The following is a 57,671-nucleotide window of genomic DNA, read 5'->3' on the forward strand; positions in this document are numbered from 1 at the left end:
GCTGATGCGTTCCGGCGAGCAGAAAGTCGCGCGCGCCTACGTACTTTACCGCGAGGAGCACGCGCGTGCCCGTCAGGCGGCGGGGGGCGATATCGCCAAGCCCCACCCGACCCTCAACGTCACCCTGGCCGATGGCACCACGCGCCCGCTGGATCTGGGCCGTGTCGAGACACTGGTGCATGATGCCTGCGAGGGCCTGACCAACGTCGACGCGCAGAAGATCGTCGACGCCTCGCTGAAGAATCTCTACGACGGCGTTTCCATGGACGGCGTGGCCACCGCCATGATGATGACCGCGCGCACGCTGGTCGAGAAGGACCCCAACTACACTTACGTCACCGCCCGCCTGCTGCAGGACAACCTGCGCCGCGAGGCGCTCTCCTTCCTCGAGATCGCCGACGAGGCCACCTACCAGGAGATGGCCGAGCTTTACAAGCCGGCCTTCAAGGCCTATCTCGCCAAGGGCATCGAGTTCGAACAGCTCGACCCGCGCCTCGCCGAGTTCGATCTCGAACGCATGGGCGACGCGCTGGATCATACCCGCGACAACCAGTTCACCTATCTCGGTCTGCAGACCCTCTACGACCGCTACTTCATTCACCGCGACGACGTACGCTACGAGCTGCCGCAGGTGATGTTCATGCGTGTCGCCATGGGCCTGGCGCTCAACGAAGACGACCGCGAAGCGCGCGCCATCGAATTCTACGAACTACTTTCCAGCTTCGACTACATGGCCTCGACGCCGACGCTGTTCAACGCCGGCACCGTGCGCAGCCAGCTTTCGAGCTGCTACCTGACCACCGTGCCCGACAACCTCGACGGCATCTACAGCGCGATCCGCGACAACGCCATGCTCTCCAAGTGGGCCGGCGGGCTAGGTAACGACTGGACGCCGGTGCGCGCGCTGGGTTCCTACATCAAGGGCACCAATGGCAAGTCCCAGGGCGTGGTGCCGTTTCTCAAGGTGGTCAACGATACCGCCGTCGCCGTCAATCAGGGCGGCAAGCGCAAGGGCGCGGTGTGCGCCTATCTCGAGACCTGGCACCTCGATGTCGAGGAATTCATCGAGCTCAGGAAGAACACCGGTGACGACCGCCGCCGCACCCACGATATGAACACCGCCAACTGGGTGCCGGACCTGTTCATGAAGCGCGTGTTCGACGACCAGGAGTGGACGCTGTTCTCGCCCTCCACCTGCCCGGACCTGCACGACCTTTACGGCGCCGCCTTCGAGAAGCGCTACGCCGAGTACGAGGCGATGACCCGTACCGGCCAGCTCAAGCTCTACAAGCGCGTCAAGGCCAAGGACCTGTGGCGCAAGATGCTCTCGATGCTGTTCGAGACCGGCCACCCGTGGATCACCTTCAAGGACCCGTGCAACCTGCGCAGCCCGCAGCAGCACGCCGGCGTGGTGCATTCCTCGAACCTGTGCACCGAGATCACCCTGAATACCTCCGTCGACGAGATCGCGGTGTGTAACCTGGGTTCGGTCAATCTGGCCCAGCACGTGGTCGACGGCCAACTCGACGACGCCAAGCTGAAAAGAACCGTACGCACCGCCGTGCGGATGCTCGATAACGTCATCGACATCAACTACTACGCGGTCGGCCAGGCCAAGAACTCCAACTTCAAGCACCGCCCGGTGGGGCTCGGCATCATGGGCTTCCAGGATGCCCTGTATAAGCAGGGCATCGCCTATGCCTCCGAAGCCGCGGTGAGCTTCGCCGACACCTCCATGGAGTCGGTCAGCTATCACGCCATCGAGGCCTCTTCCGATCTGGCCGCCGAGCGCGGCAAGTACCAGAGCTTCGACGGCTCGCTGTGGAGCCAGGGCATTATGCCCATCGACTCCATCGCCAAGCTCGTCGAGGAGCGCGGCGCCGACTACATCGAGGTCGACACCTCATCGACCCAGGACTGGCAGCGCATCCGCGACAAGGTAGCAAGCCAAGGCATGCGCAACTCCAACGTGATGGCGATCGCCCCGACCGCAACGATCTCCAACATCTGCGGCGTCTCGCAATCGATCGAGCCGACCTATCAGAACCTCTACGTGAAATCGAACCTGTCCGGCGAGTTCACCGTGGTCAACGCCTATATGGTCAACGACCTGAAGGAGCGCGGCCTGTGGGACGAGGTGATGATCAACGATCTCAAGTACTACGACGGCTCGGTGCAGCCCATCGATCGCGTGCCGGACGATCTCAAGGCACGCTACGCCAGCGCCTTCGAAGTCGAGCCCAAGTGGCTGGTCGAAGCCGGTTCGCGGCGCCAGAAGTGGATCGACCAGGCCCAGTCGCTGAACCTGTACATCGCCGGCGTATCGGGCAAGAAGCTCGACGTGACCTATCGCATGGCCTGGTTCCGTGGCCTCAAGACCACCTATTACCTGCGCGCGCTGGGCGCCACCGCAGTGGAGAAATCCACCGTCGATCGCAGCAAGCACAATGCAGTGGGTCAACTCGACAGCACCGGCGGCACCCCGGGCGCCCAACCGCCCGAGCCGGCGCCGAGTCCTGGCGCGATGACGGCCGGGGCTTCAGCTCAAAAAGAGCCCTCAGCGGCACTTCAACAAGAGCCCAGAGGCATCGAGGACTTCCTGAACGGCAAGAGCGGTCAGCGCGCGCCGACGGCGGGCAATATCGACGAACTGGGCTGCGAGGCCTGCCAGTAAACCGAAAATGAAGACGGAAGACGGCGCTTGCGCGCCGATGAAGAGGGAAGCCCCCATGGCCCCTCTTCCGCCCGAAGGGCGCTTCTCTCTTATCTTCCACCTCCGAGGAACGAGGAAGAGAACATGCTTAACTGGGACGAATTCAACGACGACGATACCGCGATTGCGCCAGCTCCCGCGCACAAGTCGAGCCTGGCCGCACCCACCGCGCCGCAGGCCGAACCGCGAGCCGAAGTAGAAGCGGCCGAGGTCAAGGATAGCGCCGGCAATTACCAGGTCGCCGAGGCCGAGCGTATCGCCCGCGCCCAGCAGGCGCTCGACGATCTCGACATCGCCAAGGGGCTGGAAGAGCTGGAAATGGGCGCCGGTCGCGTCGAAGTCGACGACAAGCGCATGATCAACGCCCGTGCCGACGTCAACCAACTGGTGCCCTTCAAGTACGACTGGGCCTGGCAGAAGTACCTCGACGGCTCCGCCAACCACTGGATGCCGCAGGAAGTCAACATGAACGCCGACATCGCCCTGTGGAAGAGCCGCGAAGGCTTGACCGAGGACGAGCGGCTGATCGTGATGCGCTCGCTGGGCTACTTCTCCACCGCCGACTCGCTGGTCGCCAACAACCTGGTGCTGGCGGTGTACAAGAACATCACCAACCCCGAATGCCGCCAGTACCTGCTGCGCCAGGCCTTCGAGGAAGCCATTCACACCCACGCCTACCAGTACTGCATCGAATCGCTGGGCATGGACGAAGGCGAAGTCTTCAACATGTACCGCGAGGTCGACTCGGTGGCGCGCAAGTCCGCCTGGAGCCTCAAGCACACTCAGGCGCTGGGTCGCCCGGATTTCCACACCGGCACCCCGGAAACCGACCAGGAATTCCTGCGTAACCTGATCGGCTTCTACGTGGTCACCGAAGGCATCTTCTTCTACTGCGGCTTCAGCCAGATCCTGTCCATGGGCCGGCGCAACAAGATGACCGGCGTCGCCGAGCAGTTCCAGTACATCCTGCGCGACGAATCCATGCACCTGAACTTCGGCATCGACATGATCAACCAGATCAAGATCGAGAACCCGCATTTGTGGACGCCCGAGTTCCAGGACGAGATCACCCAGATGATCCTCGAAGGCACCCAGCTCGAGATCGAATACGCGCGAGACACCATGCCGCGCGGCGTGCTCGGCATGAACGCCGCGATCATGGAGGAGTATCTGCACTTCATCTGCAACCGCCGCCTGGCGCAGATCGGCTTGAAGGAGCAGTTCCCGGGGGCTTCCAACCCGTTCCCCTGGATGTCCGAGATCATCGACCTGCGCAAGGAGAAGAACTTCTTCGAGACCCGCGTCACCGAGTATCAGGTCGGGGGTGCGCTGAGCTGGGACTGAGCAAGCAGGAAACCGGCCTCTGCATGATGCAGAGGCCATCACGCAGCCTTGTGGCAATGACATGACACAAGGCCATGGCATTCACGGAGGGCAATCCGATGCATGCATTCCATGACAGCGGTACACATCACGACCCCCAAGCCTGGCAGTCGGCCCTGGATGGCGCGCTGGCCGCGCATGGTGACGAAGATACCTTCGCTCACTACCTCCACGTGGCCTACGCCTTTCCCTCGTCGTCGCCGAACCCCTATACCCGGGACTACCCTCTGCTCGACTACCGGAAACTCAAGGAGTGGGCGAGCCACCGGGGCTGGCAGGTAAGGCCGGCACCGGAGCGCTCGCCCAAGGGCGAGGAGTACAGCCCACCGGTACGTTTCACCCGGCTGCCCCGAGGTGCCTCGCGAGTCGGCGCCCGACGCTACCACTGAGCACCGCCGCAAACGCCGCTGTCCGAGGCCACCGCTCCGGGTAGCGGCGTGACACCGACATCTCGCGGACGCCGGGATTGATCATCGGATCGGCAAGGACCAGTATTAGGCTTACGTGACGACACGGAGGTACGCCATGAGCGACACCAAAAGCATCATCAAGCGCGTATATGTACCGACGACGGTTCATATCTTGCCCAACGGCGAAAAGGTGACGGTTCCCGGCCATTACAAGGCGCCCTCTGGTTGACTAGCCTTCCAACCGGCCGGCTCACGGCGAGTTCGGCGGCCCCTTGAGTTCGATGGTGTTGCCCTCGGGATCGCTCAGGTAGAGCGACGGACCCGTTCCCTCGGCGCCATAGCGCTGCTCGACGTCACCTACGCCGACGCCCAACGACAGCAGATGGCCGCGAATGGCCTCGGCATCGAAGGGCTCGACCCGCAGGCAGACATGATCGACGTTATGGCCTTCCCGACCGGGGGCGGCGCCGCCCATCTTCCCCAGCTTGCCATCGACCGGCACCAGGTCGATGAGCGAGCGACCCGCGCGCAATTGCACCAGGCCGGCCGCGTCGTTACGTTTTTCGACGCGACACCCCAACACGCTCTCGTAGAACGACAGTATGGTTTCCAGATTCGTCACGCGCAGGACGACGTGATCGATTTCACGGATATGAATCATGGCGCCGGCTCCCGAATCCGCTCCCATTGGTCAGGGTTCAATATAGCAGCGGGATTCGCTGCTAGCGCTCCCCGACCGGGCTCAGCACCAGTTCGCTATCGCGCATCTGGATATCGAAGCGGCTCAGAAAACTCATGCCCAGCAGTGCCGTGCTGCCGCGCATGGTGGGATTGATCGAGCCGCGCACATCGTGGGCGGTCAGGCCACCCAGGCTGACCCGTTCGATGGTCGTCAGGTAACCCTGGGCGGGGCCATTGGCGGTACTGAAATAGGCACTCGCGCCGCGCTCGAGGCCCAATCGCTCGGCGAGTTCGCCGGGTATGGCAATGTAGGTCGCGCCGGTATCCAGCAGGAACTCCACGGGTTCGCCATTGATCGCACCGGGAGCGACGAAATGCCCGGAGGCGTTGCGTTGCAGGGTCACCGGGCCGTTACCCTCGCCCAGCGTTTGGGCCAGATTCGCATTGGGATTGTGGCGCTCCTCGAAGACACCATTGAACCACCAGGCGCCCATGCCCAGCACGATCAGCCAGAAAAGCAGCATCATGCCGAGCCCGGTGCGTCGCAGCGCCTTGTCGTCGTCGCTCATGCGCGCACCGGCTAGAGCGAATCGCCCGATTGGGTGTCGTTGCCCCTATCGAGCCGCCCGATAGCATCCTCGCCCTGGCGCGCCAGCGCTTGCAGGCGGTCGATCTGCTCGTCCAGGCGCGGCAAGGCTTCGCGCCGATAGCGCGACACGTCGTCGATGGCGGCCAGCACGTCGTTGAAGGCCTGCTCGAGCTTTTGCATGTCGAGCATCGCCGAGGCGGAGCGGTTCTGGATATCCACGCCCTGGCTGCGCAATGCCTGGGCGGTGCCGGCGAGCATGTCCGAGGTGGTGGTATTGAGCGCCTCGACGCGATCCAGCACCAGGCGCTGATTGGCCAATGCCAGGGCCACGGTCACGGCCACGGTCAGCGCCGAGACGGTCACGTTGATGGCCCGGTCGACGCCGCGAATCAGTTCGCGGTTATTGCGAATCACCACTTCCAGCGCCAGCACGCCCTGCTGGCTGACCGTGAGTTGCTGTTGCAAATCGACGATGCGCTGGCGCAGCGGAAACAGCACTTCTTCCTCGATGAAGGCGCGCTGAGGGTCACCTTCGCCAAGCGCGGCCACACGTTGTTCCAGGCGCTGATCGATCAGCCGGCCCAAGGCGATCTGGCGCTGCAATTGCGCGAGGATATCGCGCAGGGATTCCTGATCGTCGGCCAGGGTCAGGTTGTCGCGCCGCAGCATGTCGCGCCCGGATTCCAGGTCGCGAATGATCGCATCCAGCGCTTCCTGGGCGCTTTCGTATTTGCGGAAGTAGCGCTGCATGCTGTTGCTGATGCCGGGAATGAGCGATATCACCCGATCCAGCCCGCCGCGCGTCAGGCTATGCCGATGGGGATCGAGGTCGTGCATCCGCTCACGCAGGCTGGTCAGCGCATTGGCCACCGGCCCGCCGTCATCACCGTGATGGGCCAGCTTGCGCATGGGGGTTTGCAGCATCTCGCTCTGGTGCGCGGCGCGGCGTTGTATATCGCTGCCCATTTCGTCCACGGCGCGACGCTGCCGCTCGGCGGCGCCCTCGCTAGCGTGCGGTGCCAGCACCTCATCGACGAAGGCATCGGCCTCGGCCGCTAGATCGTTGGCCTCGTCCTTCGCCTCGCCCTTCGCCTCAAACTCTCTACGCAGGCGCGAGGCGATCTCATCGGCCGATGGTAGATAGAGTTGCTGCTGGTGGCTGTCGATCCCAGGGCCGGTTTCACGCTCATCGCTCATAAGCCATCATTTCCCCGTGGAGTACATGACTACCATAACGCATCAACGATCACGCCCGTAGCGTTCGGCCCGACCGACGAAATGACGCAGGTCCTTCAACGCCTGCTCCGCGCTTACCGAGGCCTGTGGCCGCCCGGTCTCGATGCGCGCCATCGCCACGGCGGCGTCATCGAGCGCGGTCAACGCCGCCTCATTGCGCGCGCTCAGGTCGCGCAGGTGGTGCTCGGTCTCCTCGACCAGCGCCAGGCGACGTTTCAAGGCCACGCGCTCGGCAACCGTCAGCCGCTCGTGCTCCTCGGCCAGCCGGCGACGCACGAACTCAGCGTCCACGCCCGCGATGCCGCTGGCCTGCGATGCCATCACGGTCAGGTTGTCCACCGCCGTGAAACACACCTCGGCGACCAGTGTCCGCGAGCGCTCGAAGGCCAGTTCACTGGCATCGAAGCGCGCCAGCAATACCTGCATGGCGTGCCGGTAACGGCTGTACAAACGATCGGCTTGCACCGCGATCTCGGGCTGGCGCGCGTCGACCAGGCGCTGTTTGGCCACACATAATGCCAATACCACCTCGTCGGCGCCCGCCGGCGGGCGCTCGGGGTCGAGCGTGAACATGCCGGTTTCGCTCGCCTCGCGGGCCTGCCTGGCCTGCTTCTGTGCAGCTTCGGCATGGCGCTGGGCCTCGCGCCGGCGCTGCTTGCGCGCCCCCCACCAACGCCGTAAGCGGCGCTCCAATGGCAGCTCGATGGCAATCGCCGCCAACCCGGCCAGCCAGCCCAAGAGGCTGGGTCCGAAGCCGCCCCACAACGAGGTCAGCCATAACACGAAGGCAATGAACGGCACCAACAGCCAGTAACGCACGATGACCTGCAGGCGATCGGGCAATGGCGTGGCCAGCGCGTGGCGCGGGCTCGCCATGCCAATCAGAAACCACGGCAGGCAGGTGACGAACAACCCGTAGGCAAAGCCCTGTAGGAATTCCAGCATACGACGCGAGGCCCGCTGCCCGAAAAGAGAGGAATCATGATTGTAGAGGAACGCGACGATAACGATAAGACGCTTGCCGCTGCTATCAACGCCGGGTATCGAACGCCACGCTACGCAGCAGAGCGACGACGGGCATGCCCTCCTTCAGCCCCATTTCATCGTGAGACTTGCGCGTCAAGCGTGCGCGAAGTACCTGCGAGCCGATGCGCAAGCTGACTTCGACCGCGCTACGCCGCCGATCGAGGGTGCCGACCCGCTCGATGACGGCATCGAGCTTGTTGCGATAGCTGATGTGCTCGGGAGGCGACAGCGCCAATGCAACGTCGCGTGCGGGAATGCGCAGCCGCAACGGGGTGCCCACCGGCTCGTTGACGATGGGCAGGATCAAGCGCTGGCCATCGGCGAGGCTCAATTGCGTCAGCGCGTAGTCGTCATCGTGGGCGACGATCGTCGCCGTGACCACCGACACGGCATCGAAGCCACCGAGATACTCGGTGAGTTCGAAGCGCATCAGCAACTGATCCAGGCGGCCATGGTCGATCACTCGGCCATGCTCCATGAGCACCAGATAATCGGCGATGGCGGCCAGCTCATCGGGGTCGTGGCTGACATACACGATGGGTATGTCGATGTCCCTGGCCAGGCGCACGATATAGTCCATCAGTTCCTGCTTGCGCGCGCCATCGAGACCGGTCAGCGGCTCGTCCATCAACAACAGGCGTGGCTCGGTCAACAACGCCCGGCCGATGGCGACTCGCCGCGCTTCGCCACCGGACAGCGTGCCCGGAAAACGGTCCAGCAGCGCCTCGATTCCCAACAGCTCAACAATGCTATCGAAGCGCGCCCGCGCCGCGGGTCGCATGCCATAGGAGAGATTGCCACGCACGCGATAATGCGGGAAGAGCCGGGCCTCCTGAAAGACCACGCCCAGATGTCGGCGATGCGCCGGCACGCAGATGCCACGCCGGCTATCGACGAGCGTCTGCGTACCGATGCGAATGACGCCGGCGTCGGGATCATCGAGCCCGGCGATCAGGCGCAACAGGCTGGTCTTGCCGCTACCCGAAACGCCGAACAGGGCGCTGACGCCATTGGCCGGCAGGGTCATCGACGCCTTCAGGGTGAAATCCCCCAAGCGCTTGTCGACATCGAGCACCAGACCGCCTTCCGGGTTCCGGTTACTCGCGCTGCGCGAGGCGCCGCTCGGCCACGACGCATCACCCACTGCATTGGTCTGTCTGGTCATCCGCTATCACCCGTCACGTTCGCGCAGTCGCCGCCGGGCATGGCGCGAAAGCCATTGGGATATCACCAGCGACAGCATCGCGATGACGATCGAAATCACGCACAACCGGGCGGCGGCGGCTTCCTTTCCCGGCGATTGAATCAATGTATACAACGCCAGGGGTAGCGTGCGTGTCTGGCCGGGTATGTTGGAAGCGAAGGTAATCGTCGCGCCGAACTCGGACAATGCCCGCGCGAACGCCAGCACCGTGCCGGTCAGCAGGCCGGGCACTGTCAACGGCAACGTCACGGTGAAGAAGACTCGCCAACGACCGGCACCCAGGGTGCTGGCTGCCGCTTCGAGCTTGGGATCGACCGCTTCCAGCGACAAGCGCACGGCCTGCACCAATAACGGAAAGGCCATGACGCCACCGGCTATCGCCGCACCCTGCCAGGTGAAGGGCAACGTGATACCGAACAGGCTATCCAGCCACTGCCCCAGCCAACCCTGGCGACCCAGCGAAATCAACAACAGATAACCGACGACGACGGGCGGCAACACCAACGGCAAGTGCAGCAAGCTATCGAGCAGCGTCTTACCGCGAAACTCATGACGCGCCAACAACCAGGCGATCGCCACACCCGGCAGCATGATCCAGCCCACCGCGCTACCGGCGACTTTCAGGCTAATCGCGATGGCTTGCCACTCGACCTCGGAAAGCATGATCAGCTCCGCCTACTCGTTCTCGGCGCCGGCGACCGGGGCGAAGCCGAAGGACGTAAAGATAGCCATGGCCGCGTCGCTATCCAGCCAGTCGCGAAAGGCCGTTGCGGCGCCGCTTGCCGGCGGATTGACCAACGCCACCGGGTAGCTGATCGGAGCGTGGCTAGCGACGGGGAAAAGCCCGAGCTGGCGAACCCGATCGCTGGCACTGGCGTCGGTCCGATAGACGATACCCAGCGGCGTTTCACCGCGCGCGACCAGTGCCAGCGCCGCGCGCACGTCGTTGGCGCGCGCCAGGCGTGGTTCGAGCGCTTGCCATTCACCCAGCGACTGCAGGGCCTGCTTGGCATAGATACCCGCCGGCACATGCTCGGGATTGCCGACCGAGAGACGCAGCCCATCGGCCAACAGCGAACTCAGGTCCACGCCCTCCTCGCCGGGGGTAACGCTTTGCAAGTCGCTGCTCATGGGCGCCACCAACGCCAGGCGATTCTGCAGCAGATCGGCCCGTGCCTGTAGCTCGATGCCCTGCTCGGCAAGCCAATCCATCCACTGCCGGTTGGCCGAAAAGTAGAGATCGGCCGGCGCGCCGTTGGCGATCTGTCGCGCCGCCGTCGAGGATGACAGATAGACCGGCACGACATCGACGTCGTGCTGCGCTTCATATTGGTCGATGGCCGCACTCATGGCGTCGGTCAGCGACGCGGCGGCGAATACGTTGACGCTCGGCGCCGCCTGCGCGAGAGACGCGCAACCCAGCAACGCCAGAGCCAGTGGATAGCGGGCACGCCTGCAGGCGGCATGGTCCAGTGAAGGCTTGTCGTTGTTGCATGAATCAGTCATTGGCGTCCCGTTATGCATGATTGGACATAGCGGAAAGACTATAACCAGTCAGTGCATCGATTTCCAAGCGCTATCCCGCAAGAAAGAACCCAGTTCAGCCGGCGTCACGTGGGCCCATCAGCGCCAATAGCTCGCGAGCCTCGCTGGAAAACGCCGGATCCAACTGGCGCACCAGCGCCCGGTAATGCACGAGAACCTGCTGGCCGAATGGCGTGAGACTGGCGCCGCCCCGTTGCTCTCCGCCCGTCGCGGTGGCCACGACCGGCGCGGCGAAATGGCGATTCATGGTGTCGATGAGTTGCCAGGCCTTCTTGTAACTCATGCCTAGCGTGCGCGCCGCCGCCGATATCGATCCGGTACGCTCGATCGACTCGAGGATCTGCGCCTTGCCGGGGCCCAACACGACATCCTTGTCGGCGACGAGCCGCAATTGGAAGCAGGGGGTAGCGTGGTGGGTTCGGGTCATGCGGTCGTCCATTGTCGTTGGGAAATACCAGCCTCGTAGCATGCCACGCCCATCGTCGTGGCGCAGCGTGCCTGACAGTGAAAACGCGATCATCGCCACCAGCCGGGCAGTAACCCCGCCACACGCGGCTCTGTAAAGCGGTCGTCGATCAGGTGGACCACGCCGCGATCCTGCGGCGTGCGAATCACTCGCCCGGCGGCCTGTACCACCTTCTGCAAGCCGGGGTAAAGATAGGCGTAGTCGTAGCCGGCGCCGAAAATCGCTCCCATGCGCCGCTTGAGCTGCTCGTTGACCGGGTTCATCTGCGGCAGACCGAGGGTGGCGATGAAGGCGCCGATCAGCCGCTCGCCGGGCAGGTCGATGCCCTCGCCGAAGGCGCCACCCAGCACGGCGAAGCCGATGCCCCGGCCAGTCGCCGTGAAACGCTCTAGAAAAGCCTGGCGCGCCGGCTCATCCATACGCCGCGACTGTACCCACATGGGAATCTCGGGATAGCGCTCGCGCAACACGCCGGCCACCTGCTCGAGATAATCAAAGCTGCTGAAGAAGGCCAGATAATTGCCCGGTTGCCGCGCGAACTGCCCGGCCATCAACTCGACGATCGGCGACAGCGAGGCGCTGCGCTCGCGAAAGCGCGTCGATATCCGCTCGGCGACATGCACCGATAACTGATCCGCCGTGAACGGCGACTGAACCTCGATCCATGGCGTATTGGCCGCCAATCCGAGCAGATCGGCGTAATAGCGACTCGGGCTCAGCGTCGCCGAGAACAGCACCGTGGCGCGGCTCGCCTCAAACCGAGGCGCGAGAAAGCTGGCGGGCACGACGTTTCTGAAGCACAGCGTCGAGACGCTCGCCCCACGCCTGCCCGGCCGGAACGTCATATCGAATAGCGAATGCTCGTCATAAAGCTCGGCGACCCGGCAAAAGTGCAGGGCATCGAAGAAGAATTTCTGCAACGCACTATCGAGCCCGGCCGGATGCTCGGTCAGGTAATCGGTGATCGCGGCGATGGCGTTGTGCAGCGCCGAGAGCAGCTTGGCCGGTGGCGCATCGAGGACGCGATAATGCGCCTGGTTGTGATTCAGCCCGCCTTGCGGCGAAGCGGTATCTTCAGTGGCGTTCAGCGCATTCCATTGCCGGTTGATGCGCGTAAGCGGTGTCCTGAGCGCGGCAGGCGCGACCCGGCGCATCGCCTTGAAGGCGGCCTGATCGAGTTCGGCGCTGTACATGCCGCGTGCGCGTTCGACCAGGTTGTGGGCTTCGTCGACCAGCACGCCGACTCGCCACTGATTGGCGACGCTCAAGGCGAACAGCATGGCGTTGAGATCGAAATAGTAGTTGTAATCGCCGATCACCACATCGCTCCAGCGCGCCATCTCCTGACCCAGATAGTAGGGGCACACGCCATGTTCCAGTGCGATATCTCGCAGCGAGGCTTGATCGAGGGTTGCCGCCTCCACCGCCGCCTGGCGTGCGCCGGGCAGGCGATCATAAAAACCGCTGGCCAGTGGGCAGGATTCGCCGTGACAGGCCTTGTCAGGGTGCTCGCAGGCCTTGTCCCGGGCGACAAGTTCGAGCACTCGCAGTGGGCGTGTCGTCGCGTCAGTCTGCAACGTCTCCAGCGCCTGTAGCGCCAGCCGGCGGCCCGGTGTCTTGGCGGTCAGATAGAATACCCGGTCCAGCGATTGCGTCGGCATCGCCTTGAGCATCGGAAACAGCGTACCCAGCGTCTTGCCGATGCCGGTGGGCGCCTGAATCATCAGGCAGCGACCGGTACCGACCGCCTTGTAGACCGCCTCGGCCAGTGGGCGTTGCCCAGCACGAAAGTTCGCATGCGGGAAGCGCAGCTCGCCAAGCGCCTGATCCCGCGCGCTGCGATGCGCGAGGTCCTGCTCGGCCCAATCGATGAACCGCTCGCACTGGCGCTCGAAGAATTCGCGCAGCAACTCGGCCGTGAACGTCTCGCCGATGATGGTTTCACGCTGACTGACGATATCGAAGTAGACCAGCGCCAGGCGCACCTGATCGAGCTCGCGCGCTTGGCAAAGCAGCCAGCCGTAGACCTTCACCTGCGCCCAATGCAGTTGGCGGTGATTGGCAGGTATTAAATCCAGATCACCGCGAAAGGTCTTCACTTCTTCGAGCTGGTTGCGCTCGGCGTCATACCCATCGGCGCGACCGCGCACGTGCAGGTTACGGTACTCGCCGCTTAGCGAAACCTCGCGTTCATACGCTGCGCCGCGCCGCGAGGCGACCAGCGCGTGCCCGGCGATGCCCTGTTGGGCCGAAGGCGACGGCGTGAAGCGCAGGTCGAGATCGCCAGCCTTGGCGGTGAACTCGCAGAGCGCGCGCACGGCAACGCTATAACTCACGTTGACGAGTCCTCGGTGGCTCGCGCCCATTGCACATAGCACACCGTCACCGGCATGCCGTGCTCGGCGCAGAAATCCAGCCAGCGCAGTTGATTGTCCTGCAGGCGATCGCCCGGCCCCTTGACCTCGATCATGCGATACGTTTTTTTCTCGGGACAGAACTGGATCAGGTCCGGCAGGCCGGCGCGATTGGCTTTGATGTCCCACAACAGCCGCGCGAACCACAGCTTGAGGTGCTCGCGCGGGAAACACGCCAGCGCCTGTTCGAGCAGGTCTTCATCGACGATGCCCCAGTGCACGAAGGGCGACTGGATGCCCTGCTTGGCCATGAAGATGTCGCGGATGACGGTTTGGTAGTCGTGTGTGTCGAGGCGTGCCAGGCAGGCGTCGAATAGCGCAGCGCGCCGACGGTAGAAATCCGGCCGAGACAGGTCCGCCGGGCCGCTGTGGAATGGATGGAAGAACGCCCCCGGTAATGGCGCAAAGATCGCCTCCCAGCAAAGCAGGCCGAACAGCGAGTTGATCAACGCGTTCTCGACGTAGTGCACCGGCGCGTGAGGCTCGTCGAGATGCTTACGCACCGCGCCTTCCACCGAGATCGGGCCGGTGGGCCGGGATAGCCGCAAATCGATCCGCTCGACCGCGGCAGGTTGCTGGCGTGGCAATCCGGGCAAACCCAGCTTGCGATGTAGGCGTGGCAAAATGCGCTGCAGATGTTGCGTCTCGGCATCGCTCTCGGGCGAGCGTTCTACCTCACGGGCCAGGGCGAGCGCGGCATCGAACCGGCCACTGCGCTCCAGCACGCGCAGGCGGCGGATGCGCGCGCCGGGATGCGTGCAATCGGCATACAGCGTCAACGCCGATGCCAACTCACCGCTGCGCTCGCAGTGCTGGCCAAGTTGGAACAACAGCTTGGCACGGCGTGCTTCGAGCCAGGGATTGTCGTCGAACGCCGCTGGTACGGCGTCGAGCAGCTCGATAAGCGGCTCGCCCGCCTCGAAGCGCTCCCGGCAGCGGTGCAGATGCAGGTAGGCGTCGATATCGGCGCGCTGCTGGAAGGCGCGCGATGCGGCGCTGAATTCGACGCGCTCGTAGCGATAGATGCCCAGGTCGGCAAGCACGAATTCCGTCCAATCCTGGCGCAGATTGCCGAAGAACATCAGCCGGAAGCGATCGCACATCGCCATGAGCGTGAGTTCATAAACGCCATCGCCGCTGTCCGCGAACCAGGCGTCGAAGCGCCGCGCCTCGTCATACATCGGCTTCAGCGTTTCCAGCAGGTCGGCTTTTTTCAAGGCTCTGTCGCTGGGTGCGGGAGCGGGCATCAGAGCCGTCATGATCTCGGCCTTGGTCGACAGTGCGAACAGCTGTTCCAGGCTCAACTCGGGTTCGGCATCGACCCAACCCGCATCGATCAGTGGCAGTACCGCCTCCGGCATCGGGCCGATCTCGGCGTAGTTAAGCTTGCTGGCCCGAAACAGCGTGCCCTTGCGCATGATCATGCGCACCAGCAAGGCGCGCGAGGCCTGGGGCAGCGCCGAAAAATCGTCGATGAACGCCCGTTCGTCGGCGCTCAGCAGGTCACGATAACGCGCGCCGATCCAGTCCAGCACGGTGTGGAAGTTGTTAAGGTAATAAAACGGGTCGTCGAGCGTTGGAAGCGTCATGGCCGGGCCGTTAACAATGGGCAGCAAATACTGGCTATTTGTACAGAACATGGACAGAGTACCAATGCCTCGCCCGGCCTGCCAATCGCTTTCGATACGGGTTCCGATAAGCCGGGCTCCCGGCAAATCATCGTGCATCCTGTTAGGCTTGATAGCGTTATGCGGCGCGTTTCCGTCAACCGACAACGACAACGGAAGTGCTGGATAAATCGACGAGCGGAGTGAAGCGCAAGGCGTACGGAGCACAGAAGGCGAGACATAACATGGGTTAGGTGAGCCTTCGAGCACCGCACAACACAGCGATTTGCTCGCGCAGACATTTAGTCAGTGCTTCCAAGGAGTGATGCCATGTCCCAGGCCTTTCAGGATCATCTACGTCACCAGCTAACCGAGCTGCGCGAGGAAGGACTCTACAAGCAGGAGCGCGAGTTGATGTCGCCACAGCGCGCCAAGGTTCGCGTCGAGCGTGGCGAGGTGATCAATTTCTGCGCCAACAACTACCTGGGCCTGGCCGACGATCCGGAGCTGATCGCTGCCGCCAGGCGTGGGCTCGACGAGCAGGGCTTCGGCATGGCCTCGGTGCGCTTCATCTGTGGCACCCACGCCGAGCATCGCCACCTGGAGCAGCGCCTCGCCGAGTTTCTGGGCATGGATGACGCCATCCTCTATTCGTCGTGCTTCGATGCCAATGGCGGGCTATTCGAGACGCTGTTCGGACCCGAGGACGCCATCATCTCGGACGCACTGAATCACGCCTCGATCATCGACGGCGTGCGCCTATGCAAGGCGCGCCGCTATCGCTACGCCAACAACGACCTGGCCGAGCTGGAAACACGCCTGCAGGAAGCCGACGCCGCTGGCGCGCGCTTCAAGCTGATCGCCACCGACGGCGTGTTCTCGATGGATGGCGTGATCGCCAATCTAAAGGGCATCTGCGATCTCGCCGAGCGTTACGGCGCCCTGGTCATGGTCGACGACTCCCACGCCAGCGGTTTTCTTGGCGCCAGCGGTCGCGGCACGCACGAGTATCACGGCGTGATCGAACGCGTCGATATCATCACCACCACCTTCGGCAAGGCGCTGGGCGGCGCTTCCGGCGGAGTCACCGCGGCACGCGGCCCGATCGTCGAGTGGCTGCGCCAGCGCTCGCGGCCTTATCTGTTCTCCAACTCGCTGGCGCCGCCCATCGTCGCCGCCACTCTCACGGCGTTGGACAAGGTCGAAGCCGGCGACGCCCTGCGCGCGCAATTGTGGGATAACGTCGCGCGCTTTCGCGAGGGCATGAACGCCGCCGGTTTCACGCTGGCCGGCGCCGATCATCCGATTATTCCGGTGATGCTGGGCGATGCCCGCCTCGCCGGGGAGTTCGCCAATCGGCTGCTGGCCGAGGGCATCTACGTCATCGGCTTTTCCTTCCCGGTGGTACCCAAGGGCCAGGCGCGCATTCGCACCCAGATCAGCGCGGCGCATACGTTTGAGCAGATCGATAGCGCCATCGAGGCATTTACCCGTATCGGCCGGGAACTGGGGGTAATCGCATGAAGGCGCTGGCAAAACTCAAGGCGGAGCCGGGCATCTGGATGACCGATGCGCCGATCCCCGAGATCGGCCACAACGATGTATTGATCAAGATTCACCGCACCGCGATCTGCGGCACCGACATGCACATCTATCAATGGGACGAGTGGTCGCAGAAGACCGTGCCGGTGCCGATGGTCACCGGCCATGAGTACGCCGGCGAAGTGGTCGCCATCGGTCAGGAAGTCAGCGGCTACCAGATCGGCGACCGGGTTTCCGGCGAGGGCCATGTGACCTGCGGGCATTGCCGCAACTGCCGCGCCGGGCGCACGCACCTGTGCCGCAACAGCGTCGGCGTGGGCGTCAACCGCCCCGGCGCCTTCGCCGAATACATGACCCTGCCGGCCTTCAACCTGTTCAAGCTGCCCGACGAGATTCCCTTCGAGCTGGCGGCGATCTTCGATCCCTTCGGCAACGCCGTGCATACCGCGCTGTCGTTCGACGTGGTCGGCGAGGACGTGCTGATCACCGGCGCCGGGCCCATCGGCATCATGGCCGCCGCCGTGGTGCGCCATATCGGCGCGCGCCACGTGGTGATCACCGACGTCAACGACTACCGGCTGGCCTTGGCGGAGAAGATGGGCGCCACCCGCACCGTGAATGTCTCGCGCGAGCATCTGCAGGACGTGATGGCCGACCTGAACATGAGCGAGGGCTTCGACGTGGTGCTGGAAATGTCCGGCGTGCCATCGGCGGTGAGCGAGATGCTCGACGTGATCAATCATGGCGGCAAGATCGCCATGCTGGGCATTCCACCCGAGGAGATGGCCATCGACTGGACCAAGGTGATCTTCAAGGGCCTGACCATCAAGGGTATCTACGGCCGCGAGATGTTCGAAACCTGGTACAAGATGGCCAGCCTGATCCAGTCGGGGCTCGATTTAAACCCGATCATCACCCACCGCTTCAAGATCGACGACTTCGAGCAGGGCTTCGAGGTGATGGGCTCGGGTCAGTCCGGCAAGGTAATACTGGACTGGACCTGAGCCCAAAAGACGGGTGAGCAAGGTAAGGCTTAATCGGCCTTGCTCAGCGCACTCTCCTTATGCGCCGCGATATGCTCGGTCTTGTCGCTCTTTATCTCGTATTGCGGCTCTTCCTCCGAGGCGCGGCGGTTGTGCCCCTTGTACTCGAAATCCTCGGTATGCACCTGGGTGATCGTACCGCTCACGTGCCCCGCTTCGGAGTTCCATTTCACGTGGTCGCCGACCTTGAATCGGGTAGCCATGCTAGCGTCCTCCCTGGATGGTTTCTTGCCCTCACTGGCCGCGACGCAGGTCGGGGTTGAGCGTGTAGGTGCCGGTCAGCGTCGCCTGATCGAGAATGTGCCCCTGCATGGCCTCGAGTACCTCGGCGCCGGTGAATTCACCAGACAATTCCAGTGAGTCCACGTCCAGCGCGTAGACGGTGAAGCGATAACGGTGGATCAGTTCGTCGTTCCATGGCGGGCAAGGGCCATCGTAACCGCCATAGATACCGCCCATGTCCGGGTCGTCGGCCAGGAAATCGGTGAAGGTATTGATCCCGCGCACACCAAAGGCGGCCTTTCCCGGCGACTTGCCCTTGGCGGTCACGCCGTCCGAATCCTCGCCTTCGCCGATATCGCGGGATTCACCGGGAACGTCGACCAGCACCCAATGGTAGAAATCGACACGCGGCATGCTCGCCGGCAGCGACTTGCCCTGCTGGTTGACGTCGCTGGGGTCGCCGGGCACGTCCGGGTCGACCACGATCACCGCGAAGCTGCGCGTATTCTCGGGGGCATCCGACCAGCTAAGCGCCGGGTTGCGATTGGGCCCCAGGGTCATCGGCTCGCCATCGCCGGGCACGCCAAAGGCGAAGGTACCGGGGATCGGCTGCTGGTCGTCGATGCCATGAACGGTTAGTTGCATGCTCAGCTCCTTCGAGTCAATGGATAGCGTCGCTTTCAGCCTAGCTCAGGGGCGCAGTCAACGGCCAGACACGCGGCGACAAGAAGATGCTAACCTCGACCGATCAGTCATTTTCGCACCGGGTATATCACGACGCGCCATGACCCCCACCGAACTGCTCGCCCAACCCGCCAGCCTCAATTGGCACCAGTGCCTGGCCCGGCTGATCCAGAATGCCGGCGCAACGTCCTTCCCCGGCTTGCTGGAACAGGCGCTGCGCGAACGCATCGCCTTCGACTCGATCCTGATCAATACCTACAAGGGCCGCCACCGACCGCTACTGATTCATGACGACTGCCCGGCGCACCTGCGCGAGCTGTGGGTCGAGCGCTACCTGAGCGAAGCCTACCTGCTCGACCCGATCTTCACCGCCGTGCAACGCGGGCTCGACGCTGGCATGCATCGCCTGCGCGAACTGGCGCCGGACCGCTTCGAGGCCAGCGACTACTACCACCACTACTATCGCGCGCTGGGCCTCGGCGACGAGGTCGGGCTGTTCACCCGTGTGGCGCCGGATGTAGTGCTGGTGGTGTCGTTGGGTTTCCGCCGCGATGGCGCGCCCCTGACCCGGCGCGGCCTGCAGGCATTGCGTCACGTCGCCCCGGTGTTCGAGGTGCTGCTCGGCGAGTACTGGCACTGGCAGGGCGGCCAGTTCCAGGCGTGCCTGGAGGCCCAAGCGCCGGTGGAAGCGGCCTTCGCCAGCTTCGGCCGCGAGCGGCTCACCGCCCGCGAGCAGGAGATCGTGCGCCTGCTGCTGGCCGGCCACTCGACCAAGTCGGCGGCGCGCGAACTCGGCATCAGCGACGGCACCGTCAAGGTCCATCGCAAGCACCTCTACCAGCGCCTCGATGTCTCCAGCCAGTCGCAGCTGTTCCGCCTGTTCCTCGATCACGTGGCGCTGGTGTCGCGGCGTCAGCAGAGTCAGTGAGGTTGGTGGACGAGTCGACAAAGGCTTTCAATAACACGTGCCTCCACATCTTCATCTAGACGGTAGCGCGGCACGCTGACACTGATGGCCCCGGCAGGTCTTCCATCGGCGGCATAGATTGCGTGACCAAAACAAATGATGCTTTTTTCGTTTTCTTCATTGTCGATGGCATAGCCGCGCTCCCGGGTGTTCTGTAACTCCGCCCGTAAGGCTTCCAAGGAAATGAGCGTCTTCCCGGTGATGGGCTCTAAATTCAGCTTCGTCAGATATTGCTCACATTCGCTAGCGTCCAGTGCCGCCAAGTAGGCCTTGCCCACCGAAGTGGAGTGCATGGGAATGGGCATGCCGACATAGGAGGCCATGCGTACCGTCTCGGTGGATTCGACCTTGTCGATGAACGTCATATGGCACCCGTAGGGCACCGCAAGATGCACGGTCTCGCCGGTGGCCCTACCGACAGCCTGCAGCGTGCTGCGCATGCGGTCTTGCAGACTGCTTTGAGAGAGCGACTGCTGGGCCAGGCGGACGATCTGCCGACCCAGCACATACTCCCCACCCAGCGGGTTGCGCTCGATGAAGCCTTCTCGTTCCAGCGTGTTCAGTAGCCGATAGACGGTCGGTCGGGGCAATGCCAGGCGCTGCTGAATGGCCCGTGCACTGGCCTCAGACCCCAGTTCGGGAATCACCTGAAGGAGCCTCAATCCCTTGGTGACGGCCGCCGCCCCCTGCACCTGCGCCGGCCTTGAAAGTTCGCCCTTGGCCTCGCTCATGTGAGCTCCTTTATACGAATGTCTAAGTCACCAAGCCCCGTCGTCGATTGACGGGGCAATGGTGCCCTCTTACCTTGACTCCAAGTTGTCCATATTATGAATCATATGTCCACATTATGGACGAAAGACGGAGGAAACATGCCCGCCAACGACGATCAGCACAAGCGCATGCCTTATCAATACTCACAACCGACAGAGGCCTCCGCCGATATCGTAGTACCGAACGCAATACCCGAGGACGAACGGGTCTGGGTACCCCAGGCGGAGAACGTCGACTTTCGCCCGCTGTGTCTCAACGCCTCTCAAGGCTATTGGGTCAACCTGCTGCGGGTTCGCAAGTCGGGCGTACTGAGTCGTCACCGCCACCCCAACCCGGTGCACGGCATGGTACTGAAGGGGCAATGGCGCTACCTGGAACACGATTGGGTGGCTACCGAGGGAAGCTATGTCTACGAGCCCCCCGGAGAAACCCATACCTTGGTCGTAGACGACGACGTGGAAGAGATGATCACCCTCTTTCAGGTGAACGGCGTGATGTATTACGTCGACCCCTGGGGCGAGCACCTGGGGTTCGAGGACGTCTTCACCAAGATCGACATGTGCCGCAAGCACTACGAATCATGCGGACTGGGGCGGGAATATGTCGACCAGTTCATTCGTTGAGTGCTGCGAACCGCGCTCCCTGGCAGGTAATACAACAAGACAAGTAAGGAGACTCTCCGATGACTTTTAAAACAACCTCACGCGCCCTCTCTGCCGGCCTGATCGCCCTGGGTCTATCGTTCGGCGTCGCCCATGCCGCTTACCCCGAAAAGCCCATCCAACTGATCGTTCCCTGGTCCGCCGGCGGGGGCACCGACGCCATCGCACGGCAATTGGCCAGCGGCCTGCAGGAGCAATTGGGTCAACCCGTCAATGTCGTCAACCGCACCGGCGGAGGCGGTATCGTCGGGCATACCACCATGGCCATGGCCGAACCCGACGGCTATACCCTGGGGCTGGTGACGGCTGAAATCAGCACCTATCGCAATATAGGCACCTCCGACATCTCGTATGAGGACCTGACGCCCATCGCCATGATCAATTTCGATTCGGCGGCGTTCAACGTCGGCGCCGAATCCGAGTGGGATACGCTGGATCAGGCCTTGGCCGACATCAAGGCGAATCCCGGTGAGTACACGGTTTCCGGCTCCGGCCCGGGAGCGGCCTATCATCTTGCCTTCTCCGGCTTTCTGGACCAACAAGGCATCGACCCCACCAGCGTCGCCCTGGTACCCAGCGAGGGCGCTGCACCGGGCTTCCAGGAACTGGCTGCTGGCGGCGTGGATATCGTCTTCTCCTCCCTGCCGGAAGCCGAGTCGATGCGCAAGGCCGGTCGCGTCGATACCTTGGCGGTGTTCTCCGAAGAACGCCTCGAGGCTTTCCCCGACGTGCCTACCGCCGAGGAATTGACCGGTCAACCCTGGGCTGCCGGCACCTGGCGCGGCCTGGCAGGGCCGAAGGGCCTCCCCGAAGACATCGTCGAAACGCTGGCCGAAGCGACCCACAAGGTATGGGAATCCGAGCAGTTCCAGTCGTTCATGGAGCAACGTGGCTTCGGCACCCAGTGGCGCGGGCCCCAGGCGTTCGGCGAGTTCATGGCCCAGGAAGATGAGCAGAACGGCAAGATCATCGACAAACTGGGACTTGCGCAATAAGCCCGGTAGCCGAGTGCGACAGGAGTCGTCATGCGCATCAATGATCTCCTGCTCGGTGTGGTGATGGCCCTGCTGGGTGCCATCACCATCTGGGCCTCGCGAGACTTTCCTTCGCTCCCGCGCCAGCCATACGGCGCGGGGACCTTTCCCACCCTGATTGGCGCTCTACTGGTCGTGTTCGGCGGAATCATGGCGCTACGCGGCTGGCGGCGACGTGGCGCGCTCTTCGCCTGGCAAGGAGAGGTTGGGCCGAAACGCGTGCTGTTCTGCATTGCCATGGTCATCGCCGCCGTCGTCGCTTATATCGAACTGACGCCCATCCTGGGCTTTCCCGTCGTGTCACTGGTTTTACTGACACTGATGATCGACTGGCTGACTTCACATCGCTGGGTTCTTGCCACAAGCGTCGCCGTGATCGCGACCGCCCTGGTGTGGTTGGCGTTCGCCAAGTTGCTTCATGTGCCATTAGCGTTGGGCGTACTGGAAAAGGTGGTCTACTGATGGCGGAACTACAACAAGCCCTATCGATGGTTTTCGCCTGGGACATTCTGGCCATCGTCGTGGGAGCATCCCTGTTCGGACTTTTCATGGGTGCGATTCCCGGCCTGACGGCGACGATGGCCACCGCATTGCTGGTGCCGGTGACATTTTTCATGGAACCGCTTCCAGCGATCGGCGCCATCGTTTCGGCCACGGCCATGGCCATCGTGGCCGGCGACATCCCCGGCGCATTGCTACGCATCCCGGGCACCCCGGCCTCGGCCGCCTATACCGATGAAGCGTATCTGATGGGCCGCCAGGGCAAGGTCGGCCAAGCACTCGGCATCAATCTCGCTTGCTCCATGGTAGGGGGCTTGATCGGGGTGGCCATGCTGGCATTCTTCTCGCCACTGATCGCCGAATTCGCGCTCCGCTTCACCAGCGACGAATACTTCTGGCTGGCTCTGCTGGGCCTTTCCTGCGCTGTGCTGGTATCCGGCAGCGACCCCTTGAAGGGGGTGATCTCAATGCTGCTGGGCTTGCTGATCTCGATGGTCGGCATGAGTTCGGTGTCGGGACAGATGCGATTTACCTTCGACATCCCCGGTCTACTGGGTGGCATCTCGATCCTGCCGGTACTGATCGGGCTGTTCGCGGTCGCCGAGCTGCTGCGCCGAATCCCCGAGGTGGGCAGAATCTCGATTCCCAGGCCACCAACGGTCAAGAAGCCCTTCGAAGGCGTGGGCCGGGAAATGTGGCGCTACAAGGGAGGCGGCATACGCAGCGGCTTTCTAGGCACGCTGATCGGGGCACTGCCCGGTGCCGGGGCGGACATCGCCTCATGGGTCTGTTATGCCATCTCGCGCAAGCTGTCCCGCACCCCAGAAAAATTCGGCACTGGCCACCCCGAAGGCCTGGTCTCGGCAAGTGCGGCCAACAATGCGGCACTTTCCGGCGCCTACATCCCAGCGTTGGTATTCGGCATCCCGGGCGATACGATCACCGCCATCATCATCGGCGTGCTGATGATGAAAGGAATAACGCCGGGGCCCGATGTATTCACCAACGATGCCGTGTTGATCAATGCGATCTTCATCGTCTTTCTACTGGCCAATTTGCTACTGCTGCCGCTGGGCCTGCTGGCGGTGCGTAGCGCTCGGCATATTCTGTCCATTCCCTCCGGCGTGCTCTACCCCCTGATTCTGTTGTTCTGCATCGTCGGGGCCTTCGCCACCAACAACAGCATGCTGGATGTCTGGATCATGCTGGGGTTAGGGCTTTTGGCCTATCTCATGGCGGAAAACGACTTTCCCATCGGCCCCATGATCCTGGCGGTCATCCTGGGACCGATCATCGAGAGCAATTTCCTACGCTCCATGATCAAGGCCCAAGGCGATATGCTCGAGCTGTTCGACCGCCCCATCGCCACCACTCTGGGTTGTCTGGCCCTGCTGGTATGGGCCAGCATCATCTTCTCGACTTTCTGGAACATGCGGATATCGGCTCATGAGGCCGGCTCCACCTGAAGTACACATCCTGAAAGGAGTCTTATGAAAACCGTTATCGTTGTCGGGGGTAGTACGGGCATTGGTAGAGCCATCGCCCAGGCGTTTTCCGGCCAAGGCGCCGAGGTTCACATCACCGGGGTCGAAGCGGCCGAAACCATGATCGTCGACGCCGTCGTCGGCAAGCACCAGCTCGACGTCCGTGACGAAAAGGCTGTCGAAGCGTTCTTCTCTGCGTTTAGCCGGATCGATGTGCTGGTCAATTGCGCGGGCATTCTCCGTCGGAATGGGGCGGAGTTTTCCCCGCAAGGCTTCGCCGACGTCGTCGATATCAACCTCAACGGCACGCAGCGCTGCTGCCAAGCGGCTTACCCGGCGCTCAAGGCGGCCGGCGGCTGCATCATCAACACCGCCTCGATGCTGTCCTTCTTCGGCAGCGGTTTCGTCCCCGCCTACTCGGCTTCCAAGGGTGGCGTCGCCCAGTTGACACGCTCGCTGGCCATCGCCTGGGCCGATGACGGTATTCGCGTCAATGCGCTGGCGCCCGGCTGGATCGCCACCGATCTGACGTCGGCGTTGTCGGCCAACGAGGAACGTTCGGCCGAGCTCGTCTCGCGTACCCCGATGGGACGCTGGGGCACGCCGGAAGATCTGGTCGGCCCGGCACTTTTTCTCGCCTCCAACGATGCCCACTTCGTGACCGGCAGCATTCTGCCGGTGGATGGCGGCTATTCGGCGCGCTGAGAGCAATGAATGAGGACACATCGCCGATTAGGCAAAACGTTCTCGACATCCGTAAGCGGATCGTGAGCGCCGTTTTTCGAACTTTCTCGAACACAATGCCAGGAGCGAATCATGGATCTCGGAATTGCCGGCCACTGGGCCATCGTCGGTGCCGCCAGCCGGGGACTGGGAAGGGGCTGCGCGCGGGCGTTGGCGAAGGAAGGCGTCAATCTGGTCATCAATGCGCGTGACGCGGACGTCCTCGCCGCGACGGCGCAGGAATTGCAGTCGCTGAATGGCGATATCGAGGTCCGCTCCGTTGCCGGTGACATCGGTAACGAAGCGGTACGCTCGGCCATTCTCACTGCCTGTCCCCAAGTCGATATTCTCGTCAACAACAACGGCGGTCCCCCGCCGGGCGATTTTCGCGATTGGACTCGCGGTGATTGGCATGAGGCCGTGGATGCCAACATGATCACGCCGATCGAGCTGATCAAGGCGACGGTGGATGCCATGGCCTCGCGGGGCTTCGGGCGGGTCGTCAACATCACCTCGGGGGCGGTGAAGGCACCGATCGATACGCTCGGCCTGTCCAATGGCGCACGCAGTGGATTGACCGGGTTCGTCGCCGGCCTGGCCCGGCAGCCCCAATTGGCCAGCAACAACGTGACGATCAACAATTTGCTGCCCGGCGCCTTCGATACCGAACGCCTGAGAAGCGGTCTCGATGCGGCGTCGAAAGCCTCGGGTCAAGCCGTCTCACTCATCAGGGAGCAACGCCTGCAAGGCATTCCCGCCCGACGTTTCGGCAATGCCGATGAGTTCGGCGCATTTTGTGCGTTTCTGTGTAGCAAGCACGCCAGTTACCTGACCGGACAGAACATCCTTCTCGATGGCGGCGGTTATCCTGGCACGTTCTGAGGCGAAGCGTCGGCCGAAAATGCGGCTTCAACAGTATCGATAGCTAACAAGCGAGTGGAGCGGAAAATGACCTACGATGACGATAAACAAATGTTTTTGCAGATACGTGAACAGTTATCCTCTTCTCTCATAGGAGACATTCTCGACACCCTGGGATTCCAGCAACAATTTCTCCCACCCCAGGTCCGCGCGTTGGTTCCAGAACGCGTCCTGGCGGGGAGAGCGATGCCCGTTCTGGAAGCCGACTACCCTGCCGTCGATACGGAGCCCGGCATCGGCCCTTTGAGCCAGAAGCCGTTTGGTTTGATGCTGGAAGCCCTGGACAGCCTACGCCCCAACGAGGTGTACATCGCCTCGGGAAGCTCGCCCCGATACGCATTGTGGGGAGGGCTGATGACGCAGCGCGCCATGCACCTGGGCGCAGCAGGCGCAATTCTCAATGGCTACTCCCGTGATACTCACGAAATCCTGTCGACTCCATTCCCGGTCTTTTCGTGGGGGAGTTACGGCCAGGACCAGGGCCCCCGCGGGAAAGTCATCGACTACCGGGTGCCGATCGAGGTCGGTGGCGTCAGGGTCAGTCCAGGCGATATCGTCTTCGGCGATATTGACGGCGTCGTCGTCATACCCAAGACGATAGAAAAAGAGGTCATTAGCCAGGCACTGGAAAAAAGCGCCTCGGAAAACAAGGTCCGAGACGCCATCGTCAACGGCATGAGCACGCAAGAGGCCTTCAGGACGTTCGGTGTCATGTAGAGGCCTTCACACGCACCCTCGACGCGGCACGTTCCCCGTCGACATGACGCCGCACCGGGCTACACGGCGTCGGCCAGGGCCGGCGCGAGCCGCCGCAGGCGAGAGTAGACAAAGGCATAGATGACCAGCGCCACCAGCGACCCCGCCGCGCCCAACAGCATCACCGCGGAATAGCCCAGTTGCTGGCTGAGCAGGAAGCCGGCGGTCGCCGGCGCGGCGGTCTGGGCCAGGCCCTGGGCGGCCGGTACCAGCGCGGCGTAGCGCCCCGAGCCGTCGATGTGGCTCAGGGTGCCGAGCTGGAAGATGTCGGTGAACAGCCAGGCGATGCAGAAGCCGAAGGTACCGATGACGAAGGTCGTCGCGCCGATATCCACCGCCAGCAGGCCGAGCACGCCGGCCATGCCGGCGAGCGCCGCCATCAGCACCCGTGACTGGCCGGCGCGATTGCTCAGCCACACCGCCGCGACGCAGCCCGCCAGGGTGAAGACGTTGCCCAGCGTCAGCACGTTGGCGATGAAGGCGTCGCCCAGCCCGGCATCGACCCCGGCGCGCTCGATGAAGGCCCAGAACGAGCCGATGGTGATGTAAAAGCACGACACCGCCAGCAGACAGGCCAACGGCAGGTAGGTGGGCAGTCGCGGCTTGGGCATGTCGCGATCTTCGTTCTGCGCAACCGTGGGTTTCGCCGGTGTGTGGGGATAGAGAAACGGAATCACACCGAGGCACAGCGCGAAGGCCACGCAGAACGCCAGGAAGATGCCGTCGATGCCCCAGGTGGCGGTCAGGCTGGGAATGGTATAAAGCTCGATGGCGTTGATCGCCACCAGGCCGAACATCATGATGCTGAAGTTGCGCCCGGTCTTGCTGGTGATGGCCAGGCAGGCGATGCCGGTGGAGTAGCAGATGCCGCCGCCGAAGCCGGCGATCAACCGTACCACCAGCAGCGATTCGAAGGCGTGGAACTGCGTCGACAGGTAGTTGGCACCGATGGCGATCAGGATACCCGCCGTCGCAAGGACGCGCCGATTGACCCGCGATACCACCGCCGCCGTGAACAGCGACGCCAGGAACATGCCGCCGAGATCTGCCGAGGCCATCCAGCCGACCTGCTGCGGGTTGAAGTGCAGGTAATCGGCGAGCGCGCCGACCATCAACGGCATGCCCATGACCACGGCGTTGCCGACGAAACTGATCGCGACCGCGGCGGCGATCGCCACCAGGCTGTCGACGCCGAACCGTGCAGGCTGCGGAGAATCCTCCAGAACCGTCGTTTGACTCTTCATCGCTGAGACCTCTCTGATTGTCGCTTTTGTTTTCGGTGTCAGCCCCCGCCCGTGCGGACAGGCGGGGCCAGGACGCCTCGCACGAGGGCGTCTTTCCCGTTGACGGGGAGTGTTGCTCAGGACATGGCGCGTTCAGTTCGCCGGCGGCGTCGGCGCATACTGCGGCATGGTGATGCAGGCGACGTTGCCGCCGCCGAGCAGGATCTCCCGCGAGTTCTCGATGCCGACGATGCGGTGGCGCGGAAACAACTCGGCCAGGGTGGCCAGGGCGATGCGATCGCTGGGATCGTCGAACAGCGGCACCACGATCGCCGAGTTGCCGGCGTAATAGTTGATGTACGAGGCGCAGATGCGCGTGCCGGCCTCGCGCCGGTGCGTGCCCTCGATGCCGTCCAGCCCTGCGGCCTCCTCCGCCGTCCATTCCAGCGCGCGCGGCTGGGGCAGCTTATGCACGGTCAGCTCGCGACCGCGCGCATCGCGGGTGCGACGCAGGATGTCGTAGGTCTCCTGATAGATCTCCCACTGCGGGTCGTCGCGGTCGTCGGTCCACTGCATGACGACCTCGCCGGGGCGCACGAAGCAGGCCAGGTCGTCGATATGCCCGTCGGTCTCGTCGAACTTGCAGCCGCGCGGCAGCCAGATGACCCGCTCGGCGCCGAGGTAGTCCTCCAGGTGCCGGGTGACCGTCTCCTTGCCCAGGTGGACGTTGCGGTTGCGATTGAGCAGGCACTGCTCGGTGGTCAACAGCGTGCCCTGACCGTCGCTCTGGATGGCGCCCATCTCGGCGATGAACGGCGCCCGGTAGCGGTCCAGGTTCTCGATCTCGAGGATCTTCTGGGCGATCTGGTCGTCCCGGTCCCAGGGGAAGTAGAGCCCGCCGTCGAGGCCGCCGTAGGCGTTGAACTGAAAGTCCACGCCGCGCACCTCGCCGGTCGCGTCGTTGACCACGAAGCTCGGCCCGCTGTCGCGGAACCAGGCGTCGTTGGTGGTCATCTCCACCACCCGCACCGAGGGCGGCAGCAGGCGTCGGGCATTGGCGTATTGCGCGGCGGAGGCGCACACCGTGACCGGCTCGCTTGCAGCGATGGCGGAGGCGATCTCCACCCACACCCGCTGCGCCGGCTTGGCACCGTTGCGCCATACGTCGGGGCGCTCCGGCCAGCCCAGCCAGCAGCCGGCCTTGGGCTCGAACTCGCCGGGTAGGCGGAAACCGTCGGCCTTGGGAAGTGAAGAGAGTGACCTGGGCATGAGCATCCTCGTCGATTGTCGTGGTGGGATAACTCGATGCTAGGCCCGGCTCGCGGCGGCGAGCCAACGACGATTATTACTTGTTACTTGAATTAAATTCAGGGATTCGGCTCTGGTATTTGGTTCAGGGCGCCGTCAGTTGCTCGGTGCACCAGGCGATAAACTGCGCCACCGCCGGTTTCTCGAGCCGCTGGCGATCGCACACCAGGGCGTACTGGCCCAGCGAGGTGACGCTTTCGGCGAAGGGCCGCACCAGCCGGCCCTGGGCGAGGTCCTCGGCGGCGGTGAGGTCGTCGCCCAGCGCGATGCCCTGCCCGCGCGCCGCCGCCTCCAGGGCTAGGCCGGCGTGGCTGAAGTGCAGATGGCGGTCGGGCTGGATGTCGCCGGCATGGGTGGTCAGCCAGGCCGTCCAGGTCTTGCCGTCCTGGTCGTCGTGCAGCAGGCAGTGGCGCGCCAGATCGACGGGATGCGCCAGGCGCCCGCTGTTGAACAACCCGGGGCTGCACACCGGGAAGAAACGCAGCAGCGGCAGCGGCCGCACGAAGTAGTCGCTGGCATCCTCCGGACCCGCGCCATAGAGGATGGCGATGTCGATATCCGGATCGATGACGGACGACTCATAGGCCTGGTCGTGGATGTGCAGGGTGACGTTGGCGTGATAGGCGAAGAAATCCGCGAGCCGGCCGATCAGCCACTTCTGCGCCAGTTCGGCGGTGATCGCGACGCGCAGCACCGCCTGGGTGGAGGGATTGGCGATGGCCTCGCAGGCCTCGCCGACCAGCTCGAAGGCCTGCTGCAGGCTGTGCAGCAGGCGCCTGGCCTGGGGCGTCGGGCGCATATGGCGGCCCTGGCGTACGAACAGCGTCGTGCCGAGCTGTTCCTCGAGCAGACGGACCTGGTGACTGATGGCGCTGTCGGTGACGTTCAACTCGTCCGCCGCGTGCCCGAAGTGGCCATGGCGAGCGGCGCACTCGAAGGCGCGCAGGGCGGTCAGGGAAGGCAGGCGACGCATGGCGGTACCTCCAAGCGGAATCCATCCGACACTTATATAAAAAAGCCGGCCCCCGGAGAATGGGGCCGGCAAATCCGTGGAGTTCAGTGTCCACGGCAGCGCTCGTGGCCGCTACTGCCAGGGTGCGAAATCAGCGGCCATGTACACCACATCGCCGCCGACCATGGTCATCAGCACCTGGGTTTCGGATATGTCGTCGCGCGGGATCTCGAACAGGTTGCGATCGAGAATCAGCAGATCGGCCAGCTTGCCGGTCTCCAGCGAGCCGGTGATGGTGTCCTGGTGCATGGCGTAGGCGGCGTTGAGGGTGATGCCGCGAATCGCCTGCTCGAGCGTCAACGCCTGGTCGGGATTGAGGGCGCCGGCGTACTGCGGGAACTGCGGCCCCCAGTCGGCCTCGCGCAGCACCGCGGCCTCGATGGCGAACCAGTGATCGAGCGGATCCACCGGGTAATCGCTGCCATAGGCGATCTTGGCGCCGGCGGCGGCGAGATCGCCTTCCGGCTCGTAGCCCTGCCAGCGCTGTGGCCCCAGGTAGGGCTTGACCGCGTCCGTCGAATCCGGCGCCGGCTTGGCCCACTGATACGACATCACCGGCACCACGCCGAGCTGCGCAAAACGAGCGTGATCGGCGGGATCGACCAGTTCGGCATGGGACATCAGCGGGCGCGAGTCGCCGGACTGGCCATAGCCCGTCTGGTCGGCCTCGATGCCATCGTTCTCGCGCAGGGTCTCGAAGGCATCCAGGGTGTTGCGCACGGCGCGATCGCCGATGGCGTGGATCTGCGTCTGATAGCCATGCTCGGCGAAGCGCGTCGCCATGGTGCCGAGCGTCTCGGCGTCGATATAGGCTTCGCCGCGCTTGTCGCCGGGCACCCAGCGCGGATCGTCCGCGCTGCCCACGTTGACCCGATAGGGCTCGAGCAGCGCCGCCGTCTGGGTGGGCGCCTGCAGGATGCCGTCCGCCATCACCTCGCCCACGCCGTCGATCGACACGCCGGGCTCGGGCACCAGACGCGGGCCCTGCTGTTCACCCGGCCGCCAGGCGCGGACCTGCAGCGGGATCTGCTCGGGATGCTCGAAGGCGTCGCGTAGGGCGTCGAGTTCGGCGATGAAGGCTGTCAGTTCCGCGCCGGTCCTGGCCCCGGAATCGATGAGGAAGTGCGCGCGGGCCGGCAGCTCATGCCGCTCGCGCAGTTCGGCGAAGGCCGCGACGGTTTCGCGGGTCTCGCTCTGGGCCTGGAAGCTGGTGATGCCCTCCTCGATCAGCGCCTGCATGCCACGCCTTGCGGCCTCGATGGGGTCGACCGCCGGCGGTGCCGGCATCGCCTGACGCACGAGTGCTTGGGCGCCGTCATACACCCAGCCGGTGGGCTCACCCGCCGCATTGTGTGCGATGACGCCATCGCTGGGGTTGGGCGTTTCGGCGCTGATGTCGGCCAGCTCGAGCGCCCGCGAATTGGCCAGCGCCGCATGCCCCCACACGCCATTGACGATGATCGGCCGGCGGGTATCGAGACTGTCCAGCACGGCCTTGGTCACCGAGGTGCCGGGCGGCGTCAAAAACTGCACGTACCAGTGATTCACCACCAGCCAGTCGTCCGCTCCCGAGCCGAAGGCCGGATTGTCGAGGCACGCCGCGATGCGCGCCTTGAATTCGTCGACCGTCAGCGGCTGGTATTCGAGATCGCACTGCGGCTGCCCGGCGGTGATGCCGTGAATGTGGGCGTCCTGCAATCCCGGCATGACCATCTTGCCGCCAAGGTCGATCACCCGCGTCTCGGGGCCGATGAAGGCGTCGACCTTCGCCTCGCCGCCGACGTAGACGATCACGCCGTCGCGGATCGCCAGCGCCTCGACGGTGGGGTTGCTCTCATTAACGGTATAAATGTAGCCGTCCCGCAGTACGGTATCGGCGGCCTCGGGCGCACCGGGCTCGACACCGGCGCAGCCGGCCAGTGTCGCCAGCGATCCGGCGAGAAGCGCGCCCCGCGCCGCGATGAAACCATGATTTCCTGTTGGCATGTTGTTGTTCTCCTTCGGATTGCTTGCAGATACGTTCCTTAGGCGCCGGCCTTGGCCAGCAGCGCATCGGCCAGCACCTGACAGCCCTGGGCGCAGTGCTCGGGGCTGGCGTACTCGGCCTCGTTGTGGCTGATGCCGTCGCGGCAGGGAATGAAGATCATCGCCGTGGGCGCGACGCGCGAGACGTACACCGAATCGTGACCGGCGCCGCTCAACATGCGCCGGTAGCTGAAGCCGTGGGCGCGGGTCGCCGCCTCAACGGCGTCGACGCAGGCGGCGTCGAAATTCACCACCGGCGACTTCCAGATGCGCTCGGCACGCGTGGTCACGCCGAAGGCCTCGCCGCACGCGGCCAGTTCGCGCTCGAAGCGGCTTTCGAGGGCGTCGAGCTCGGCCTCGTCGACATGGCGCAGGTCGACGGTGAGCGTCACTTCGCCGGGGATGACGTTGCGCGAACTCTGGGGGATGTCGAGACAGCCGCAGGTGACCTTGGTGTCGCCGCTAGCATCGCTCAGGGCGCAGGACTGCAGGCGATCGATCAGGTGGGCGGCGGCGGCCAGGGCGTCGTGGCGCAGGCGCATCGGCGTGGGGCCGGCGTGGGCCGGCTGGCCTTCAAACGTCACGTCGTACCAGCGCATGCCCTGCACGCCGGCGACCACGCCGATACTCTCCCTCGCCGCCTCGAGTACCGGGCCCTGTTCGATGTGCAGTTCGAAGAAGGCGTGCAGGCGCGGCTCGCCCACCGCCATGTCGCCGGCGAAGCCGGTCACCTCGAGCGCCTCGCCCAGGCTCACGCCGTCGCGGTCCTTGCGTGCCAGGGTCGACTCGACGCTGAACTCGCCGGCGTAGGTGCCGGAGGCGACCATCGCCGGGGCGAAGCGGCTGCCCTCCTCGTTGGTCCACACCACCAGCTCCAGCGGGCGCTCAGTGACGATGCCCTGCTCGTCGAGGGCGCGGAACACCTCGAGACCGGCCAGCACGCCGAGAATGCCGTCGAAGCGCCCGCCCTTGGGCTGGGTGTCGAGATGGCTACCGGTGGCCACCGGGTCGAGATCGTCGCGCTTGCCGGCACGGCGGATGAACAGGTTGCCGACCCGGTCGACGCGCAGCGTGCAGCCGAGCGCCTCGCACCATTCGATCAGCTGGCGCCGCCCGGCGGCGTCTTCCTCGGTCAGCGCCAGTCGGCAGTTGCCGCCGCCTGCGGTGGGGCCGATCTCGGCCATGGCCATGAGCGAGTCCCACAGCCGTTCGGAATTGATGGTGACGCTGCTCATGGCGTGCCTCCAGATTGTTGTTGGGATCGTGACTCGACGATAGGCGGGCCGGGGCAGACGGCGATATACCCCAATCGGGATATGTCGACGTCACCCGAGAACTGGCTAGGCTCGCCTTACTCAGTGTTAGACGGCTCAGCGTAAAACGCTCGCGACAACAAGAGGGCTCTTCCCATGACAGCGACGACACCGGCAACCCAGCGTCACGACGGCCACTCCGCCCAGGAATACGATCCACAGGCTCTTTGGCAGAAGGACAAGGATCACTTCATCCATCCGTTCACCGATTTCAGCGTGTTCAAGGAGCAGGGCTGCGATCTGATCACCGACAGCGACGGCATCTACGTGCAGGATGCCCACGGCAACCGCTTCATCGACGGCATCGCCGGGCTGTGGTGCGTCAACGTCGGCCATGGCCGGCGCGAGATCGGCGAGGCGATGGCCGAGCAGGCCACGCGCATGGCCTACTTCTCGACCTTCAACAACCTCTCCAACGTGCCGGCCACGCTGCTCGCCGACAAGCTCGCCGAACTGGCGCCCGCGCACCTCAACCACGTGTTCTACAGCTGCGGCGGCTCGGCGGCCAACGACGCCACCATCCGCCTGGTGCACTACTATTTCAACCGTCTCGGCAAGCCGGCGAAGAAGCGCATTTTGTCGCGCAACAACGCCTATCACGGCACCACGTATCTCGCCGCGACGCTGACCGGCATCGCCAGCAACAACTGGGAGTTCGATACCCTCGATCATCTGGTCACCCACCTGAGCGAGGCCAACTGCTATCGCCGCCCCGAGGGCATGAGCGAGACCGAGTACTGCGATCATCTGGTCGGCGAGTTCGAGGCGACGATCGCCGAGATCGGCGCCGACAACATCGCCGCCTTCATCGCCGAGCCGATCATGGGTGCCGGCGGCGTGCTGGTCGCGCCCAAGGGCTACCACCAGCGCATGCAGGCGGTGTGCCGCGCCAACGACATCCTCTACATCGCCGACGAGGTGGTCACCGGCTTCGGCCGCCTGGGGCATTTCTTCGCCTCCGAGGCGGTGTTCGACACCCAGCCGGACATCATCAACTGCGCCAAGGGGCTGTCGTCCGGCTATGCGCCGCTGGGCGCGACGCTGATCTCCGACGAACTCTACGAGGTACTGTCCACCCCGCAGGGCCCGGGCGGCGTACTCAGCACCGGCTTCACCTACTCCGGCCATCCGGTCAGTTGTGCGGCGGCGCTCAAGAACATCGAGATCATCGAGCGCGAGGGCATTTGCGAGAACGTACGCGAGGTCGGCCCCTATCTCGAGGAACGCCTGCGCTCGCTCTCGCACCACGCCACCGTGGGCGACGTACGCGGCAGCCACTTCATGATGTGCCTCGAAAACGTGGCCGACAAAGAGACCAAGGCGCTGCTGCCGGTGGAGGCGCGGGTCGGCGACCGCGTGGCCTTCGAGGCCCAGAAGCGCGGCCTGATCATCCGCCCGGTGGGGCATCTGAACATCGTCTCGCCGCCGCTGATCTGGACCCGCGACGTGGTCGACGAGGTCGTCGCCATTCTCGACGCCTCGCTGAGCGCGACGACCGAATCGCTCAGGGCCGATGGCTTTTTATGATGTGCCGGCGGGCCGCTATGCGGCCCGCCGTGTTGGTGTAGTGAACGCTTGAACCGACAACGATAAACGAGACACCCATGGAAACTTTCGGCCTCTGGAGCCTGTTCCCCACCCTGGTGGTACTGGTGATGGCGATCATCACCCGCCGCACCATCGAGTCGCTGATGACCGGCGCGCTGATCGGCATGCTGATGCTTGACCCCACCAGCATCGTCACCCAGGCCTCCGATACCCTGCTCACGGTGCTCGGCAATGACATCGTGACCTGGATCATCCTGGTCTGCGGGCTGTTCGGCAGCCTGATCGCGCTGCTGGTGCGCACCGGCGGCGTGCTGACCTTCGGCGACATGATGACCAAGCGCATCCACAGCCGCCGCCGGGGTCTGCTGACGACCTGGATACTCGGCCTGGTGATCTTCGTCGACGACTACCTCAACGCCCTGGCGATCAGCGCCTCGATGAAGAAGATCACTGACCGCTTCAAGGTTTCACGCGAGATGCTAGCCTATGTGGTCGACTCCACCGCCGCGCCGATCTGCATCTTGGTGCCGTTCTCCACCTGGGCGGTGTTCTTCGCCGGTCTGCTGGAAAGCGACGACGCCATCGCCAGCGGCATGAGCCTGTACATCGAGGCGATTCCCTACATGTTCTATGCCTGGATCGCCGCCGCGCTGGTGCCGATGGTGGCACTCGGCTGGATTCCCGCCATCGGCCCGATGAAGGCGGCCGAGGCGCGTGCCGCGAGCGGCCAGACGATGCCCGATGGCGCCGAGGAAAACGCGCTGGAGGTCGAGGACGAGGGCCAGCGGCGCCCGCACCTGCTCAACTTCCTGCTGCCCATCGTCGCGCTGATCTTCTTCACCTGGTATTTCGACATCGACATCCTGCGCGGGGTGATCGTGGCGCTGGCAGTGACGCTGGTGCTGATCTTCAGTCAGCGCCTGATGAGCTTCCACGCCACCTTCGACACCGCGCTGGACGGCTTCAAGTCGATGCTGATGCCGCTCGGCACGCTGGTCGCCGGCTTCACCCTCAAGGAGGTCAACGACGACCTGGGGCTGACCACCTACGTGATCACCACCCTCGAGCCGCTGATGACCGCGCAACTGCTGCCCACGGTGGTATTCATCACCATGGCCTTCCTGGCCTTCGCCACCGGCTCGTTCTGGGGCCTGTTCGCGGTGGCCATGCCCATCGTGCTGCCACTGGCGGCCAGCGTCGACGCCGACATGCCGCTGGTGATCGGCGCGTTGATCTCGGCCAGCGCCTTCGGCAGCCACGCCTGTTTCTATGGCGACTCCACCGTGCTCTCGGCCCAGGGCAGCGGCTGCACGCCGATGGCCCACGCACTGACCCAGTTGCCCTACGCGTTGATTGCCGCCGGCCTGGCAACACTGGTATTTCTGGCGGCAGGCTACCTTTGAGGCTTCTCATGAACGATAACCCTACAGCCACATCGACACCGGCCGCGCTCGGCTTTTCCATGCCCGCCGAGTTCGCCCCCCACGACGCCTGCTGGATGCTGTGGCCGCAGCGCCCCGACAACTGGCGCTACGGCGCCAAGCCGGCCCAGGCCGCGTTCGTCGCGGTGGCCGAGGCCATCGCCGAGAGCGAGACGGTGTTCGTCGGCGTCAACGACGACCAGTACGAGAACGCCCGCCACCAGCTGCCGGCGCACATCCGCGTGGTCGAACTGTCGAGCAACGACGCCTGGATGCGCGACGTCGGCCCGACCTTTTTAACCCACCCGGACGGGCGGCTGGCGATGGTCGACTGGGAGTTCAACGCCTGGGGAGGGCTCAACGGCGGGCTGTATTTCCCGTGGGACAAGGACCGGCGCATCCGCACGAAGATCGCCGAAATGCTGGGTATCGAGCGCTTCATCACCCCGCTGGTGCTGGAAGGCGGCGCGATCCACGTCGACGGCGAGGGTACGCTGATCACCACCGAGGAGTGCCTGCTCAATCCCAACCGCAACCCGAACCTGGGCAAGGCCGACCTGGAGCGGCTGCTGGGCGACTTTCTCGGCATCAGCAAGGTCATCTGGATTCCGCGCGGCTGTTACCAGGACGAGACCGACGGCCACGTCGACAACCTGTGCTGCTTCGTCGCCCCCGGCGAGGTCGCGCTGACCTGGACCGACGATACCAGCGACCCGCAGCACGCCATCTCGCGCGAGGCGCTGGAGATATTAGAGAACGCCAGCGACGCCCGGGGCCGCACGCTCAGGGTCCACAAGCTGCCCCAGCCGGGGCCGCTGCACATCGCCGATTCCGAAGCCAGCGGCGTCGACCGCCTGAGCAGTTCGCGGCCGCGCCAGCCGGGCGATCGCATGGCCGGCTCCTACGTCAACTTCTACATCGGCAACGCGGTGGTGGTGATGCCCAAGCTCGACCCGGCCCATGACGACGCGGCCAAGGCGATCCTCGAGGGGCTGTTCCCGGGTCGCCGGATCGTCGCCATCGACGCCCGCGAGATCCTGCTTGGCGGCGGCAATATCCACTGCATCACCCAGCAGCAGCCTCGCGCCTAGCGCTCCGCCGAAGCGGCCCACAAATTGACGCCGCCTTCCACCGCGTAGCGGTCGATCTCGGCGAGTTCCTCGTCACTGAAGTCCGGATGCTCCAGGGCCGCCACGCTGTCGACGATTTGCTGCGGGCGGCTCGCTCCGACCAGCGCCGAGGTCACCCGCCCCCCACGCAGTACCCAGGCGATGGCCATTTGCGCCAGGGTCTGGCCGCGACGCCGGGCGATCTCGTTGAGCGCCTGCACGCGCTCGAGGTTGTCCGCCGACAGGTGCGTGTCCTTCAGCGTCTGTCCCCGGGCGGCACGGCTGTCATCGGGAATGCCCTGAAGATATTTGTCGGTCAGCAGACCCTGGGCCAGTGGCGAAAAGACGATCGACCCCGTGCCCAGCTCATCGAGAGTATCGAGCAGGCCGTCGTCCTCGACCCAGCGGTTGATCATCGAGTAGCTGGGCTGGTGGATCAGGCATGGCGTGCCCAGCGAGCGCAGAATCTCGACGGCCTCGCGCGTGCGCTGGGCATTGTAGGAAGAGATGCCAACATACAGCGCCTTGCCCTGGCGCACCGCCTGGTCCAACGCACCCATGGTCTCCTCGAGCGGGGTCTCGGGGTCGAAGCGATGTGAGTAGAAGATATCCACATAGTCGACGCCGAGTCGCTCGAGGCTCTGGTCCAGGCTGGAGAGCAAATACTTGCGGCTGCCCCATTCACCGTAGGGCCCAGGGTGCATCCAGTAGCCCGCCTTGCTGGAGATCAGCAGTTCATCGCGGTAACCGGCGAAGTCGGTCTTGAGAATTTTCCCGAACAGTTCCTCGGCACTGCCCGGCGGCGGGCCGTAGTTGTTCGCCAGATCGAAATGGGTGATGCCGAGGTCGAACGCAGTACGACAGATATCGCGGGCGTTGTCGGCATGGGCGTTCTCGCCGAAGTTCTGCCACAGGCCCAGCGATAGGGCCGGTAACTTCAATCCACTGCGGCCACAGCGGTTGTAACGCATGCGTTCATAGCGACTATCCGAGGGGAGATAACTCATGGTGGCGTCCTGCGCTTTGCGGTTGTCGATCCCACAGTATGCGCAGGTAATTGCGCAAGAAAAACCGCTAGTACGGGTCCACGCTCGTGAGACCGTCATGCACTGCATGTCGCGCTGGCCAGGCTAATCACCCACCGTCAACGCCGTCGATCCGCGTCGGCGAATTACCTGTCTCGGATAAAAAAACACCGTTTTGCAATTAACCGCCACGTCTTCTACGCTTTGAGAAACGCGGTTGCCGCCGCACGATTTTACGCTTTTGATTTCGGCGTCAGGGTCTGCCTTCGGGTGGGTCTTGGCGCTTTTTTAGCGATTCGCTTAACGGCAGAAGCTGAACCCACGCATGCCGAAGTGAAAGTGGTTGGCATGCGCGGCGTTGTAATCGGGGCCGAGCACGGTGCCGAATATCTCGCAGGCGCCCTGCTGGGCCTGCTTCAGGAACGCGCCCTCGGCATCGTCATCGCCCCAGTCCTCGAACACCTCGATACGCTGGCCATTGGCGAGACGAAACGCCGCGATATCCAACGCCTCGGCCGCGGCATGCTCGCTGCGCCGGGCATTCTCGCGATGGTAGATATTGCGGCAGGCGAAGCTACCGTAATGCTGCACGTGGGTAACGGATTGGTCGAAGATTTCCCGTGCGGTGGGTTGCAGGCGGTGGCGCTCGTAAAGCGTCCAGGCCACCGTCAGCGGACAGCTCGCGACGAAACTTCGGTTGAATGTCACGCCACTACGCTGCACGCGCACCACATTGCTCAGTGGGCAACCCGCTACCGGCGTGTAGTCGGCAAGCGGCGTGTAGCGCAACGCGTCATCGGGTAGCGAGGCCAATACCGCCAGGCAGGCCGCGCGATCGTCTTCCAATCGCTCGAGCTTCCACTGCGTCACTGGTGTCAGCGGATCGCTGATGCGTAACGGCTGCCAGGGATTCCACTCACGCGGAATCGTCCACCACTGCTTATCGAAACCGATGCCGATCACGATGAGGATTCCGACAACGACCTCGCGTGGATGAATTTTCATGGCGATTCCAACGACACGGCCCATGTATTTCGTGATAAAGACGTCATCTATCGGCCTTGATCGTCGTTGTAGGAATGTTCACGCTTCTAGCGTAGGGTATCGAATCCAACGTGAGCCACGCGTCAACGGCAAGACCAGGCGCCTCGATCGCTGCCGTTCGTACTTCTGGAGTCCATCATGTCGCTATCTTCCAGAATGCTCGCGGATTCCATTGCTGCGGGAGAAGGCGCTTTCTGGCTTTCGTGCCTATGGGCCGCGGTCTATTGCGTCGAAACCGGTCGCTATGGCCCGATCATTGGCGCTATGGTGATCGCCTGCATTGCGGTGGCTATCTGTTTTCTTTATCGTCCAGCCGCAACCCGAATGGGCCGGTATCGCGTCCGACGTAGCCGCACCGAGATGTGGTGGCAGCTCCTGGTGATACCCATGCTACTTGCGCCGGTCATAGGGATCGCGCTGGAGAGTCTGCTTAGCGATGTGACGGGCGGTATCAAGCTATGGCTAGTTACCTGGTTGTGTACGGCGGGATGGGCTTATTACGTCATTATGTCGATCGTCAAGCGAACCTTCCAACGTGTCCGGAAAGGAACCCGAGCATCAAAGACCCGCTAGGGAAACGCTGAATGAATGTCTGCACGATAGCCTGGGCGAGCGATTGAAAACACCCCAAAAGTCAGGACGGGGAAGTCCAGCTTCTGGGGCGCAGAGCAAGTTTAGCGAACTAGCCAACGGGGCCTTTTTCGATTCGAATCAGAAATCCACCACCACATCGCCCTTCGGCTTGCTACAGCACGACAGAATGAAGCCCTCGTCGATATCCTCATCGGTGATGCCGCCGTTGTGATCCATCTCTACCTCGCCCGACTTCAGCCCCACCCGGCAGGTGCCGCAGATGCCCATGCCGCAGGCCTTGGGAATATGCAGGCCGAGCTTGGATGCCGCGGCATGTACCGTCTCGCCGGGTTGGATACGCACGCTCTTGCCGGAGCTTGCGAACTCCACCTGGAGCATTTCGGCGTAGTCGATTTCCTCGGCCTCGGCCTCGGCCTGCTCGACCAGTTCCTGTACGTCTTCCTGCACGTCAAGCGGCGTGGCACCGAAGGATTCCTCGTGATAGTGGCTCATGTCGAAGCCGTTATCGCGCAGGATGCGTTTGACCGCGTTCATGTACGGCGTGGGGCCGCAGCAGAAGATTTCGCGTTCCAGGTAATCGGGCGCCATCAGCTCCAGCATCGGTTGCGTCAGAAAGCCCCGGTAGCCGGCCCAGGCTTCGCCGATGTCGTCCTTGTTCTCGCAGATCACATGCAGCTTGAACTCGGGAATCCGCGAGAACATGTGCACCAGTTCGCGATGGAAGATGACATCGCGCGGCGCGCGGGAACTGTGAACGAATTCGACATCGACATTGGCGTTGGTATCGAAGAACCAGCGGGTCATCGACATCAACGGCGTGATGCCTACGCCGCCAGAGAGAAACAGCATCTTCTCGGCGGGATAGTCCATGACGTTGAAGTTGCCCACCGGGCCATGTACCGCCAACTCGTCACCGACCTTGAGGTTGTCGTGCAGCCAGTTGGAAACCTGGCCGCCCGGCATGCGCTTGACGGTGATCGAGAAGCTGTAGGGAATCGATGGCGAGCTGGAGATGGTGTACGAACGCATGATCGACTCGCCGTCGATCTCGAGCTCCAGGGTGACGAACTGCCCCGGCTTGAAGAAGAACAACACCGGCTGCTCGGCCATGAAGCAAAAGGTGCGTACGTCCCAGGTCTCCTGAATCGTCTTGACGCAGCGCACCATGTGACGACCGTTGGTCCAGGTCTGGGTAGTGACCGGGTTGAGGAAGCTCGTTGTCATTGTCATCTCTGCCTGGCAGTGCCGTGGCTACGCCTGTGCTGGCTCGCAAACCGGGTTCACGATCCAGCGCCTTTTCATGCTCGCATTCTGAGCACGCCGCAGGCGACCGACTTGCCTGCCAGCGACATGAACATGCCTCACACATCCACCCAAGAGCCAAGGTTTCATCGCGCGCGTCGCCGTTACATCACCTTATGTCGCCGGCAGACAACTCACATTAGCGCGCATGCCCCACACTCGGCGCAATCCCAAGGCTGGCATTAGAGATTGTGGTACTCGATTCATGCTCGGCCTCTCACCACAACAAACCCCCAATGACCGTATTCGTCGTCCTCGCGGGGAGGCGGCGATTGATGAGGACCGCGACATGGACCTGATTGCCCGTTCCCAGTTGGACGATCCCCTGGTTGCAGCGCGTGAAGCGACCGCCGAGATGCTCAACCAGAGAGAGCCCAGTTTCTCGCTACCGCAGCCGTTCTACAACGACCAGCGGGTCTTCGCGCTCGACATGCAGGAAATCTTCGGCAAGGAATGGCTATTTGCCGGCATGACCTGTGAGATTCCCACCAAGGGCAGCTTCATCACCCTGGATATCGGCGACAACCCGGTGGTTATCGTGCGCGGCGCCGAAGATCGCATTCATGCCTTTCACAACGTCTGCCGGCATCGCGGCTCGCGGCTATGCATCAAGGACAAGGGCAAGGTCGCCAAGCTGGTCTGCGGCTACCATCAGTGGACCTACGAACTCGACGGTCGGCTGCTGTTCGCCGGCAGCGACATGGGCGCCGACTTCGATCTCGCCAGCTACGGGCTGAAACCGGTCAACATCCGCACGGCCGGTGGCTTCATGTTTATCAGCCTGGCCGACGAGCCGCCGGCGATCGACGATTTCCTGGTCACGCTGGAACATTATCTCGAGCCGTACCGGATGGATAACGTCAAGGTCGCCGTGGAAAGTAGCATCGTTGAGGACGCCAACTGGAAGCTGGTGCTCGAGAACAATCGCGAGTGCTACCACTGCAACGGCGCCCACCCGGAGTTGCTCAATTCACTGCAGGAATTCGACGACACCGACGACCCTCGCGCCACGCCGGACTACAAGTCGCTAGTCGCGCGCAAGCAGTCCGATTGGGATGGCGAGAGCGTGCCCTGGCAGCTCAAGCGCTTCGGCAAGCGCAACCGCCTGACCCGCACGCCACTGCTCGACGGTACCGTGTCGATGACAATGGACGGCCAGCCGGGCTGCAAGAAGTTGATGGGGCGCCTGCAAAGCCCCGACATGGGTTCGCTGCGCATCCTGCATCTGCCGAACTCATGGAACCACTTCATGGGCGATCACGCCGTGGTGTTCCGCGTGCTGCCGCTGGGCCCGCAGAAAACCGTGGTGACCACCAAGTGGCTGGTGCACAAGGATGCCGTCGAGGGCGTCGATTACGACGTCGAGCAATTGCGCAAGGTGTGGGATGCCACCAACGCCCAGGACCGCCGCCTGGCCGAAGAGAACCAACGCGGCATCAACTCCAAGGCCTACCAGCCCGGCCCCTACTCCGAGACCTACGAGTTCGGCGTCATCGACTTCGTCGACTGGTACGCGGGTCGCATGCTGACCAACCTGGGTCATGAAGCGCCATCGCTGCAACTGGCCAAAGGCTAAGCATCCTCAAGCGTCGATCTGGCCCGCCATCGTGCGGGCCTATTCGTTGGTGACGACACTCACCTGTGGCCATCCTCTCGGAGGTTCCCGATGAGCGCTTCTCGCGACCCGCTATTGCAGCCTTTCAATTTGCGCCACCTGACGCTCAAGAACCGCATCGTCAGCGCCGCGCACGAACCGGCCTATTCCGAGGACGGCCTGCCCAAGGCGCGTTATCGGCTATACCACGAGGCCAAGGCACGCGGCGGCATGGCCATGACCATGATCGGCGGCAGCGCGGTAGTGGCACCGGACAGCCCACCGGCGTTCGGCAACCTGCTGCTCTACAAGGACGAGATCGTGCCGTGGCTAGCCGAGCTCGCCGACTCCGTCCACCAGCACGACTGCGCGGTGATGTGCCAGGTCACTCATCTTGGCCGGCGCACCCGCTACAACGCCGGCGATTGGTTGCCGGTGGTCGCCGCTTCCGGCCTGCGCGAGCCGGCCCATCGCGCCTTTCCCAAGATCGCCGAGGAACACGACCTCGAGCGCATCGCCAAGGCCTATGCCGACGGCGCCGCGCGCTGCCAGGCCGCCGGGCTCGACGGCATCGAGATCGAAGCCTACGGCCATTTTCTCGACGGCTTCCTGTCGCCGTGGACCAATCGCCGTGATGACGATTGGGGCGGTGAGCTGGCCAACCGCCTGCGCTTTCCGCTGATGGTCATCGACGCCGTGCGCGCCTCGGTCGGTCCCGAATTCCTCGTCGGCATCCGTCTGGTGGTCGACGAGCTGCTGCCCCATGGCCTGGGGCGCGACGAGGGACTGGAGGTCTGCCGATTGCTCGAGCAGGGCGGCGCCATCGACTTCCTCAACGTGATTCGCGGGCATATCGACTCCGACACCGGGCTCGCCGAGGTGATCCCCAACATGGGCGCCGCGTCGGCGCCGCACCTGGCGTTCGTCGGCGAGGTGAAGCGCGCCACCGGCCTGCCGGTGCTGCACGCCTCGCGCATCAACGACGTCGCCACGGCGCGCTACGCCATCCGCGAGGGCCTGCTCGATCTGGTCGGCATGGTTCGCGCGCACATGGCCGAGCCCAACATCGCCGCGCTGATCGAGGCCGGCGACGAGGAGCGCATCCGCCCCTGCGTCGGCGCCGGCTACTGCATCGACGGCATCTATGAGAACGGCGCCGCCTACTGCATTCACAACCCGGCCACCGGCCGCGAGGCCAGCCTGCCGCACGTCATCGCCCGCGATGTCGATGCGCCACGCCACGTGGTGGTGGTCGGCGCCGGCCCGGCGGGTCTCGAGGCGGCGCGCGCCAGCGCCGAGCGCGGCCATCGCGTCACCCTGCTCGAAGCCAACGACGTCGCCGGCGGCCAGGTGCGCCTCGCCAGCTTGCTCGAACGCCGCCGCGAAATGCTCGGCATCACCGAATGGCGCCTCGCCGAGTGCCAGCGCCTGGGCGTGACGCTGCGCTTCAATTGCTATGCCGAGGCCGACGACGTGCTCGCCCTGGCGCCCGACGTGGTGATTCTCGCCACCGGCGGCCTGCCCCAGGTGCACCCGGAGCTCCAGGCCGGCGAAGCGCTGGTGCAATCAAGCTGGGATGCCCTGGTCGACCCGGTGCGCGCCGGCGAGCGCGTGCTGGTCTATGACGATCACGGCGGCTTTCCCGGCCTCTCCGCCGCCGAGCACCTGGCGTGCCGGGGTGCGCATGTGACCCTCGCCACGCCCGAACGCACGCTCGGCATCGAGGTCGGCGGCACCAACTTCCCGGCGTTTCTCGGCGCCTTCGACCGGCATGATGTCGCGATCAGGCTCAACCGCACCCTGACCCGGGTCGAACGCACGCCAGAGGGTCTCGCGTCGACGCTGACCAGCGCCTACTGCCGCGATACGCTCGAGACCCTGAACGTCGACCGGGTGATCGTCGAGCACGGCACCGCGCCGCTCGATGAGCTCTATCACGATCTCAAGCCACAGTCGCGCAACCTCGGCGAGCTGGATATCGACGCCTTCATCGCCATCACCCCGCAACGGCTGACGCGCAACGAGGCGGGGAATTTCCAGTTGTTTCGCATCGGTGACGCCGTGGCCAGCCGCAACGTGCATGCCGCGGTTTATGACGGCCTGCGGCTGGCGCTGGGTCTGTGACTGGACGCCGATGGCATGGCGTGATGGGATAGCGGCGCCTTTCCGCCCCGCTACAAGATCCCGATGAGCAAAGAATGCTGCTTATAGTGCAGGTCACTCGGCTAGACTCAAGCAATTCGTTGCGTTCAGGAGATAGAAGCTGTCATGTGGATTCAGAAAGAGGTCAAACTGAAGCCTCGTGAGAGAGGGTTCCATCTAATCACCGACGAGGTCGAACGGTCGCTAAGCGAACTCAGCGGTGTCAAAACCGGTCTGCTGAGCATATTCATGAAGCACACGTCCGCCTCGTTGACCATCAACGAGGATGCGGACCCGACGGTGCGCGCGGATTTCGAGAGATTCTTCAATCATGCCGTACCAGAAGACGAGCCTTACTACCGGCATACCTATGAAGGTAGCGATGACCTTCCAGCGCATCTGAAGAGCAGCATCCTTGGTCCAAATGTACAAATTCCTGTCACGGACGGCCGCCTTAACTTAGGCACCTGGCAAGGCATCTACCTATGCGAGCACCGCAACCAGGGTGGCGCCAGGACGCTGGTATTGACGCTGTTGGGAGCCTGATCCTTGCCGCCGCTATCCATCGCTTGATGGGGGCTGCCGAGCCGTGGCTAACGCAGCCCCGGCAGCAGGTAGCGTTCGATGGCCTGACGCACCGACGGCAGCATCATGTCGGTGTGTTGCATCAGTTCGCGAACCAGTTCCTGCAAGCCCAGCACACCGACCTCGGCATGCTTGCGCAGCGCCATGCGCGCGCAGGTTTCGGGGCAGGCACCCTCGGGGATGCGAATACCCAGCGCCACCAGCCGCGCCCGGAAGTCGTCGCCGTCGATCAACTCGGCAATCATCATGTTCATTCCTCCTCTCGACTCGCTCCGATCAGATCGAAACGGCCGATTCCTCGGCTGCGGATAGCCGACATGCCGCGTACTTGAACTCGGGAATCTTGCCGAACGGGTCCAGCGCTGGATTGGTCAGCAGGTTGGCCGCCGCCTCGACGTAGCAGAACGGTACGAACACCATGCCTTCGGCCATCAGTGGATCGACCCGCGCGATCAGCGTGATCTGTCCGCGCCGCGTGGTGATCGTCAAACGCTCGCCCGGTGCCAGCCCCAATCGCGTCAGTTCTCCCGGTGCAAGGCTGGCCACCGCTTCGGGTTCGAGATCGTCGAGCACCCTGGCACGCCGGGTCATCGAGCCGGTGTGCCAGTGTTCGAGCAGGCGCCCCGTAGTGAGCACCGTGGGATAGACGTCGTCGAGCGTTTCGTCCGGCGGTAGCGGGCGCGTCGGCGAGAACTTGGCCAGGCCGCTGGCGGTGGGGAAGGCGTCGGAGAACACCACGTCGGCGCCCGGCGCATCGTCGGCCGGACACGGGTAGGTCACCGACTGCTCGCGCTCGATGCGCTCCCAAGTGATGTGATCGAGCGACGGCATGCCCTTGGTCATCTCGTCGAACACGTCGCGCGGGTGCTGGTAGTTCCACGGCAACCCGAAGCGCTGGGCGATCTGCTGGATGATCCACCAGTCGGTGCGGGCCTGACCGGGCAGCGGCATCGCCGCGCGTCCCATCTGCACCTGGCGATTGGTGTTGGTCACGGTGCCGTCCTTCTCCGGCCAGGCGGAGGCCGGCAGGACCACGTCGGCGAACTGCGCGGTCTCGGTGACGAACAGGTCCTGCACCACCAGGTGTTCGAGCTTGGCCAGCGCGGCGCGGGCGTGGTCCAGGTCGGGGTCGGACATCGCCGGGTTCTCGCCGAGGATGTACATACCCTTGATGGTGCCGGCGGCGATGGCGTCCATGATCTCGACCACGGTCAGGCCCGGCTTGGCTTCCAGCGGACTGTTCCACAGCTCCTCGAAGGCCGAGCGCACCTGGGCATCGGTGACCGGCTGATAATCGGGCATGACCATCGGGATCAGTCCCGCGTCGGAAGCGCCCTGCACGTTGTTCTGGCCACGCAGCGGATGCAACCCGGTACCGGGCCGGCCGGTCTGGCCGCAGGCCAGCGCCAGCGAGATCAGGCAGCGTGCGTTGTCGGTGCCGTGGACGTGCTGCGAGATGCCCATGCCCCAGAAGATCATCGCCTTCTCGGCGCGGGCATACAGCCGCGCCACTTCGCGAATGTCTTCGGCGGGAATGCCGCACAGCCCGGACATCGCCTCCGGCGTCATGTCGACGACGTGGCTCTTGAGCGCCTCGAAGCCCTCGGTGTGTGCGTCGATGTAGCTTTCGTCGTACAAGCCCTCGCTGACGATGACGTTGAGTATGGCATTGAACAGTGCCACGTCGCTGCCCGGCGTGAAGCGCAGCACCTTGTGCGCGTATGCGCCCATCGCCTGGCCGCGCGGGTCGATGACGACGATCTTGGTGCCACGCTTGGCGGCCTGCTTGAAGAAGGTCGCTGCCACCGGGTGGTTCACCGTCGGGTTGCAGCCGGTGAGAATCACCACGTCGGACTCCAGCGCCTGCATGAACGAGGCGGTCACCGCGCCGGAGCCGATGCACTCCATCAGCGCCGCCACCGAGCTTGCGTGACACAGCCGCGTGCAGTGATCGACATGGTTGGAGCCGAAGCCGGTGCGCACCAACTTCTGGAACAGCCAGGCTTCTTCGTTGGAGCACTTGGCGCTGCCGAAGCCGGCCAGCGCGTCGGGGCCGTGGGCGTCCTTGAGGCCGACCAGGCCGCCGGCGGCGAAGTCGAGCGCTTCTTCCCAGCTCGCCTCGCGGAAATGCGTATAGGGGTCGGCTGGATCGAAGTCGGGATCGAGGCCCTTGGCCACGCCCTCGCGGCGGATCAGCGGCGTGATCAGGCGCGCCGGGTGGCGTGGATAGTCGAAACCGAAGCGGCCTTTCACGCACAACCGGTTATGGTTCGACGGCCCGTCGCGGCCCTCGACAAACAGGATCGCGTCGTCCTTGATGTGGTAGGTGAGCTGGCAGCCGACGCCGCAATAGGGGCATACCGAATCCACCGTGGTATCGGCGACTTCTGAATCGCCACGCCCCTCGGCATCGATCAGCGTCGCCGGCATCAGCGCGCCGGTCGGGCAAGCCTGCACGCATTCGCCGCAGGCCACGCAGGTGCTCTCACCCATCGGGTCGTCGAAGTCGAAGACGATCTTCGAACTCGCCCCGCGATGCGCCAGACCGATGACGTCGTTGACCTGGACCTCGCGGCAAGCGCGCACGCACAGGTTGCACTCGATGCAGGCATCGAGATTGACGTTCATGGCGCTATGCGAGGCGTCGTGGTTCGAGAGTGCATGTTTAGCGCTTGCGCCGTGTTCTTCGACCGGATTGCGCGCCGGCAAACGCGCCTTGACTGCGGTGGCGTCGATCGCCAACTGATCGGCCATGGCCCAGAAGTGGCTGGAGCGGTCGGGACTCGCCTCGCGTTCGGGCTGATCGGCGATCAGCAGTTCCATCACGCCCTCGCGGGCAACCCGCGAGCGCTCGGAGGTGGCGCTGTTGACCGTCATACCGGGCTTGGCTTCACGCAAGCAGCTTGCCGCCAGGGCGCGCTCGCCTTCGATCTCGACCATGCAGGCGCGGCAGTTGCCATCGGCGCGATAGCCGTCGGCGTCCTTGAAGCACAGGTGCGGAATCGTCTCGCCGGCGCGCTTGGCGACCTGCCATAGCGTCTCGCCGGGGAAGGCCGTGACGTTGTGGCCGTCGAGGGTCAGCTCGAACGCCTCGGTGGCGGATGTGGGAGAGCTAGCGATATTCATGTCAATGCTCCTCGGCCTCTGTCAGCCTCGAACGATCACATTCTGGGCCGCCAGCGGCTCGCGGAAGTCCTTCAAGAGCCCCAGCACCGGATTGGGTGCGGCCTGGCCGAGCCCGCAGATCGAGGCATCCATCATCACCTGCGACAGCCGCGACAGCTCGGCGGCGTCCCATTCGTCGCGTTCGAGCAGCGCCAGCATCTTCTCGGTGCCGACCCGGCACGGCGTGCATTGGCCGCACGATTCGTCGGCGAAGAACGCCAGCAGATTGCTGGCCACGGCTCTGAGATCGTCCTGGTCCGAAACCACCATCACCGCCGCCGAGCCGATGAAACAGCCATGCGCCTGCAGTGTGTCGAAGTCTAGCGGGATATCGGCCTTCGCGGCGGGCAATATGCCACCCGAGGCACCACCGGGCAGGTAGGCAAGCAGCTGATGCCCCTCGGCCATGCCGCCGCAGTATTCGTCGATCAGCTCGGCGAGGGTGATGCCGGCCGGGGCCAGATGTACGCCGGGGTGCTTGACGCGCCCGGAGACCGAGAAGCTGCGCAACCCCTTGCGCTCATGCCGGCCGTGGCTGGCAAACCACTCGGCGCCGCGCTCCCAGATCAGCGGAATCCAGTAGACCGTCTCGACGTTGTTGACCAGCGTCGGGCGGTCGAACAGCCCAACCTGGGCGACGTATGGCGGGCGGTGGCGCGGCTTGCCGGGCTTGCCCTCCAGCGACTCGATCAGCGCCGACTCCTCGCCGCAGATATAGGCGCCGGCGCCACGCCGCATGACGATATATCCTGGCTCGACCAGCCCGGCGGCCTCCAGTTCGTCGATCGCCTCGTGCAATACCCGATGCAGTTCGGGGTACTCATCGCGCAGGTAGATGTACAGCGCCTCGGCCTCGACCGCCCAGGCGCTGATCAGCGCGCCTTCGAGGAAGCGATGCGGCGCGCGCTCCAGGTAATAGCGGTCCTTGAAGGTGCCCGGCTCGCCCTCGTCGGCATTGATCACGCAGTAGCGTGGGCCCGGCTCGGCACGCACGAAACCCCATTTCTTGAAGGTCGGGAAACCCGCTCCACCCAGGCCGCGCAAGCCGGCCTGTTCGAGCATCCCGGTCAGCGTCTCATAGCTGACCTCGCCGGCCCGGCACGCCGTCAGCAACGCAAAACCGCCATCGGCGCGGTAATCGGCCAGGCGCTGCCAGGCGACCGGCTCGGCGTGCCACTCGCCGCTGGTAAGCGCGTCAGCCACGGCGCTCGCCGTCGCATGGCCCAGATGACGATGCTGCCCCACCGATGACAGCTCGACGACCGGGGCTATTTCGCAGCGGCCCATGCACGGCGCGCGAATCACCCTTACCGCGGTGGGGTCGGCGCCGCTTTCGAGCTCGCGTTGCAGGGCCTCGGCGCCGGCCAACTGACACGACAGCGAATCGCACACGCGAATCGTCGTCGCCGGCGGCGGGGTCTGGTCGTCGTGGACGACATCGAAATGCGCATAGAAGGTCGCGGTCTCGTAGACCGTGGCCATCGGCAGATTCATGAACGCGGCCAGCGCGCGCAGATGACGCAGAGAGAGATGCCCATGGGCATCTTGAATGCGATGCAGGTGTTCGATCAGCAGATCGCGGCGGCGCGGGTCGGGAACGATAGCGTCGACCAGCAACGCTTCGATCTCGGCGAGTGCCGCCGGGTCCAGTTCGCGACCGCGGGGCTTGCCGCGGGCGCCACGACGTGCAGGCTTCACGGTGGTCACAGTCATGGTCTGGCGCTCGTTGTTATCGATATGAGTCGATGTTCGCACCACACCCTTGAGCGGGCAATGGTGATCGTCAAATGACCGCTGGGCGATATGCCGGTGTCGCTGTGAGCAAACTCGACCATGCCATGCCCATCTTCGACCTTGCCATGCTCATCGGCGTCGACTCGCGCCGACGCGCATGACGAGGTCGGTTTCAAACAACTATCGCGTCACGACTGCCCTAAGAATGCGCTAGCCGTAGTGCCCTTTCGAGGGATGTACGTCAGATAGACAACAACAACGAGGGCAAACCATGAGCCAAGACGAAGTGCCTGTTCTGAAACTCGGTCAGGACAACAAGCAGGTCATGGGGCTGGATTTCCATAGCCCCGTCTTCCCACTTTCCGCCGTTGCCATCCTGCTGTTCATCATTTACGCATTGGTCTACCCCGACGCTGCCAACGCTCAGTTGGGCCTGGCCAAGAACTGGTCCATCGAACATTTCGACTGGCTGTTCATGATCGCCGGCAATGTCTTCGTAGTGTTCTGTATCGCGCTGATCCTGTTGCCTGTGGGGCGTATTCGCTTGGGTGGCGACGAAGCCAAGCCGGAATTTTCACGCATGTCATGGTTCGCCATGCTGTTTGCCGCCGGCATGGGTATCGGCCTGATGTTCTGGAGTGTGGCCGAGCCGGTGGCTTACTACACCGACTGGTACGGCACACCGCTGAACGTCGCCGCCGGTACACCGGAAGCCGCCAGTGCGGCAATGGGCGCAACGATGTTCCATTGGGGTTTGCACCCTTGGGCGATCTACGCCGTGGTGGCACTGTCACTGGCGTTCTTCGCCTATAACAAGGGTCTACCGCTGACGCTGCGCTCGGCGTTCTATCCGCTGCTGGGCGAACGTACGCGTGGCTGGCCCGGTCATATCGTCGATATCCTCGCGGTGCTATCGACCATCTTCGGCCTGGCGACTTCGCTGGGATTCGGCGCCACTCAGGCCGCCGGCGGACTGAACTATCTGTTCGACGTTCCCAACACCATCGGCACGCAGCTAGCGATCATCGTCGCGGTCACTGCCGTCGCACTGTTCTCGGTATGGCGCGGTATCGATGGTGGCGTGAAGCTGTTTTCCAACATCAATATGGTGATTGCCGCAGCGCTCTTGTTGTTCGTCATCGCCGCTGGCCCCACGTTGTTGATCGTTACCGGCATCGGATCCACCGCGATGGATTACCTGGGCAATCTGCTGCCACTATCCAACTGGGTCGGCCGCGATGACACTACCTGGTATCACGGCTGGACGATCTTCTATTGGGCCTGGTGGATTTCCTGGTCACCGTTCGTCGGCATGTTCATCGCCCGCGTTTCGCGCGGTCGTACGGTGCGCGAATTCCTGATCGCCGTGCTGTTGGTACCGACTCTGGTCACCCTGGTATGGATGAGCGCCTTCGGCGGCATCGCACTGCATCAGGCCACCAATGGCGTGGGTGAGTTGGCGAATGGCATCAGCGATGTCTCGCTGGCGATGTTCCACATGCTCGAGCATCTGCCGCTGACCGGCCTGACCTCGACGCTGGCGATCATCCTGGTGCTGGTGTTCTTCATCACTTCGTCGGATTCCGGCTCACTGGTGATCGACAACATCACCGCTGGCGGCAAGACCGATGCCCCACGCAGCCAACGGGTATTCTGGGCCACGCTAGAGGGCGTAATCGCCGGCGTGCTGCTTTATGGCGGCGGCAGCGAGGCACTGAGTGCACTGCAAGCCGGTGCGGTGGCGACCGGCCTGCCCTTCACGCTCGTCCTGCTGGTCATGTGCTTCAGCCTCTACAAGGGCCTGCATGAGGAGCAACGACTCAAGGTCGCGCTTCAGTAAAACTAATTAGTGTCGCAAAGAAAAAGGGTCGCCAATTTGGCGACCCTTTTTACTGGTTACTGGCGAATCAAAACGGCTTACGAACCATTCTGGGCCATGGACTGCACACGCTTCATCAGTTCGGGATCCTGCTGGATCGCCTGACCGATGGCGTTAAAGGTTTCTACATCCAGGCCACTCTCTTCAACCACGGCGACCATCTTCTCGTTGGCCTCCATGCGAATCTCCTGCTGCGCGGCCTGATCCTGCGCACCTTGCAAACGTTCGGTGTAATCCTGGGAAATTACTGCGATCTCCTGGGAAGCATCGGCAAACTGCTGTAACTGCTCATCGGAAAAATCCTGAGCGGTGGCAGTCGCTGCTTGCGCCTGCTGCTGGGTGGCGCCCTCTTGTTGCGCCATGGCCGGCGCCGAGATCAAACCCGCAGTCAATAAAGCGGCGGAAAACAGGGCAGTCATCCTTTGCATGCAAAAATCTCCAACTAGCTGCTTGTGTGTTCTGTTCTGACGGCCATCCGCACAGGTGGTTCAATTTTTCTTGTAATGAGTAAGAAACAAGAAGTTTCTGTGTCGTTACGTTCGTCTTCGTAAAGCGACGCCTGGATAGCCGCCTAGCGTCAATCGTCCTGGCCGAGCCAGTCGACTATAGCATTGATCCCCAGGATGAGAGGCGTTATCGCCGGCTGATCGAGAGCCGCAAGCTGGGTTTGCAGCACGGCCCCACCGTCGAAATCGACGTAGGCCAGACGCGCCGTGAGTTGGCAGGGATCGCAACCGAAGGCACTGCCCGGCAGCAAGGCGACGCCAACCTCATCGAGCAGGCGTGCGGTCAACCCGGCACTGGTGGTGACGCCGCGTGCCGCCAGGCGCTCCCGATGGGCCTCGAAATCGGGAAACAGGTAGAAGCCACCATCCGGCGCGTGCACCCGCACATCCGCCGCTTCGAGCCGTGCCGCGCTCCATTGACCCAATTCACCGAGCACATCGCGTTGGCGTTGCACATAACTCTCGAGCGACGCACCACGGGTATAGGCGACGATGGCCGCGCGCTGTATGGGACTCGCAACGCTCGACCAGGTCTCCGACGCCACGCCGAGAATCCGTGCAAACAGCTCGCCACCCAGCGCCGCGGGCACATGCATGACGCCCAGTCGCCAACCGCCGGCGCCGCACCACTTGGAAAGTCCACTCGTGGTCACCGTGCCCTCCGGGTAGTCGCGGGCGAAGGCGCGATGTTCACCGCGATGGTGCAGCATGCCGTAGATCTCGTCGGACAGTACCAGCACGCCATGTCGCCGCGCCACCTCGGCCAGGGCCTGCTGGGTGCCGATATCCGGCGATAACCCGGTGGGGTTGCCCGGCGCATTGAGTATCAGCACCTTGAGCCGCTCAGGCTCGGCCCGGCAGTGCACGTCGAGTTGCTCGGGGGTGATCTGCCAACGGCTCTCGAAGGAGGCAGCAAGGCATACCGCCCGTTGGCCGGCCATGCGCGCCTGCGGCGCATAGGAGACCCACGACGGCGCCGGTATCAGAATATCGGCCTCGGGCAGCGACTTCATCAGTGCGAACAACAACAGCTTGCTGCCCGGCCCTACCACGATACGTTCGGTGTCCCACCGAACCTGATCGATATCGCTATGGAAGTCGGCGACTTGCGCGCGCAGCGCCGGCAAGCCCTGTACCGGCAAATAGGCCTTGTCGGCGGCGTGACGCGCCAGCGCCTCGACGGCCGGGTCGAAGACCGGAAACGGCGATTGGCCGAAGCCGAACTTGAAGATGCGCCGCCCGCCCGCTTCGAGCAGGCGCGACTGCTCGTTGATCAGCAGCGTATCGGATGAGTGCGTCGCGCCGCCGGCGGTGGCATAGCCGCTATCGAGACGGGTTGCGACATTAACGTCCGGAACCGGAAAAGAGGGTTCGAGGGTATCGGCGGAATCAGCGCTATAGGTCATGGTTGCCTCCTTGAGGCATGAGGAACCACTGTATAAATGCCTGCACGGACGAATTACTGCGTTGCGCGGTACTCGAAGACTCACCTAACTTTATGTTATGTCTCGTATTCTGTGTTCCGTGCGTCTTGTCCTTCATTCCGTTCGGCGATTTCTTCAGTTATTCCATGAGTCGGGAAGTCGGTCGCGTCATTCGATATTCAGGCGTGCAATCAGCGCCTCGCGGCGGCGGATGCTGGCAATCGCCGTGCTACCCAATTCACGGGCAACGCGCGACAGCAACAGCTCCACCAGCAGGAACAGACTGCTCATCGGGTTGAAGAAGAAAGGCCCCTCGGCCGGGGCGATCAGTGGTCGCTCGGACAGGCTCGCCAATTGCGATTGCGGATGATTGGTCAACGCTACCAGGCCGGCGCCCTGCTCTACCGCCAGCCGGCAGTAATCGACGCTGGTGCGGGTCTCGGGACGAAAGGCGATGCCGATCACTAGATCCTCGCTACCCAGATGCAGTGCGCGTTCGGCACTTGCCCCATCCTGCGGTGAGATCAGCTCCACCTCGCTACGTAAATAGCCGAGGTAATAGGCGAGATAATGCGCGGCGCCGAAACTGGCCCGCAGCCCCACCACATGGATGCGCCGGGCGGCGACGATGGTAGCGACGGCCCGCGTCAGGGCCTTAACATCGAGCCCCTCCACCGCAGCGGACAGATTGGCCATCTCCTGCTGCCACAGCGCGCGATCCTGATGGATATGCGGCGCGGCCTCCGGCGTCTCGCCAAAATCCAGCAACCGCTCGGCGCGCGTGGAGTAGAAGGCATTGCCGGTCAGTCCCTCGCGAAACATGGCCTGAAATGTCTTGAAACCGGAAAAACCCAGCGCCCGCGACAGACGGGTCAGGCTCGAGGGGTTCACACCGTGTTGCTCCCCCAGCCGGGAGATGTTCGACAATCCAACCGCTTCCGGCATCGCCAGCAAGGCATCGAGCAGCGCCAGCGCCTTGGACGACAGTTGTGGCGCACCGTCCTCGCCACGTCGAATATGCGTGGCGAGCGCCTGAAGCTCGGCAAAGCTGGTCGGGGGAATCGCAGGATTGGTGACGGACATCGAGGCCTCCTTTGACACAGCCCGTTTGAAGCATGCCTTTACACTCTAGCCGAGGCCTTCCCTTGATTGCAAATTAATTTGCATAAATGGCTTTATATTTGCATTTTCGCCTTCCATGCCCCAAACCACGACACCCGGCCTAAGCCGGGTGTCGTGGTAATCGTGTGTCTAATTCGTGTATTGACTCAAGCGGCTACCGCCGGCTTGGACGTGGCGTTGCGCCGACGCTGTTGCAGCAATACCACAAGAAGAAAGACAGCCAAGCCGGGAATCCACATCCATTCCTTGGCCCATCCGCTCACTGGCGCCTGAACTGATACGATCTCCTGATCGAACTGAAAACCCAACTTCTCGGCAGGACTACCGAACGTCGTCATATCGACGATGGTCCGCCCCTCGTCCTCCATCAGCATCAGGCCCAGATTCTGCATGCGCTCGGCGGCGGTATCGCCTTCCGGCACCGGCACTGACATGACATAGCTCGTCGGGCTGCCGTAGGCATCCAGTCCCTCGATGCGCACGCGCAGATTGCTGTCCTCGTCGGCATTGCCCAACGCCTGCTCGAACTGCGCCGGTGCGATATCGCGGTAGGGGGCCTGAACCATGTCCATCCAGAAACCGGGGCGGAACAGCGTGAACGCCACCAGCAGCAGCATCACGCTTTCATACCAGCGGTTCCTGACGAGCATATAGCCTTGAGTACCCGCGGCGAAGATCAGCATCGCCAGCGTGGCAACGATGAAGATGACGATGCCTTCCATGAGCGACACATTGATCAACAGCAGGTCGGTATTGAAGATGAACAGGAACGGTAGCGCCGCAGTACGCAGGCTATAGTAGAACGCTTGGAAACCGGTACGGATCGGATCGCCACCCGACACCGCCGCGGCCGCGAACGACGCCAACCCGACCGGCGGCGTCACGTCGGCCATGATACCGAAGTAAAATACGAACAGGTGCACGGCGATCAGTGGCACGATCAGGCCACTTTGCTCGCCCAGCGTGACGACCACCGGCGCCAGCAGCGCCGAAACCACGATATAGTTGGCGGTTGTCGGCAATCCCATGCCCAGGATCAAGCTGAGCACCGCGGTGAGCAGCAGCATCAGCAGCAGGTTGCCCATCGACAGCGTCTCGACCACGCCGGCCAACACCAGTCCCACGCCGGTCTGCGATACCGCGCCGACGATGATCCCCGCCGCGGCGGTAGCGATACCGATGCCGATCATGTTGCGCGCGCCACCGACCAGGCCTTCCCACAGATCGATAAAGCCTTCCTTGGTAGCGGCGCCCATGTCGCCGTGCTGACGGAACATGCCCAGCAAGGGACGCTGGGTGAGAATGATCACGATCATCAGCACCGTCGCCCAGAACGCCGACAAGCCCGGGGAGAAACGCTCCACCATCAGACACCAGACCAGCACGACTACCGGTAGCAGGTAATGCAAGCCGACCATCAGCGTCGGCCGTGTCTGGGGCATCTTGACGTTCTGGTCGTTGGGGTCATCCACTTCGAGCGGGGGATACCTCGAGGCGACTTTCAGCAGACCCACATAAACCACCGCAACGACTGCAGCGACAATCCAGGGCGTGGTATCGCCAAGCAATGGCTTGAGCCAGCCCAGGCCGTAGTAGACCCCGGCACAAAGCGCCATTACCACGATCAGCCCGGTCAGGAAGCCCAACAGCTTGTTGAGCAATGGGCGTATCGGATTGCTGCTTTCCAGGCCCTTCATGTTCATCTTGAGCGCTTCGAGATGCACGATATAAAACAGCGCGATATACGAAATCACCGCCGGCAGGAAGGCGTGCTTGATGACCTCGATGTACGGGATCCCCACATACTCGACCATCAAGAAGGCCGCCGCGCCCATCACCGGCGGCATGATCTGACCGTTGACGGAGGCCGCCACTTCCACCGCACCGGCCTTTTCGGACGTGAAACCGACGCGTTTCATCATCGGGATGGTAAACGTGCCCGTGGTCACGGTATTGGCGATCGACGAGCCGGAAATCAGCCCGGTCATGCCCGAGGCGACCACCGCCGCCTT

The 57,671-nt window shown here is 63.6% G+C and carries 49 protein-coding genes (2 of these 49 cut by a window edge); 21 read left to right on the top strand and 28 right to left on the bottom strand.

From position 1 onward, the window contains the following. The 3 genes from BLR92_RS06155 to BLR92_RS06165 form a co-directional block, all read left to right on the top strand. On the top strand, positions 1-2,674 hold the 3' portion of the coding sequence (locus tag BLR92_RS06155; RefSeq protein WP_089726564.1) for a ribonucleoside-diphosphate reductase subunit alpha. Its footprint begins 287 nt before the window's first position; 2,674 of the gene's 2,961 nt are visible here — the last part of the coding sequence; its start codon lies off the left edge, out of view; the stop codon is at positions 2,672-2,674. Positions 2,675-2,797: 123 nt separating this feature from the next. After that, a complete protein-coding gene (locus BLR92_RS06160) occupies positions 2,798-4,057 on the top strand; it encodes a ribonucleotide-diphosphate reductase subunit beta (RefSeq protein ID WP_089726566.1) in 1,260 nt (419 codons plus the stop codon). Between the two features lie 74 nt (positions 4,058-4,131). After that, entirely contained in the window at positions 4,132-4,485 is a 354-nt protein-coding gene (locus BLR92_RS06165) for a hypothetical protein (RefSeq protein WP_089726568.1), read from the top strand. Between the two features lie 271 nt (positions 4,486-4,756). On the opposite strand, the gene BLR92_RS06170 is transcribed toward BLR92_RS06165, so the two are convergent. From BLR92_RS06170 to BLR92_RS06215, 10 genes are all read right to left on the bottom strand, one after another. Next, complete coding sequence (locus tag BLR92_RS06170) at positions 4,757-5,167, bottom strand: VOC family protein (protein ID WP_089726570.1); 411 nt, start codon at positions 5,165-5,167, stop codon at positions 4,757-4,759. A 61-nt stretch (positions 5,168-5,228) separates the two neighbouring features. Further along, on the bottom strand, positions 5,229-5,756 hold the full coding sequence (locus BLR92_RS06175; protein ID WP_089726571.1) for a retropepsin-like aspartic protease family protein: 528 nt from the start codon (positions 5,754-5,756) through the stop codon (positions 5,229-5,231). 11 nt (positions 5,757-5,767) lie between these two features. After that, positions 5,768-6,973, bottom strand: a complete 1,206-nt coding sequence (locus BLR92_RS06180) for a toxic anion resistance protein (RefSeq protein ID WP_089726572.1) — start codon at positions 6,971-6,973, stop codon at positions 5,768-5,770. Positions 6,974-7,015: 42 nt separating this feature from the next. Then, positions 7,016-7,957, bottom strand: coding sequence for a cobyrinic acid a,c-diamide synthase (locus BLR92_RS06185; protein WP_089726574.1), 942 nt, complete (start codon positions 7,955-7,957; stop codon positions 7,016-7,018). A gap of 85 nt (positions 7,958-8,042) precedes the next feature. After that, positions 8,043-9,203, bottom strand: a complete 1,161-nt coding sequence (modC, locus tag BLR92_RS06190; RefSeq protein ID WP_089726576.1) for a molybdenum ABC transporter ATP-binding protein — start codon at positions 9,201-9,203, stop codon at positions 8,043-8,045. Between the two features lie 6 nt (positions 9,204-9,209). Next, complete coding sequence (gene modB / locus BLR92_RS06195; protein ID WP_175488739.1) at positions 9,210-9,905, bottom strand: molybdate ABC transporter permease subunit; 696 nt, start codon at positions 9,903-9,905, stop codon at positions 9,210-9,212. Between the two features lie 12 nt (positions 9,906-9,917). Next, entirely contained in the window at positions 9,918-10,748 is an 831-nt protein-coding gene (gene modA, locus BLR92_RS06200; RefSeq protein ID WP_089726581.1) for a molybdate ABC transporter substrate-binding protein, read from the bottom strand. A 94-nt stretch (positions 10,749-10,842) separates the two neighbouring features. Continuing rightward, entirely contained in the window at positions 10,843-11,214 is a 372-nt protein-coding gene (locus tag BLR92_RS06205; RefSeq protein ID WP_089726963.1) for a winged helix-turn-helix domain-containing protein, read from the bottom strand. Between the two features lie 89 nt (positions 11,215-11,303). After that, positions 11,304-13,619, bottom strand: coding sequence for an ATP-dependent DNA helicase (locus tag BLR92_RS06210; protein ID WP_089726583.1), 2,316 nt, complete (start codon positions 13,617-13,619; stop codon positions 11,304-11,306). Then, positions 13,586-15,256, bottom strand: coding sequence for a VRR-NUC domain-containing protein (locus BLR92_RS06215; RefSeq protein ID WP_089726965.1), 1,671 nt, complete (start codon positions 15,254-15,256; stop codon positions 13,586-13,588). Before BLR92_RS06215 ends, BLR92_RS06210 begins: the two co-directional genes overlap by 34 nt. 348 nt (positions 15,257-15,604) lie before the next feature. Here BLR92_RS06215 and BLR92_RS06220 point away from each other — a divergent pair, with 348 nt between their 5' ends. Together BLR92_RS06220 and tdh are read left to right on the top strand one after the other, a co-directional pair. Beyond that, complete coding sequence (locus tag BLR92_RS06220; protein ID WP_089726584.1) at positions 15,605-16,798, top strand: glycine C-acetyltransferase; 1,194 nt, start codon at positions 15,605-15,607, stop codon at positions 16,796-16,798. Beyond that, entirely contained in the window at positions 16,795-17,820 is a 1,026-nt protein-coding gene (gene tdh / locus BLR92_RS06225; protein ID WP_089726586.1) for an L-threonine 3-dehydrogenase, read from the top strand. Before BLR92_RS06220 ends, tdh begins: the two co-directional genes overlap by 4 nt. A 29-nt stretch (positions 17,821-17,849) precedes the next feature. Here tdh and BLR92_RS06230 read toward each other — a convergent pair whose 3' ends face one another. Together BLR92_RS06230 and BLR92_RS06235 are read right to left on the bottom strand one after the other, a co-directional pair. Beyond that, entirely contained in the window at positions 17,850-18,062 is a 213-nt protein-coding gene (locus BLR92_RS06230) for a hypervirulence associated TUDOR domain-containing protein (RefSeq protein WP_089726588.1), read from the bottom strand. Positions 18,063-18,093: 31 nt separating this feature from the next. Then, on the bottom strand, positions 18,094-18,726 hold the full coding sequence (locus BLR92_RS06235; RefSeq protein ID WP_089726590.1) for a YbhB/YbcL family Raf kinase inhibitor-like protein: 633 nt from the start codon (positions 18,724-18,726) through the stop codon (positions 18,094-18,096). 139 nt (positions 18,727-18,865) lie between these two features. On the opposite strand from BLR92_RS06235, the gene BLR92_RS06240 reads away from it, so the two are divergent. After that, entirely contained in the window at positions 18,866-19,693 is an 828-nt protein-coding gene (locus BLR92_RS06240) for a response regulator transcription factor (protein ID WP_089726592.1), read from the top strand. Here the strand turns inward: BLR92_RS06240 and BLR92_RS06245 are convergent. Beyond that, positions 19,687-20,463: an IclR family transcriptional regulator gene (locus tag BLR92_RS06245; protein WP_089726594.1), complete on the bottom strand. Its 777-nt coding sequence runs from the start codon at positions 20,461-20,463 to the stop codon at positions 19,687-19,689. The two genes, BLR92_RS06240 and BLR92_RS06245, sit on opposite strands and share 7 nt — an antisense overlap. A 138-nt stretch (positions 20,464-20,601) precedes the next feature. Between BLR92_RS06245 and BLR92_RS06250 the strand changes: the two genes are divergently transcribed. The 7 genes from BLR92_RS06250 to BLR92_RS06280 all read left to right on the top strand — a co-directional run bounded on the left by BLR92_RS06250 (position 20,602) and on the right by BLR92_RS06280 (position 26,545). Further along, complete coding sequence (locus tag BLR92_RS06250; RefSeq protein ID WP_089726596.1) at positions 20,602-21,126, top strand: 2,4'-dihydroxyacetophenone dioxygenase family protein; 525 nt, start codon at positions 20,602-20,604, stop codon at positions 21,124-21,126. Positions 21,127-21,185: 59 nt separating this feature from the next. Then, on the top strand, positions 21,186-22,160 hold the full coding sequence (locus BLR92_RS06255; RefSeq protein WP_089726598.1) for a Bug family tripartite tricarboxylate transporter substrate binding protein: 975 nt from the start codon (positions 21,186-21,188) through the stop codon (positions 22,158-22,160). Between the two features lie 30 nt (positions 22,161-22,190). Further along, complete coding sequence (locus BLR92_RS06260; RefSeq protein WP_089726600.1) at positions 22,191-22,661, top strand: tripartite tricarboxylate transporter TctB family protein; 471 nt, start codon at positions 22,191-22,193, stop codon at positions 22,659-22,661. Next, positions 22,661-24,166 (top strand): tripartite tricarboxylate transporter permease, encoded by a 1,506-nt coding sequence (locus BLR92_RS06265; RefSeq protein ID WP_089726601.1) that lies wholly within the window; start codon positions 22,661-22,663, stop codon positions 24,164-24,166. Before BLR92_RS06260 ends, BLR92_RS06265 begins: the two co-directional genes overlap by 1 nt. A 24-nt stretch (positions 24,167-24,190) precedes the next feature. Next, positions 24,191-24,889 (top strand): SDR family NAD(P)-dependent oxidoreductase, encoded by a 699-nt coding sequence (locus BLR92_RS06270; protein ID WP_089726603.1) that lies wholly within the window; start codon positions 24,191-24,193, stop codon positions 24,887-24,889. Positions 24,890-25,000: 111 nt separating this feature from the next. Further along, a complete protein-coding gene (locus tag BLR92_RS06275) occupies positions 25,001-25,789 on the top strand; it encodes an SDR family oxidoreductase (RefSeq protein ID WP_089726605.1) in 789 nt (262 codons plus the stop codon). 66 nt (positions 25,790-25,855) lie between these two features. Continuing rightward, positions 25,856-26,545 (top strand): RraA family protein, encoded by a 690-nt coding sequence (locus BLR92_RS06280; RefSeq protein ID WP_089726607.1) that lies wholly within the window; start codon positions 25,856-25,858, stop codon positions 26,543-26,545. Between the two features lie 59 nt (positions 26,546-26,604). Here the strand turns inward: BLR92_RS06280 and BLR92_RS06285 are convergent, their stop codons facing one another. From BLR92_RS06285 to BLR92_RS06305, 5 genes are all read right to left on the bottom strand, one after another. Then, positions 26,605-27,828 carry an MFS transporter gene (locus BLR92_RS06285; protein ID WP_089726608.1) on the bottom strand — a complete coding sequence of 408 codons (1,224 nt, stop codon included), beginning with the start codon at positions 27,826-27,828 and terminating at the stop codon, positions 26,605-26,607. Between the two features lie 132 nt (positions 27,829-27,960). Next, the gene (gene aguA, locus BLR92_RS06290) at positions 27,961-29,076 is read right to left on the bottom strand and encodes an agmatine deiminase (protein ID WP_089726610.1); all 1,116 of its coding nucleotides are present in this window, start codon (positions 29,074-29,076) and stop codon (positions 27,961-27,963) included. Between the two features lie 124 nt (positions 29,077-29,200). Continuing rightward, entirely contained in the window at positions 29,201-30,088 is an 888-nt protein-coding gene (locus tag BLR92_RS06295; RefSeq protein WP_089726612.1) for a LysR substrate-binding domain-containing protein, read from the bottom strand. A gap of 111 nt (positions 30,089-30,199) precedes the next feature. Further along, positions 30,200-32,113 (bottom strand): amidohydrolase, encoded by a 1,914-nt coding sequence (locus tag BLR92_RS06300; RefSeq protein WP_089726614.1) that lies wholly within the window; start codon positions 32,111-32,113, stop codon positions 30,200-30,202. A 38-nt stretch (positions 32,114-32,151) separates the two neighbouring features. After that, entirely contained in the window at positions 32,152-33,387 is a 1,236-nt protein-coding gene (locus BLR92_RS06305) for a Zn-dependent hydrolase (RefSeq protein ID WP_089726617.1), read from the bottom strand. Positions 33,388-33,561: 174 nt separating this feature from the next. Here BLR92_RS06305 and BLR92_RS06310 point away from each other — a divergent pair, with 174 nt between their 5' ends. The 3 genes from BLR92_RS06310 (at position 33,562) to aguA (BLR92_RS06320) (ending at position 37,525) form a co-directional block, all read left to right on the top strand. Next, entirely contained in the window at positions 33,562-34,992 is a 1,431-nt protein-coding gene (locus tag BLR92_RS06310) for an aminotransferase (protein WP_089726620.1), read from the top strand. A gap of 77 nt (positions 34,993-35,069) precedes the next feature. Then, on the top strand, positions 35,070-36,416 hold the full coding sequence (locus tag BLR92_RS06315) for a Na+/H+ antiporter NhaC family protein (protein WP_089726622.1): 1,347 nt from the start codon (positions 35,070-35,072) through the stop codon (positions 36,414-36,416). 8 nt (positions 36,417-36,424) lie between these two features. After that, complete coding sequence (aguA, locus tag BLR92_RS06320; RefSeq protein ID WP_089726624.1) at positions 36,425-37,525, top strand: agmatine deiminase; 1,101 nt, start codon at positions 36,425-36,427, stop codon at positions 37,523-37,525. Here aguA (BLR92_RS06320) and mgrA read toward each other — a convergent pair. Further along, entirely contained in the window at positions 37,522-38,550 is a 1,029-nt protein-coding gene (gene mgrA / locus BLR92_RS06325) for an L-glyceraldehyde 3-phosphate reductase (protein WP_089726626.1), read from the bottom strand. The two genes, aguA (BLR92_RS06320) and mgrA, sit on opposite strands and share 4 nt — an antisense overlap. Before the next feature lie 318 nt (positions 38,551-38,868). Further along, positions 38,869-39,573: an extensin-like domain-containing protein gene (locus BLR92_RS06330; RefSeq protein ID WP_089726628.1), complete on the bottom strand. Its 705-nt coding sequence runs from the start codon at positions 39,571-39,573 to the stop codon at positions 38,869-38,871. A gap of 177 nt (positions 39,574-39,750) precedes the next feature. Here BLR92_RS06330 and BLR92_RS06335 point away from each other — a divergent pair, with 177 nt between their 5' ends. Next, entirely contained in the window at positions 39,751-40,185 is a 435-nt protein-coding gene (locus BLR92_RS06335; RefSeq protein ID WP_089726630.1) for a hypothetical protein, read from the top strand. A 138-nt stretch (positions 40,186-40,323) separates the two neighbouring features. Here BLR92_RS06335 and BLR92_RS06340 read toward each other — a convergent pair whose 3' ends face one another. Continuing rightward, positions 40,324-41,430, bottom strand: coding sequence for an FAD-binding oxidoreductase (locus tag BLR92_RS06340; protein ID WP_089726632.1), 1,107 nt, complete (start codon positions 41,428-41,430; stop codon positions 40,324-40,326). A 367-nt stretch (positions 41,431-41,797) separates the two neighbouring features. On the opposite strand from BLR92_RS06340, the gene BLR92_RS06345 reads away from it, so the two are divergent. The 3 genes from BLR92_RS06345 (at position 41,798) to BLR92_RS06355 (ending at position 45,790) form a co-directional block, all read left to right on the top strand. Next, positions 41,798-43,084: an aromatic ring-hydroxylating oxygenase subunit alpha gene (locus BLR92_RS06345; protein WP_089726634.1), complete on the top strand. Its 1,287-nt coding sequence runs from the start codon at positions 41,798-41,800 to the stop codon at positions 43,082-43,084. A 90-nt stretch (positions 43,085-43,174) separates the two neighbouring features. Then, entirely contained in the window at positions 43,175-45,226 is a 2,052-nt protein-coding gene (locus tag BLR92_RS06350; protein ID WP_089726635.1) for an oxidoreductase, read from the top strand. Between the two features lie 144 nt (positions 45,227-45,370). After that, on the top strand, positions 45,371-45,790 hold the full coding sequence (locus BLR92_RS06355; protein ID WP_089726638.1) for a secondary thiamine-phosphate synthase enzyme YjbQ: 420 nt from the start codon (positions 45,371-45,373) through the stop codon (positions 45,788-45,790). A 47-nt stretch (positions 45,791-45,837) separates the two neighbouring features. On the opposite strand, the gene BLR92_RS06360 is transcribed toward BLR92_RS06355, so the two are convergent. From BLR92_RS06360 to BLR92_RS06370, 3 genes are read right to left on the bottom strand one after another with little or no spacing between them, the layout of a single operon-like run. Next, positions 45,838-46,077, bottom strand: a complete 240-nt coding sequence (locus tag BLR92_RS06360; protein WP_089726640.1) for a hypothetical protein — start codon at positions 46,075-46,077, stop codon at positions 45,838-45,840. Positions 46,078-46,105: 28 nt separating this feature from the next. Beyond that, positions 46,106-48,955, bottom strand: a complete 2,850-nt coding sequence (gene fdhF, locus BLR92_RS06365) for a formate dehydrogenase subunit alpha (RefSeq protein WP_089726643.1) — start codon at positions 48,953-48,955, stop codon at positions 46,106-46,108. A 21-nt stretch (positions 48,956-48,976) separates the two neighbouring features. Further along, positions 48,977-50,707 (bottom strand): NADH-ubiquinone oxidoreductase-F iron-sulfur binding region domain-containing protein, encoded by a 1,731-nt coding sequence (locus tag BLR92_RS06370; protein ID WP_089726645.1) that lies wholly within the window; start codon positions 50,705-50,707, stop codon positions 48,977-48,979. Positions 50,708-50,999: 292 nt separating this feature from the next. Here BLR92_RS06370 and BLR92_RS06375 point away from each other — a divergent pair, with 292 nt between their 5' ends. Then, complete coding sequence (locus BLR92_RS06375; RefSeq protein WP_089726647.1) at positions 51,000-52,568, top strand: BCCT family transporter; 1,569 nt, start codon at positions 51,000-51,002, stop codon at positions 52,566-52,568. Positions 52,569-52,645: 77 nt separating this feature from the next. Here the strand turns inward: BLR92_RS06375 and BLR92_RS06380 are convergent, their stop codons facing one another. The 4 genes from BLR92_RS06380 to BLR92_RS06395 all read right to left on the bottom strand — a co-directional run. After that, positions 52,646-53,035: a DUF4168 domain-containing protein gene (locus BLR92_RS06380; RefSeq protein WP_089726649.1), complete on the bottom strand. Its 390-nt coding sequence runs from the start codon at positions 53,033-53,035 to the stop codon at positions 52,646-52,648. Between the two features lie 149 nt (positions 53,036-53,184). Beyond that, the gene (locus BLR92_RS06385) at positions 53,185-54,519 is read right to left on the bottom strand and encodes a pyridoxal phosphate-dependent aminotransferase (RefSeq protein WP_089726651.1); all 1,335 of its coding nucleotides are present in this window, start codon (positions 54,517-54,519) and stop codon (positions 53,185-53,187) included. A 186-nt stretch (positions 54,520-54,705) separates the two neighbouring features. Continuing rightward, positions 54,706-55,620, bottom strand: a complete 915-nt coding sequence (locus tag BLR92_RS06390) for a MurR/RpiR family transcriptional regulator (protein ID WP_089726653.1) — start codon at positions 55,618-55,620, stop codon at positions 54,706-54,708. 185 nt (positions 55,621-55,805) lie between these two features. Next, positions 55,806-57,671, bottom strand: partial view of a TRAP transporter permease gene (locus BLR92_RS06395; RefSeq protein ID WP_089726655.1) — the 3' portion only. Its footprint extends 732 nt past the window's final position; the window shows 1,866 of its 2,598 coding nt (coding positions 733-2,598); the start codon falls outside the window, past its right edge — the gene reads right to left on this strand; the stop codon is at positions 55,806-55,808.

The sequence above is a fragment of the Modicisalibacter muralis genome, from assembly GCF_900102945.1.
Lineage (GTDB): Bacteria > Pseudomonadota > Gammaproteobacteria > Pseudomonadales > Halomonadaceae > Modicisalibacter > Modicisalibacter muralis.

Excerpts from the sequence above, each read along its gene's own strand:
- BLR92_RS06170 (WP_089726570.1), bottom strand. The coding sequence starts at position 5,167 with ATGATTCATATCCGTGAAATCGATCACGTCGTCCTGCGCGTGACGAAT.
- tdh (WP_089726586.1), top strand. The coding sequence starts at position 16,795 with ATGAAGGCGCTGGCAAAACTCAAGGCGGAGCCGGGCATCTGGATGACC.
- BLR92_RS06345 (WP_089726634.1), top strand. The coding sequence starts at position 41,798 with ATGGACCTGATTGCCCGTTCCCAGTTGGACGATCCCCTGGTTGCAGCG.
- BLR92_RS06215 (WP_089726965.1), bottom strand. The coding sequence starts at position 15,256 with ATGACGCTTCCAACGCTCGACGACCCGTTTTATTACCTTAACAACTTC.
- BLR92_RS06220 (WP_089726584.1), top strand. The coding sequence starts at position 15,605 with ATGTCCCAGGCCTTTCAGGATCATCTACGTCACCAGCTAACCGAGCTG.
- BLR92_RS06380 (WP_089726649.1), bottom strand. The coding sequence starts at position 53,035 with ATGCAAAGGATGACTGCCCTGTTTTCCGCCGCTTTATTGACTGCGGGT.
- BLR92_RS06250 (WP_089726596.1), top strand. The coding sequence starts at position 20,602 with ATGCCCGCCAACGACGATCAGCACAAGCGCATGCCTTATCAATACTCA.
- modC (WP_089726576.1), bottom strand. The coding sequence starts at position 9,203 with ATGACCAGACAGACCAATGCAGTGGGTGATGCGTCGTGGCCGAGCGGC.
- modB (WP_175488739.1), bottom strand. The coding sequence starts at position 9,905 with ATGCTTTCCGAGGTCGAGTGGCAAGCCATCGCGATTAGCCTGAAAGTC.
- BLR92_RS06340 (WP_089726632.1), bottom strand. The coding sequence starts at position 41,430 with ATGACAACGAGCTTCCTCAACCCGGTCACTACCCAGACCTGGACCAAC.
- BLR92_RS06300 (WP_089726614.1), bottom strand. The coding sequence starts at position 32,113 with ATGCCAACAGGAAATCATGGTTTCATCGCGGCGCGGGGCGCGCTTCTC.
- BLR92_RS06245 (WP_089726594.1), bottom strand. The coding sequence starts at position 20,463 with ATGAGCGAGGCCAAGGGCGAACTTTCAAGGCCGGCGCAGGTGCAGGGG.
- BLR92_RS06230 (WP_089726588.1), bottom strand. The coding sequence starts at position 18,062 with ATGGCTACCCGATTCAAGGTCGGCGACCACGTGAAATGGAACTCCGAA.
- BLR92_RS06285 (WP_089726608.1), bottom strand. The coding sequence starts at position 27,828 with ATGAAGAGTCAAACGACGGTTCTGGAGGATTCTCCGCAGCCTGCACGG.
- BLR92_RS06370 (WP_089726645.1), bottom strand. The coding sequence starts at position 50,707 with ATGACTGTGACCACCGTGAAGCCTGCACGTCGTGGCGCCCGCGGCAAG.
- modA (WP_089726581.1), bottom strand. The coding sequence starts at position 10,748 with ATGACTGATTCATGCAACAACGACAAGCCTTCACTGGACCATGCCGCC.
- BLR92_RS06165 (WP_089726568.1), top strand. The coding sequence starts at position 4,132 with ATGGCATTCACGGAGGGCAATCCGATGCATGCATTCCATGACAGCGGT.
- aguA (WP_089726624.1), top strand. The coding sequence starts at position 36,425 with ATGAACGATAACCCTACAGCCACATCGACACCGGCCGCGCTCGGCTTT.
- BLR92_RS06240 (WP_089726592.1), top strand. The coding sequence starts at position 18,866 with ATGACCCCCACCGAACTGCTCGCCCAACCCGCCAGCCTCAATTGGCAC.
- BLR92_RS06205 (WP_089726963.1), bottom strand. The coding sequence starts at position 11,214 with ATGACCCGAACCCACCACGCTACCCCCTGCTTCCAATTGCGGCTCGTC.
- mgrA (WP_089726626.1), bottom strand. The coding sequence starts at position 38,550 with ATGAGTTATCTCCCCTCGGATAGTCGCTATGAACGCATGCGTTACAAC.
- BLR92_RS06385 (WP_089726651.1), bottom strand. The coding sequence starts at position 54,519 with ATGACCTATAGCGCTGATTCCGCCGATACCCTCGAACCCTCTTTTCCG.
- BLR92_RS06235 (WP_089726590.1), bottom strand. The coding sequence starts at position 18,726 with ATGCAACTAACCGTTCATGGCATCGACGACCAGCAGCCGATCCCCGGT.
- BLR92_RS06375 (WP_089726647.1), top strand. The coding sequence starts at position 51,000 with ATGAGCCAAGACGAAGTGCCTGTTCTGAAACTCGGTCAGGACAACAAG.
- BLR92_RS06295 (WP_089726612.1), bottom strand. The coding sequence starts at position 30,088 with ATGCGTCGCCTGCCTTCCCTGACCGCCCTGCGCGCCTTCGAGTGCGCC.
- BLR92_RS06260 (WP_089726600.1), top strand. The coding sequence starts at position 22,191 with ATGCGCATCAATGATCTCCTGCTCGGTGTGGTGATGGCCCTGCTGGGT.
- aguA (WP_089726610.1), bottom strand. The coding sequence starts at position 29,076 with ATGCCCAGGTCACTCTCTTCACTTCCCAAGGCCGACGGTTTCCGCCTA.
- BLR92_RS06265 (WP_089726601.1), top strand. The coding sequence starts at position 22,661 with ATGGCGGAACTACAACAAGCCCTATCGATGGTTTTCGCCTGGGACATT.
- BLR92_RS06315 (WP_089726622.1), top strand. The coding sequence starts at position 35,070 with ATGGAAACTTTCGGCCTCTGGAGCCTGTTCCCCACCCTGGTGGTACTG.
- BLR92_RS06390 (WP_089726653.1), bottom strand. The coding sequence starts at position 55,620 with ATGTCCGTCACCAATCCTGCGATTCCCCCGACCAGCTTTGCCGAGCTT.
- BLR92_RS06350 (WP_089726635.1), top strand. The coding sequence starts at position 43,175 with ATGAGCGCTTCTCGCGACCCGCTATTGCAGCCTTTCAATTTGCGCCAC.
- BLR92_RS06275 (WP_089726605.1), top strand. The coding sequence starts at position 25,001 with ATGGATCTCGGAATTGCCGGCCACTGGGCCATCGTCGGTGCCGCCAGC.
- BLR92_RS06355 (WP_089726638.1), top strand. The coding sequence starts at position 45,371 with ATGTGGATTCAGAAAGAGGTCAAACTGAAGCCTCGTGAGAGAGGGTTC.
- BLR92_RS06335 (WP_089726630.1), top strand. The coding sequence starts at position 39,751 with ATGTCGCTATCTTCCAGAATGCTCGCGGATTCCATTGCTGCGGGAGAA.
- fdhF (WP_089726643.1), bottom strand. The coding sequence starts at position 48,955 with ATGAATATCGCTAGCTCTCCCACATCCGCCACCGAGGCGTTCGAGCTG.
- BLR92_RS06310 (WP_089726620.1), top strand. The coding sequence starts at position 33,562 with ATGACAGCGACGACACCGGCAACCCAGCGTCACGACGGCCACTCCGCC.
- BLR92_RS06255 (WP_089726598.1), top strand. The coding sequence starts at position 21,186 with ATGACTTTTAAAACAACCTCACGCGCCCTCTCTGCCGGCCTGATCGCC.
- BLR92_RS06210 (WP_089726583.1), bottom strand. The coding sequence starts at position 13,619 with ATGGGCGCGAGCCACCGAGGACTCGTCAACGTGAGTTATAGCGTTGCC.
- BLR92_RS06160 (WP_089726566.1), top strand. The coding sequence starts at position 2,798 with ATGCTTAACTGGGACGAATTCAACGACGACGATACCGCGATTGCGCCA.
- BLR92_RS06185 (WP_089726574.1), bottom strand. The coding sequence starts at position 7,957 with ATGCTGGAATTCCTACAGGGCTTTGCCTACGGGTTGTTCGTCACCTGC.
- BLR92_RS06175 (WP_089726571.1), bottom strand. The coding sequence starts at position 5,756 with ATGAGCGACGACGACAAGGCGCTGCGACGCACCGGGCTCGGCATGATG.
- BLR92_RS06280 (WP_089726607.1), top strand. The coding sequence starts at position 25,856 with ATGACCTACGATGACGATAAACAAATGTTTTTGCAGATACGTGAACAG.
- BLR92_RS06180 (WP_089726572.1), bottom strand. The coding sequence starts at position 6,973 with ATGAGCGATGAGCGTGAAACCGGCCCTGGGATCGACAGCCACCAGCAG.
- BLR92_RS06270 (WP_089726603.1), top strand. The coding sequence starts at position 24,191 with ATGAAAACCGTTATCGTTGTCGGGGGTAGTACGGGCATTGGTAGAGCC.
- BLR92_RS06305 (WP_089726617.1), bottom strand. The coding sequence starts at position 33,387 with ATGAGCAGCGTCACCATCAATTCCGAACGGCTGTGGGACTCGCTCATG.
- BLR92_RS06360 (WP_089726640.1), bottom strand. The coding sequence starts at position 46,077 with ATGATGATTGCCGAGTTGATCGACGGCGACGACTTCCGGGCGCGGCTG.
- BLR92_RS06330 (WP_089726628.1), bottom strand. The coding sequence starts at position 39,573 with ATGAAAATTCATCCACGCGAGGTCGTTGTCGGAATCCTCATCGTGATC.